Source organism: Streptomyces sp. NPDC021622 (assembly GCF_040640795.1).
Lineage (GTDB): Bacteria > Actinomycetota > Actinomycetes > Streptomycetales > Streptomycetaceae > Streptomyces.
Genome location: NZ_JBFACK010000009.1, coordinates 281,895 through 337,605, shown reverse-complemented (window position 1 = coordinate 337,605; position 55,711 = coordinate 281,895). Strand labels below are relative to the sequence as shown.

57 protein-coding genes and 2 pseudogenes (2 of these 59 only partly in view) are annotated in these 55,711 nt (G+C 69.6%); 27 read left to right on the top strand and 32 right to left on the bottom strand.

Features of this window, described 5'->3' with window-relative positions; genetic code table 11:
* A protein-coding gene (locus AB0G47_RS20475) for a LysR family transcriptional regulator (protein WP_360771646.1) crosses the window boundary here: on the top strand, window positions 1–124 show its end. Its footprint begins 785 nt before the window's first position; the window shows 124 of its 909 coding nt (coding positions 786–909); the start codon falls outside the window, past its left edge; it ends in the stop codon at window positions 122–124.
* A 111-nt stretch (window positions 125–235) separates the two neighbouring features.
* Here AB0G47_RS20475 and AB0G47_RS20470 read toward each other — a convergent pair whose 3' ends face one another.
* On the bottom strand, window positions 236–703 hold the full coding sequence (locus tag AB0G47_RS20470; RefSeq protein WP_360771643.1) for a pyridoxamine 5'-phosphate oxidase family protein: 468 nt from the start codon (window positions 701–703) through the stop codon (window positions 236–238).
* A gap of 162 nt (window positions 704–865) precedes the next feature.
* Here AB0G47_RS20470 and AB0G47_RS20465 point away from each other — a divergent pair, with 162 nt between their 5' ends.
* Complete coding sequence (locus AB0G47_RS20465; RefSeq protein ID WP_360771640.1) at window positions 866–1,513, top strand: cysteine hydrolase; 648 nt, start codon at window positions 866–868, stop codon at window positions 1,511–1,513.
* A 250-nt stretch (window positions 1,514–1,763) separates the two neighbouring features.
* Window positions 1,764–2,675, top strand: a complete 912-nt coding sequence (locus tag AB0G47_RS20460) for a nitroreductase/quinone reductase family protein (RefSeq protein WP_360771637.1) — start codon at window positions 1,764–1,766, stop codon at window positions 2,673–2,675.
* Here the strand turns inward: AB0G47_RS20460 and AB0G47_RS20455 are convergent.
* The gene (locus AB0G47_RS20455; protein WP_360771635.1) at window positions 2,672–3,154 is read right to left on the bottom strand and encodes a Rieske (2Fe-2S) protein; all 483 of its coding nucleotides are present in this window, start codon (window positions 3,152–3,154) and stop codon (window positions 2,672–2,674) included. The genes AB0G47_RS20460 and AB0G47_RS20455 overlap by 4 nt on opposite strands.
* 103 nt (window positions 3,155–3,257) lie before the next feature.
* Here AB0G47_RS20455 and AB0G47_RS20450 point away from each other — a divergent pair, with 103 nt between their 5' ends.
* The 6 genes from AB0G47_RS20450 (at window position 3,258) to ung (ending at window position 8,693) form a co-directional block, all read left to right on the top strand.
* Window positions 3,258–4,049: a HipA family kinase gene (locus AB0G47_RS20450; protein WP_360771632.1), complete on the top strand. Its 792-nt coding sequence runs from the start codon at window positions 3,258–3,260 to the stop codon at window positions 4,047–4,049.
* Window positions 4,046–4,444, top strand: a complete 399-nt coding sequence (locus tag AB0G47_RS20445; protein ID WP_360771630.1) for a DUF3037 domain-containing protein — start codon at window positions 4,046–4,048, stop codon at window positions 4,442–4,444. Before AB0G47_RS20450 ends, AB0G47_RS20445 begins: the two co-directional genes overlap by 4 nt.
* Window positions 4,445–4,593: 149 nt before the next feature.
* Window positions 4,594–5,355, top strand: coding sequence for a 3-oxoacyl-ACP reductase FabG (fabG, locus tag AB0G47_RS20440; RefSeq protein WP_266869189.1), 762 nt, complete (start codon window positions 4,594–4,596; stop codon window positions 5,353–5,355).
* Between the two features lie 17 nt (window positions 5,356–5,372).
* Complete coding sequence (locus AB0G47_RS20435; RefSeq protein ID WP_360771627.1) at window positions 5,373–6,128, top strand: SDR family oxidoreductase; 756 nt, start codon at window positions 5,373–5,375, stop codon at window positions 6,126–6,128.
* Between the two features lie 196 nt (window positions 6,129–6,324).
* Window positions 6,325–7,899 carry an ABC transporter substrate-binding protein gene (locus AB0G47_RS20430; protein ID WP_360771717.1) on the top strand — a complete coding sequence of 525 codons (1,575 nt, stop codon included), beginning with the start codon at window positions 6,325–6,327 and terminating at the stop codon, window positions 7,897–7,899.
* A gap of 110 nt (window positions 7,900–8,009) precedes the next feature.
* On the top strand, window positions 8,010–8,693 hold the full coding sequence (gene ung / locus AB0G47_RS20425) for a uracil-DNA glycosylase (RefSeq protein WP_360771624.1): 684 nt from the start codon (window positions 8,010–8,012) through the stop codon (window positions 8,691–8,693).
* 2 nt (window positions 8,694–8,695) lie between these two features.
* Here ung and AB0G47_RS20420 read toward each other — a convergent pair whose 3' ends face one another.
* Window positions 8,696–9,127 (bottom strand): DUF3224 domain-containing protein, encoded by a 432-nt coding sequence (locus AB0G47_RS20420; RefSeq protein WP_360771621.1) that lies wholly within the window; start codon window positions 9,125–9,127, stop codon window positions 8,696–8,698.
* A gap of 61 nt (window positions 9,128–9,188) precedes the next feature.
* Between AB0G47_RS20420 and AB0G47_RS20415 the strand changes: the two genes are divergently transcribed.
* Together AB0G47_RS20415 and AB0G47_RS20410 are read left to right on the top strand one after the other, a co-directional pair.
* Window positions 9,189–10,157, top strand: a complete 969-nt coding sequence (locus AB0G47_RS20415; protein WP_360771619.1) for a WYL domain-containing protein — start codon at window positions 9,189–9,191, stop codon at window positions 10,155–10,157.
* Between the two features lie 97 nt (window positions 10,158–10,254).
* Entirely contained in the window at window positions 10,255–10,743 is a 489-nt protein-coding gene (locus AB0G47_RS20410) for a hypothetical protein (RefSeq protein WP_360771616.1), read from the top strand.
* 39 nt (window positions 10,744–10,782) lie between these two features.
* Here AB0G47_RS20410 and AB0G47_RS20405 read toward each other — a convergent pair whose 3' ends face one another.
* Window positions 10,783–11,250, bottom strand: coding sequence for a hypothetical protein (locus tag AB0G47_RS20405; protein WP_360771613.1), 468 nt, complete (start codon window positions 11,248–11,250; stop codon window positions 10,783–10,785).
* A gap of 140 nt (window positions 11,251–11,390) precedes the next feature.
* Entirely contained in the window at window positions 11,391–11,981 is a 591-nt protein-coding gene (locus AB0G47_RS20400) for a TetR/AcrR family transcriptional regulator (protein ID WP_360771611.1), read from the bottom strand.
* 91 nt (window positions 11,982–12,072) lie between these two features.
* Between AB0G47_RS20400 and AB0G47_RS20395 the strand changes: the two genes are divergently transcribed.
* Together AB0G47_RS20395 and AB0G47_RS20390 are read left to right on the top strand one after the other, a co-directional pair.
* On the top strand, window positions 12,073–13,329 hold the full coding sequence (locus AB0G47_RS20395; RefSeq protein ID WP_360771609.1) for an FAD-dependent monooxygenase: 1,257 nt from the start codon (window positions 12,073–12,075) through the stop codon (window positions 13,327–13,329).
* Window positions 13,330–13,340: 11 nt separating this feature from the next.
* Entirely contained in the window at window positions 13,341–14,246 is a 906-nt protein-coding gene (locus tag AB0G47_RS20390; RefSeq protein WP_360771607.1) for a Gfo/Idh/MocA family oxidoreductase, read from the top strand.
* Here the strand turns inward: AB0G47_RS20390 and lnt are convergent.
* The 5 genes from lnt to AB0G47_RS20365 all read right to left on the bottom strand — a co-directional run bounded on the left by lnt (window position 14,170) and on the right by AB0G47_RS20365 (window position 18,943).
* Window positions 14,170–15,804: an apolipoprotein N-acyltransferase gene (gene lnt / locus AB0G47_RS20385; RefSeq protein ID WP_360771605.1), complete on the bottom strand. Its 1,635-nt coding sequence runs from the start codon at window positions 15,802–15,804 to the stop codon at window positions 14,170–14,172. The two genes, AB0G47_RS20390 and lnt, sit on opposite strands and share 77 nt — an antisense overlap.
* 131 nt (window positions 15,805–15,935) lie before the next feature.
* Window positions 15,936–16,427: a nuclear transport factor 2 family protein gene (locus tag AB0G47_RS20380; protein ID WP_360771603.1), complete on the bottom strand. Its 492-nt coding sequence runs from the start codon at window positions 16,425–16,427 to the stop codon at window positions 15,936–15,938.
* 547 nt (window positions 16,428–16,974) lie between these two features.
* A complete protein-coding gene (locus AB0G47_RS20375) occupies window positions 16,975–17,154 on the bottom strand; it encodes a hypothetical protein (RefSeq protein ID WP_266869203.1) in 180 nt (59 codons plus the stop codon).
* A 308-nt stretch (window positions 17,155–17,462) separates the two neighbouring features.
* Window positions 17,463–18,338, bottom strand: a complete 876-nt coding sequence (locus tag AB0G47_RS20370; RefSeq protein WP_360771599.1) for an undecaprenyl-diphosphate phosphatase — start codon at window positions 18,336–18,338, stop codon at window positions 17,463–17,465.
* A gap of 131 nt (window positions 18,339–18,469) precedes the next feature.
* Complete coding sequence (locus AB0G47_RS20365; RefSeq protein WP_360771714.1) at window positions 18,470–18,943, bottom strand: helix-turn-helix domain-containing protein; 474 nt, start codon at window positions 18,941–18,943, stop codon at window positions 18,470–18,472.
* A gap of 136 nt (window positions 18,944–19,079) precedes the next feature.
* Between AB0G47_RS20365 and AB0G47_RS20360 the strand changes: the two genes are divergently transcribed.
* A complete protein-coding gene (locus AB0G47_RS20360; RefSeq protein ID WP_360771596.1) occupies window positions 19,080–20,249 on the top strand; it encodes a thiolase family protein in 1,170 nt (389 codons plus the stop codon).
* Window positions 20,250–20,314: 65 nt separating this feature from the next.
* On the opposite strand, the gene AB0G47_RS20355 is transcribed toward AB0G47_RS20360, so the two are convergent.
* Window positions 20,315–21,019, bottom strand: a complete 705-nt coding sequence (locus AB0G47_RS20355) for a TVP38/TMEM64 family protein (protein ID WP_360771593.1) — start codon at window positions 21,017–21,019, stop codon at window positions 20,315–20,317.
* A gap of 49 nt (window positions 21,020–21,068) precedes the next feature.
* Here AB0G47_RS20355 and AB0G47_RS20350 point away from each other — a divergent pair, with 49 nt between their 5' ends.
* Both AB0G47_RS20350 and tuf read left to right on the top strand, forming a co-directional pair.
* The gene (locus AB0G47_RS20350; RefSeq protein ID WP_360771590.1) at window positions 21,069–21,785 is read left to right on the top strand and encodes a DNA alkylation repair protein; all 717 of its coding nucleotides are present in this window, start codon (window positions 21,069–21,071) and stop codon (window positions 21,783–21,785) included.
* A gap of 306 nt (window positions 21,786–22,091) precedes the next feature.
* Entirely contained in the window at window positions 22,092–23,273 is a 1,182-nt protein-coding gene (gene tuf, locus AB0G47_RS20345; protein ID WP_360771587.1) for an elongation factor Tu, read from the top strand.
* Between the two features lie 324 nt (window positions 23,274–23,597).
* On the opposite strand, the gene AB0G47_RS20340 is transcribed toward tuf, so the two are convergent.
* The 6 genes from AB0G47_RS20340 to AB0G47_RS20315 all read right to left on the bottom strand — a co-directional run bounded on the left by AB0G47_RS20340 (window position 23,598) and on the right by AB0G47_RS20315 (window position 29,758).
* On the bottom strand, window positions 23,598–26,552 hold the full coding sequence (locus AB0G47_RS20340; protein WP_360771584.1) for a trypsin-like peptidase domain-containing protein: 2,955 nt from the start codon (window positions 26,550–26,552) through the stop codon (window positions 23,598–23,600).
* Between the two features lie 25 nt (window positions 26,553–26,577).
* Window positions 26,578–26,889, bottom strand: a complete 312-nt coding sequence (locus AB0G47_RS20335; RefSeq protein WP_245238812.1) for a trypco2 family protein — start codon at window positions 26,887–26,889, stop codon at window positions 26,578–26,580.
* A gap of 107 nt (window positions 26,890–26,996) precedes the next feature.
* Window positions 26,997–27,677, bottom strand: coding sequence for a dihydrofolate reductase family protein (locus AB0G47_RS20330; protein WP_360771581.1), 681 nt, complete (start codon window positions 27,675–27,677; stop codon window positions 26,997–26,999).
* An 11-nt stretch (window positions 27,678–27,688) separates the two neighbouring features.
* Entirely contained in the window at window positions 27,689–28,087 is a 399-nt protein-coding gene (locus tag AB0G47_RS20325) for a 6-carboxytetrahydropterin synthase (protein ID WP_360771578.1), read from the bottom strand.
* A gap of 52 nt (window positions 28,088–28,139) precedes the next feature.
* On the bottom strand, window positions 28,140–29,003 hold the full coding sequence (locus tag AB0G47_RS20320; protein WP_360771575.1) for a zinc-binding alcohol dehydrogenase: 864 nt from the start codon (window positions 29,001–29,003) through the stop codon (window positions 28,140–28,142).
* A gap of 326 nt (window positions 29,004–29,329) precedes the next feature.
* Window positions 29,330–29,758: a hypothetical protein gene (locus AB0G47_RS20315; RefSeq protein WP_360771572.1), complete on the bottom strand. Its 429-nt coding sequence runs from the start codon at window positions 29,756–29,758 to the stop codon at window positions 29,330–29,332.
* 263 nt (window positions 29,759–30,021) lie between these two features.
* On the opposite strand from AB0G47_RS20315, the gene AB0G47_RS20310 reads away from it, so the two are divergent.
* Both AB0G47_RS20310 and AB0G47_RS20305 read left to right on the top strand, forming a co-directional pair.
* Window positions 30,022–30,303, top strand: coding sequence for a hypothetical protein (locus AB0G47_RS20310; RefSeq protein WP_360771570.1), 282 nt, complete (start codon window positions 30,022–30,024; stop codon window positions 30,301–30,303).
* Window positions 30,304–30,340: 37 nt separating this feature from the next.
* A complete protein-coding gene (locus AB0G47_RS20305; protein WP_360771568.1) occupies window positions 30,341–30,610 on the top strand; it encodes a hypothetical protein in 270 nt (89 codons plus the stop codon).
* A gap of 232 nt (window positions 30,611–30,842) precedes the next feature.
* On the opposite strand, the gene AB0G47_RS20300 is transcribed toward AB0G47_RS20305, so the two are convergent.
* The 13 genes from AB0G47_RS20300 to AB0G47_RS20240 all read right to left on the bottom strand — a co-directional run bounded on the left by AB0G47_RS20300 (window position 30,843) and on the right by AB0G47_RS20240 (window position 45,604).
* The gene (locus tag AB0G47_RS20300; protein WP_360771565.1) at window positions 30,843–32,300 is read right to left on the bottom strand and encodes a DUF6177 family protein; all 1,458 of its coding nucleotides are present in this window, start codon (window positions 32,298–32,300) and stop codon (window positions 30,843–30,845) included.
* Window positions 32,297–36,316, bottom strand: a complete 4,020-nt coding sequence (gene eccCa / locus AB0G47_RS20295; protein ID WP_360771563.1) for a type VII secretion protein EccCa — start codon at window positions 36,314–36,316, stop codon at window positions 32,297–32,299. The genes AB0G47_RS20300 and eccCa overlap by 4 nt, the downstream gene beginning before the upstream one ends.
* Window positions 36,313–37,428 (bottom strand): type VII secretion protein, encoded by a 1,116-nt coding sequence (locus AB0G47_RS20290; RefSeq protein WP_360771560.1) that lies wholly within the window; start codon window positions 37,426–37,428, stop codon window positions 36,313–36,315. The genes eccCa and AB0G47_RS20290 overlap by 4 nt, the downstream gene beginning before the upstream one ends.
* A 9-nt stretch (window positions 37,429–37,437) precedes the next feature.
* Complete coding sequence (gene eccD / locus AB0G47_RS20285) at window positions 37,438–38,802, bottom strand: type VII secretion integral membrane protein EccD (protein ID WP_360771711.1); 1,365 nt, start codon at window positions 38,800–38,802, stop codon at window positions 37,438–37,440.
* A 31-nt stretch (window positions 38,803–38,833) separates the two neighbouring features.
* Window positions 38,834–39,136, bottom strand: a complete 303-nt coding sequence (locus AB0G47_RS20280; protein WP_360771557.1) for a hypothetical protein — start codon at window positions 39,134–39,136, stop codon at window positions 38,834–38,836.
* 79 nt (window positions 39,137–39,215) lie between these two features.
* Window positions 39,216–40,082 (bottom strand): immunity 49 family protein, encoded by an 867-nt coding sequence (locus AB0G47_RS20275; protein ID WP_360771554.1) that lies wholly within the window; start codon window positions 40,080–40,082, stop codon window positions 39,216–39,218.
* 13 nt (window positions 40,083–40,095) lie between these two features.
* Window positions 40,096–42,651 carry a hypothetical protein gene (locus AB0G47_RS20270; protein ID WP_360771551.1) on the bottom strand — a complete coding sequence of 852 codons (2,556 nt, stop codon included), beginning with the start codon at window positions 42,649–42,651 and terminating at the stop codon, window positions 40,096–40,098.
* Window positions 42,648–43,040 (bottom strand): DUF6507 family protein, encoded by a 393-nt coding sequence (locus AB0G47_RS20265; protein ID WP_360771549.1) that lies wholly within the window; start codon window positions 43,038–43,040, stop codon window positions 42,648–42,650. The genes AB0G47_RS20270 and AB0G47_RS20265 overlap by 4 nt, the downstream gene beginning before the upstream one ends.
* 61 nt (window positions 43,041–43,101) lie before the next feature.
* Complete coding sequence (locus AB0G47_RS20260) at window positions 43,102–43,413, bottom strand: pore-forming ESAT-6 family protein (RefSeq protein ID WP_351161619.1); 312 nt, start codon at window positions 43,411–43,413, stop codon at window positions 43,102–43,104.
* Window positions 43,414–43,466: 53 nt separating this feature from the next.
* Window positions 43,467–43,796, bottom strand: a complete 330-nt coding sequence (locus AB0G47_RS20255) for a hypothetical protein (RefSeq protein WP_135335256.1) — start codon at window positions 43,794–43,796, stop codon at window positions 43,467–43,469.
* A gap of 475 nt (window positions 43,797–44,271) precedes the next feature.
* Window positions 44,272–45,159, bottom strand: coding sequence for an aminoglycoside phosphotransferase family protein (locus AB0G47_RS20250; RefSeq protein WP_360771545.1), 888 nt, complete (start codon window positions 45,157–45,159; stop codon window positions 44,272–44,274).
* Complete coding sequence (locus AB0G47_RS20245; RefSeq protein WP_360771542.1) at window positions 45,156–45,350, bottom strand: hypothetical protein; 195 nt, start codon at window positions 45,348–45,350, stop codon at window positions 45,156–45,158. The genes AB0G47_RS20250 and AB0G47_RS20245 overlap by 4 nt, the downstream gene beginning before the upstream one ends.
* 38 nt (window positions 45,351–45,388) lie before the next feature.
* A complete protein-coding gene (locus AB0G47_RS20240) occupies window positions 45,389–45,604 on the bottom strand; it encodes a hypothetical protein (protein WP_360771539.1) in 216 nt (71 codons plus the stop codon).
* Window positions 45,605–46,415: 811 nt separating this feature from the next.
* Between AB0G47_RS20240 and AB0G47_RS20235 the strand changes: the two genes are divergently transcribed.
* The 5 genes from AB0G47_RS20235 to AB0G47_RS20215 all read left to right on the top strand — a co-directional run bounded on the left by AB0G47_RS20235 (window position 46,416) and on the right by AB0G47_RS20215 (window position 51,078).
* Window positions 46,416–46,844, top strand: a complete 429-nt coding sequence (locus tag AB0G47_RS20235) for a hypothetical protein (protein ID WP_360771536.1) — start codon at window positions 46,416–46,418, stop codon at window positions 46,842–46,844.
* Between the two features lie 129 nt (window positions 46,845–46,973).
* Entirely contained in the window at window positions 46,974–47,528 is a 555-nt protein-coding gene (locus tag AB0G47_RS20230) for a hypothetical protein (protein ID WP_360771533.1), read from the top strand.
* 286 nt (window positions 47,529–47,814) lie between these two features.
* Window positions 47,815–50,022, top strand: coding sequence for a glycoside hydrolase domain-containing protein (locus tag AB0G47_RS20225; RefSeq protein WP_360771530.1), 2,208 nt, complete (start codon window positions 47,815–47,817; stop codon window positions 50,020–50,022).
* A gap of 88 nt (window positions 50,023–50,110) precedes the next feature.
* Window positions 50,111–50,359 carry a hypothetical protein gene (locus tag AB0G47_RS20220; RefSeq protein ID WP_360771527.1) on the top strand — a complete coding sequence of 83 codons (249 nt, stop codon included), beginning with the start codon at window positions 50,111–50,113 and terminating at the stop codon, window positions 50,357–50,359.
* A 14-nt stretch (window positions 50,360–50,373) separates the two neighbouring features.
* Window positions 50,374–51,078 carry a twin-arginine translocation signal domain-containing protein gene (locus AB0G47_RS20215; protein WP_360771524.1) on the top strand — a complete coding sequence of 235 codons (705 nt, stop codon included), beginning with the start codon at window positions 50,374–50,376 and terminating at the stop codon, window positions 51,076–51,078.
* Between the two features lie 121 nt (window positions 51,079–51,199).
* On the opposite strand, the gene AB0G47_RS20210 is transcribed toward AB0G47_RS20215, so the two are convergent.
* A complete protein-coding gene (locus AB0G47_RS20210) occupies window positions 51,200–52,141 on the bottom strand; it encodes an endonuclease/exonuclease/phosphatase family protein (protein ID WP_360771521.1) in 942 nt (313 codons plus the stop codon).
* A gap of 600 nt (window positions 52,142–52,741) precedes the next feature.
* On the opposite strand from AB0G47_RS20210, the gene AB0G47_RS20205 reads away from it, so the two are divergent.
* The 4 genes and pseudogenes from AB0G47_RS20205 (at window position 52,742) to AB0G47_RS20190 (ending at window position 55,308) form a co-directional block, all read left to right on the top strand.
* Window positions 52,742–53,098, top strand: a complete 357-nt coding sequence (locus AB0G47_RS20205) for a hypothetical protein (protein WP_360771518.1) — start codon at window positions 52,742–52,744, stop codon at window positions 53,096–53,098.
* Between the two features lie 11 nt (window positions 53,099–53,109).
* Window positions 53,110–53,472, top strand: a pseudogene (locus AB0G47_RS20200) (DNA methyltransferase); the annotation flags it as partial.
* Between the two features lie 660 nt (window positions 53,473–54,132).
* Window positions 54,133–54,384: pseudogene (locus tag AB0G47_RS20195) on the top strand (elongation factor Tu); the annotation flags it as partial.
* A 132-nt stretch (window positions 54,385–54,516) separates the two neighbouring features.
* Window positions 54,517–55,308, top strand: coding sequence for a fused MFS/spermidine synthase (locus AB0G47_RS20190; protein ID WP_360771708.1), 792 nt, complete (start codon window positions 54,517–54,519; stop codon window positions 55,306–55,308).
* Here AB0G47_RS20190 and AB0G47_RS20185 read toward each other — a convergent pair.
* Window positions 55,270–55,711 carry the 3' portion of an MFS transporter gene (locus AB0G47_RS20185; protein WP_360771515.1) on the bottom strand. 866 nt of this gene lie beyond the right edge of the window, so the window shows 442 of its 1,308 coding nt (coding positions 867–1,308); its start codon lies off the right edge, out of view; the stop codon is at window positions 55,270–55,272. The two genes, AB0G47_RS20190 and AB0G47_RS20185, sit on opposite strands and share 39 nt — an antisense overlap.

Here is a 55,711-nt window from a genome sequence, read left to right as displayed (position 1 = left end):
GGTGCGCCATCGCGTACGGCGTCATGTGTACGTGGTGTGGCGCGCGGACGCGGACCGGCGACCGTCCATCAGGGCGGCGGTGGAGGCGTTGCAGGGGGCGGGGGCGGCGCTTAGCGCCCCGTAAGGGGCGCGGGGCTGTGACATGTGCGGCTCCGCCGCGTGGGCGCGACCAGCCACGACGTACCCGCAGGCGACGCACAGAACTTCGGGCGGAACCCGCAGAGACGGAACAGCGCTACAGCTGCGCCAGCTTCCGGAAGTCCCAGGAGGAGACCGCATCCGGCGTAAGCCGGATCCACGCATGCTTTCCGTCGTACGGCATCGAGTCCATCGCGAAGTACTTCTGGGCGAACAGCCGCTCGGGGACGTCGAGTTCGGGGCACGGCTCGCCCGTCCGCGGTGCCTGGCCGACGAAGGCCGCCGTGCCGGAAAGCTCCGCGCCCCGCAGCTCCGCGTACTCCACGCCCGTGTCGATCACCACGGCGATCCGCTGATCGCGCCGCAGATCCGCCCAGCGCTTGCTGCGGGTGATCGAGAACAGCCACAGGGACGTGCCGTCCCACACGAACCACAGGGCGCTGACGTGCGGGGCGCCGCCGCCGGACACGGTCGCGACCCGGCAGGTGCGTTCCGTGGAGAGGAACTCGTCGAGCTCGCCCGGCGACATCATGATCCTGCGGCCCCGGCGCTGTGTGACGGCCATGCGTCCTCCGTATATCCGTAGCTGATGGCATCTCAGAGCTGATGGTGCGTCAGGAAGGAAGAATGCGGCCTCTTCCGTCGTGACGCAATGGCCGCTAGCCTCCGCGCATCCCGGACCGTGACACAGACAGCGAGAGCGGCCGCGACAGCGACAGGGGGAGCCATGCCGTCGTACGAACAGCTCAGGGAACTCCTCGACCCCGCCACCACCGTGCTGATGACCGTCGAGTGCCAGCAGGGCGTCGTGGGGACCGAGAGCGCGCTGCCCGAACTCGCCAAGGAGGCAAGGGAGTCGGGTGCCCTCGGCAATGTCGCGCGGCTCGTCTCCGCGGCCCGCCAGGCCGGGACCCAGGTCCTGCACGCCGTCGCCGAGCGGCGCCCCGACGGGCGGGGCGCCAACCACAACGCGCGGCTCTTCCGCGCCGCGGGCCGGCTGCCCGTGCAGCAGCTCTCCGGGACCAGGGCCGTACGCATCGCGCCGCCCATCGAGGTGTCCGAAGAGGACTTCATCGTGCGGCGGTTGCACGGTCTGTCGCCGATCGCGGGCACGGATGTCGACCCGCTGCTGCGCAACCTGGGGTGCCGTACGCTCCTGGTGACCGGAGTCTCGGCGAACGTGGCGATCCCCAACGCCGTCTTCGACGCCGTGAACCTCGGATACACCGCCGTCGTGCCCGCGGACGCCATCGCGGGCGTCCCCGCCGACTACACCCCCGCGATGGTCCGCAACACGCTCGCCCTGGTCGCCACCGTCACCACCACCGATGACGTCCTCGGCGTGTGGAAGCGGCGTTCGCGGCCCGGCGTTTGACAGGTGACGGCCACGAGTCTGTAATGGAGCGCGTGCCGCGTGGCACCGGCCAAAGAGCAGTGGGCAGGCCGGATGCCGGGCGAGCACCTTCACTCAGGGACGTGTCATGAGTTCGTACTCCGCATCCCGTAACTGACGTACTGACGCGAGCGCATGGCGCTCGGCGTTCCCTCCCTTTCCTCGTCCTGCGCGGACGCATGTCCTGCCGTCCCGCGCGGACGCACCTTCTTGCCTGGAGAGTCACCTCAGCATGCCCACGTCGTTCAACCAGTCCGTCATCGAAGAGTTCCGAGCCAACGCGGGGAAGGTCGGCGGCCCCTTCGAAGGCGGCGATCTCCTCCTGCTCACCACCACCGGCGCCAAGTCGGGGCAGCGGACCACCGTCCCCCTCGGCTATGTGCGCGTCGACGACCTGCTGCTGGTCGTCGGGTCCAACCTCGGTTCGCCCCGCCACCCCGCCTGGTACCACGACCTGCTGGCACACCCCGCGGTCGGCGTGGAGATCGGCGGCGACGAGTTCGAAGCGATCGCCGTCCCCGCCGAAGGGGCGCGCCGTGACCGGCTGTTCCGGCGCGTCGTCGAAGCCGTGCCCGGATACGCCGACTACCAGGAGCGGACCACCAGGGTCCTGCCGGTGGTGGCCCTGGAGCGGTCCGAACCCGCCCCGGGCGAAGGGCCCCGCGAGGTCACAAGCCTCGCCGACAAGATCCTGGAGATCCACACCTGGCTGCGCCATCAGCTGCGGCACGTGAGCGCCGAGACCGACGCCCACTTCGCCGCGCGGGCGGCCCACCAGGGGCCCGGCGAGCCGCCCGCGCCCGGACTCGGGCTGCAGATCCGGCAGCACTGCCTGGCGTTCTGCCAGACCCTGGAGTTCCACCACACCAGCGAGGACGGCCATGTCTTCCCCGTGGTCGCACACCACCATCCGCATCTTCGGGAAGCCATGGACCGCATCCAGGAGGAACACCGCACGGTGGCGCGCATCCAGGACGATCTGGTCGCCCTGCTCGCCGACGTCGGGACGGCCGACCCCGAGCGCTTCCGGGACGAACTGGCCATGATGTCCAAGGAGTTGCTGGCCCATCTCGACTACGAGGAAGGGATCGTGCTGCCGCTCCTCGCCGACATCCCGTGGCCGCCGGCGCCGCCCGCCTCCTAGGCCAGCTTGATGGAGTCCCCGTCCACGCTGATCTCGGTGGCGGGCAGCGGGGCGGGGGCGGGTGAGGCCTTCACGCTGCCGTCGGTGATGTCGAACTTGCTGCCGTGACAAGGGCAGTTGATGGTGCCGCCCTCGACGCTCGTCACCGGGCACTGCTTGTGTGTGCAGCGGTTGGAGAAGGCCTTGAACTCGCCCTTCGTCGGCTGGGTCACCACCACCCCCTCGGCCTTGAAGATCTTGCCGCCGCCCACCGGGATCTCCGACGTCTTGGCGAGCACCGCACCGCCGGCGCCACCGGACGATCCCGCACCGTCCGGGGACTTCTTCTCGGCCGGTGCGGAGTCGTCCGCGCCGTACTGGTCGGAACTGTCGTCGCCGTCGCTGCATGCGGTGAGGGCGGCGGCAAGACTGACGACACCCGCGGCGGCGACGACGGAACGGCGGGAGGGTGCGGGCAGGGAATTCTTGGAAGCGGTCATGCCAGGTGGTACGAGGCCGCGCCGCGCCGTGTTCAAACGCGTCTGCACTTCTTGCTCGGGCCGCGTTCGCACCCGCCCCGAGCACCGGCATTAACCTGGGGCGATGCTCACCGAAGTAACCGCGGTCCGCTACGCGACGCCCCTGCGGGAGGGCGGATCGCTCCCCGGCCTCGTCGAGGCGGTCGACGACCAGGGAACGTACGCCGCGTACGTCATGAAGTTCACCGGCGCCGGACAGGGCCGCAAGACACTCGTCGCCGAGGTGATCTGCGGGCAGCTCGCGCGCGCCCTCGGCCTGCGGGTGCCGCGTCTGACCGGGATCCGGCTCGACCCCGTGATCGGCCTGGGCGAACCGGACCAGCAGGTGCAGGCGCTGCTCAAGGCGAGCGGCGGGCTGAACCTGGGCATGGACTTCCTCTCGGGAGCGCTCGGCTTCGATCCGCTCGCGTACCCCGTCGACCCCGCCGAGGCCGGCCGTGTCGTGTGGTTCGACGCGCTGATCAACAACGTCGACCGTTCCTGGCGCAACCCGAACATGCTGGTCAAGCACGGCGATCTCTGGCTCATCGACCACGGCGCGAGCATGATCTGGCACCACAACTGGCGCACCGCAGATACCGCGGCCGCCAAGCCGTACGACGCCTCCGACCACGCCCTCGCTCCCTTCCGGCCCGATGTCGCAGCGGCCGCCGCCGAGCTCGCGCCGCTGGTCACCGAGGAAATCCTCGCGTCGGCCGCCGCCGACGTACCCGACGAGTGGCTGGTGGGCGAGCCGGGCTTCGAGGACCCCGACGCCGTGCGCCGCGCGTATGTGGCGGCGCTGCTGCCGCGCGCCAAGACCATTCATGAACGGATCCAGCTGCCCGAGCCGCAGCGGAAGGGCGCCACCCAGTGACCGAGCAGCCGTCGATCGAGCGGGACGTCTTCGAGTACGCCCTGGTGCGCGTCGTGCCGCGCGTGGAGCGCGGCGAGCAGTTCAACGCGGGGGTCGTGGTCTACTGCCGCGCCAAATCCTTCGTGGCCGCCCGTACGCATCTGGACGAGGACAAGCTGCGGGCCCTCGACCCGCAGGCCGACGTGGGTGGCGTACAGGCCGCCCTTGGTGCCGTCGAGCGGATCTGTGCGGGCGGCGAAGGCGCGGGGCAGGCCGAGCGGGACGATGCCGGGCGGCGCTTTCGGTGGCTGATCGCGCCGCGCTCGACCGTCGTCCAGCCGGGCCCGGTGCACACGGGACTCACCGCGGATCCCGCCGCGGAGCTCGACCGACTGCTCGACCTCCTCGTGAGGTGATCCTCGTGAGGTAAAGAATCACAGGCCCAGGTGTGCCGTTGACACCGGGTGCCAGGGCTTCTAGCGTCTCGTTCAGCTGAAGGTACTAAGCGGTCGCTCACCACCGGGGCGTACCGTAGAGCCGCATCCCAAGGGCGAGGAGAACCAGCATGTCCACCACTGAGCAGCGCGTCGCGGTCGTGACCGGAGCAGCGCGAGGCATCGGCGCGGCCACCGCCGTGCGCCTGGCCGCCGAGGGCCGTGCCGTCGCGGTGATCGACCTCGACGAGGCCGCCTGCAAGGACACCGTCGCGCAGATCACCGACGCCGGTGGCAAGGCCCTCGCCGTCGGCTGCGACGTGTCCGACGAGGCCCAGGTCGAGGCCGCCATCGAGCGCATCGCCCAGGAGCTCGGCGCGCCCACGATCCTCGTGAACAACGCCGGTGTGCTCCGCGACAACCTGCTCTTCAAGATGAGCGCGGGCGACTGGGACACGGTCATGAACGTGCACCTGCGCGGCGCGTTCCTGATGTCCCGCGCGATCCAGAAGCACATGGTGGACGCCAAGTTCGGCCGGATCGTGAACCTCTCCTCGTCCTCCGCCCTCGGCAACCGCGGCCAGGCCAACTACGCGGCGGCCAAGGCCGGTCTGCAGGGCTTGACCAAGACCCTCGCCAAGGAGCTCGGCAAGTTCGGCGTCACCGCCAACTCGGTCGCCCCCGGCTTCATCGTCACCGAGATGACCAAGGCCACCGCCGACCGCGTCGGCATGGGCTTCGAGGACTTCCAGGCCGCGGCCGCCAGCCAGATCCCGGTGCAGCGCGTGGGCCGCCCCGAGGACATCGCCAACGCCATCGCCTTCTTCACCGGCGACGCGGCGGGCTTCGTCTCCGGCCAGGTCATGTACGTGGCCGGCGGCCCGCTCAACTAGCCCGGAGGGATTTCGAGATGGCATTGCAGGACAGTGGAAAGGCCGCGCTCGTCACGGGCGCGAGCCGCGGCATCGGCTACGGCATCGCCGAGGCGCTCGTCGCCCGCGGCGACCGCGTCTGCATCACCGGACGCAACGAGGACGCCCTCAAGGAGGCCGTCGAGAAGCTGGGCGCCGACCGGGTGATCGGCGTCGCGGGCAAGGCCCACGACGAGGCCCACCAGGCGTTCGCCGTCGAGCGCGCCATGGAGGCCTTCGGGCGGGTCGACTTCCTGGTCAACAACGCCGGTACGAACCCGGTGTTCGGGCCGATCGCGGAGCTCGACCTCAATGTGGCGCGCAAGGTCTTCGAGACCAATGTGATCTCGGCTCTCGGCTTCGCCCAGCAGACCTGGAAGGCCTGGCAGAGCGAGAACGGCGGCGCGATCGTCAACATCGCCTCCGTCGCCGGCGTCTCCGCGTCGCCGTTCATCGGCGCGTACGGCATGAGCAAGGCCGCCATGGTCAACCTCACCCTCCAGCTCGCGCACGAGTTCGCGCCGAAGGTCCGGGTCAATTCGATCGCGCCCGCCGTGGTCAAGACCAAGTTCGCCCAGGCGCTCTACGAGGGCCGTGAGGCGGAGGCCGCCGCCGCGTACCCGCTGGGGCGGCTCGGTGTGCCCGAGGACATCGGCGGCGCCGCCGCGTTCCTCACGTCGAACCAGTCCGACTGGATCACGGGGCAGACACTCGTGGTCGATGGCGGCATCTTCCTCAATGCGGGCGTCGGCTGACAAAGCCCCCACAATCGCCGCGTACGCCGCTTAAAGGGACGTACATACGCATCAAGTGCCCCGTCGGCGCCGCAAGTTGGCCCGGCGGGGCATTGCGATATTGTCTCCCGACCCATGGCATGGCCGATCGAGGAGCGTGCGCGTGTTCAGTGAAGTTCGCCCGGTGGTGGCGGCGGGTCTTCGAGGCCCTGCCGGACTGTCCCGCCGGGGCCTGCGGCCGGCCGCGGGACTGCTGTCGATATCCCTGCTCGCAGGGTGCGGAGTGATCTCGTCCGACGGTGAGGACGAGGAGCAGCAGATCACCGTCGGCACCATGAGTGCCCCCAGCACTCTCGACCCGGCGGCCGCCTGGGACAGCTCCTGGGAGCTGTACCGGAACGTCTTCCAGACGCTGCTGAGCTTCCCGACCGGGGCCGCGACGCCCGAGCCGGACGCGGCCGAGTCCTGCAAGTTCGCCGATGCGACCAACACGGTTTTCACCTGCGAACTGCGCGAGGGCCTGAAGTTCTCCGACGGTCACGAGCTCGACGCGAAGGCCGTCAAGTACACCTTCGACCGCATGCGGCGCATCGACGTGAAGGGCGGGCCCGCGGGTCTGCTCGGATCGCTCGACAAGGTCGAGACGAAGGGTGACCGGACGGTCGTATTCCGGCTCAAGAAGTCGGACGCCACCTTCCCGTTCGTGCTCTCGACGCCGGCCATGTCGATCGTCGACCCCAATGAGTACCCGGCCGACAAGGTCCGTGAGGGCAACGAGATCTCCGGGTCGGGACCGTACGCCCTGGAGTCGTACAAGCCCGGCGACCGTGCGGAGCTGGTCAAGAACACCGAGTACAAGGGCTCGGCGGACCGCAAGAACGACGCCGTCACGATCCGCTACTTCAAGAAGTCGACCGCCATGGTCTCGGCCCTCAAGAACAAGCAGATCGACGTGACCTTCCGTGGCCTCGCCTCCAAGGACATCGTCGAGATGCAGGGCAAGCACCGGCGCGAGGGCATCCAGCTGGTCGAGGGCGCGGGCACCGAGATCCGCTACCTGGTGTTCAACCCCGACGACCCCTGGGCCAGGAAGAAGCCCGTACGCCAGGCCTTCGCCCAGGTCATCGACCGCGGGGCGATCGCCCACAAGATCTACCAGGACACCGTCGAACCGCTGTACTCGATGGTCCCCCAGGGCCTGACCGGGCACGGCACCGGCTTCTTCGACGACTACGGAGACCCCAGCACGGCCAAGGCGAAGCAGATCCTCCAGAAGGCGGGCATCAGCGCGCCGGTGCCGCTCACGCTCTGGTACACGACCGACCGCTACGGCTCGGCCACCGGACCCGAGTTCGCCGAGATCAAGCGGCAGCTCGAGGCGTCGGGCCTGTTCAAGATCACGCTCAAGAGCCGTCCCTGGACCGAGTTCGACGCGGGCACCAAGAAGGGCGAGTACCCGGTCTTCGGCCGTGGCTGGTTCCCCGACTTCCCCGACGCGGAGAACTTCATCGCGCCGTTCATCGGCGAGAAGAACGTGCTCAACACGCCTTACCCGGTGCCGGAGATCACCGACGAGGTCCTGCCGCACTCACGCCGTGAGGCCGACCGCGGTGCCGTGGCCGACGACTTCGAGCGGGCGCAGCAGCTCCTCGTCGACGACGCGCGGCTGCTGCCGCTGTGGCAGGGCAAGCAGTACATCATGGCCAGCGAGGAGATCGCGGGCGGCGAGCGCGCCCTCGACCCGTCGGCGATCATGATGATGTGGGAGCTGCAGCGCAAGACCAGCTGGTAGGCGCGAGGCCACTTGGTCAGGGCGGCGGGCAGCAGGGTGAACGGATCGATTGTCAGTGGTCGCCGGTAGGTTCTGTGGTGAGAAGTGACCGCACACCGGAGGTTGTTGACGTGACCGACATCGCCATGCTGCCCGCGTCCTGGCGCGGAGTCCTCGGCGAGGAGCTGCAGAAGCCCTACTTCAAGGAGCTCACCGAGTTCGTCGAGGAAGAGCGGGAGAAGGGTCCCGTCTACCCTCCGCGAGACGAGGTCTTCGCCGCCCTGGACGCGACGCCGTACGAGGATGTCAAGGTGCTCGTTCTCGGCCAGGACCCGTACCACGGCGAAGGGCAGGGCCACGGCCTCTGCTTCTCCGTGCGGCCCGGCGTGAAGACCCCGCCCTCGCTGCGGAACATCTACAAGGAAATGAAGGAAGAGCTCGGCCACCCGGTGCCGGACAACGGCTATCTGATGCCGTGGGCCAAGCAGGGCGTCCTGCTCCTGAACGCGGTGCTCACGGTCCGCGCCGGCGAGGCCAACTCCCACAAGGGCAAGGGCTGGGAGAAGTTCACGGACGCGGTGATCCGCGCGGTGGCCGAACGCCCCGACCCTGCCGTCTTCGTCCTGTGGGGCAACTACGCCCAGAAGAAGCTCCCGCTCATCGACGAGGAGCGGCACGTCGTGGTGAAGGGCGCACACCCCTCGCCGCTCTCGGCGAAGAAGTTCTTCGGCTCGCACCCCTTCACCCAGATCGACAAGGCGGTGGCGGCGCAGGGGCACGAGCCGATCGACTGGCGCATCCCGGACATCGGCTGAGCTCAGCCGATGTCGTAGGTGAAGGTGTACGGCACGGTGGAGTCGCCGTGCCGCGCGGTGAACGAGCCGGTGCCGGCCAGGCCCGCCAACTCGCCCGAGCCCGAGCCGGGGTGGACGGTGACGGTGCAGGTGATGCCGTCGGCGCTGAAGGTGCCGCGCTGCTCCAGGACGAAGGAGCCCTCGCGGCCGTCGACGGTCCCTTCGATGAACTCGTAGCCGACGAAGGCGCCGGTGGCCTCGCCGGTGTACACGAGGGCGTACTCGCACGACGTGCCGGTGGCCTCGATGGCGCCGGTGAAGTCGTTGGTGACGGCGGCGCGCGCGATGCGTGCGCCGCCGTCGCTGCCTGCGACCGGCTTCTCGTCCCAGTTGGTGAACGTGAAGGCGCCGGTGGTGGTCGTCGTCGTGTCGTCGGCTGTGGTGTTGGTCGTCATGAGATGAGCCTGTCACCGGTACCTGACACCTTCTGTCAGGTACCGGTGCAGACTTGATCGCATGCGCGCCGACCGGCTTCTCGCCCTGCTTCTGCTGCTCCAGAACCGTGGGCGGATGACCGCGCCCGAACTCGCCGACGAGCTGGAGGTGTCGGTCCGCACCGTCTACCGGGACGTGGATGCGCTGGCCGCGTCCGGAGTGCCCGTGTACGCCGAGCGCGGCCCGGCGGGCGGCTTCCGGCTGATGGACGGCTATCGCACCCGGCTGACCGGCCTCACCGACGACGAGGCGGACTCGCTGGCCCTCGCGGGCATGCCGGCGGCCGCCGCCGATCTCGGCCTGGGCGCCGAACTGGTCACCGCCCAGCTCAAGTTGGGCGCCGCACTGCCCGCCGGGCTCGGTGAGCGGTCCCGGCGGATCCAGGAGCGCTTCCTGCTCGACGCCGAGGGCTGGTTCCGGGCGGCCGACCCCGCGCCGCTGCTGCCCGTCGTCGCCGACGCCGTGTGGCGACGCAGGGTCCTGCGGGCGCACTACCGACGCTGGGGCGGCGAGGTGCACCGCGAACTGCACCCCCTGGGTCTCGTCCTCAAGGCGGGCAACTGGTACCTGGTGGCGGCCGCCGACGGCACCGTCCGCACGTACCGCGTCTCGCGCTTCCTGGACGTGACGGCGGAGGACGGGGACGAGCCGTCCGAGCGCCCCGCCGGGTTCGACCTGGCCGCGTACTGGCAGGCGGCATCCCAGGACCTGCAGGCCCGGGTGCTGCGGGGCACGGCGCGGGTGCGGGTCTCCCCGGCGGGCCTTGGGCTGCTGCCCGCGCTGTTCGGGGCGGCCGGGACGCGGGCCGTGGAGGCGGCGGGCGAGCCGGACGCGGACGGCCGGCGGGTGGTCGACCTCGACGTCGAGGCGCTGCCCGTCGCCGTCAGTGACCTGCTCAGGCTCGGCCTCGAAGCCGAGGTGCTCGGACCGCCCGAACTCCGCGCCGAACTGGCGAGAACCGTCACCGGGCTGGCCCAGCGGTACGCGTGAGCGCCCCACCCCCGATCGCGCCTGACCGTGATTGTCAGTGCGTGCCGTTAGCGTCGGGATCGGTTTGGACGATGGGCGTACGAGTGTGGAGGATCCGGTGGCGGAGCAGCAGGAGCAGGCGGCGGAAGACGCCATGATGACGCGGATCGGGCAGGCGGTCATGCTGCACCACGGGGGCGACCGGGAGGAGGCGCAGGGCCGCTTCCTCGACCTGTGGTCGGAGATCGGCGAGGAGGGCGACCCGCTGCACCGCTGCACGCTCGCGCACTACATGGCGGACACGCAGGAGGACCCCACGGACGAACTGGCCTGGGACCTGCGGGCGTTGTCCGCGGCCGACGAGCTGACGGACGAGCGGCTGCACCAGCACCACCAGTCGGTCGCGGTCCGCGGCTTCTATCCCTCCCTGCACCTCAACCTGGCGGCCGACTACGTGAAGCTGGAGCGCCCCGAGGCGGCCCGCAGCCATATCCGCCGGGCGCGGGCGGCCGTGGGCACGCTGGGGGACGACGGGTACGGGGACGGGATCCGGGCGGCCATCGGCAGGCTGGAGCTACGGTTGGGGGAGGGGGGCGAGGTGGAGTGAGCCGGGGCGGGCACGGCGGGGGCCGGGCGCGGCTGGGGGTCAACGTCCGTAGACGCCCTCGCAGATGACGGCCTCGGGGCTGCCCGGCTGCCAGCTGCCGTACTCCTCGCCCAGGGCGCAGACGTCCAGGACGCTGGGCGCGGCGGAGGGAAGCGCGGGCGGGGCAGGGATTCGGGCGCGGTCGCTGCGGCGGTGCGGGGAATCGCCGGAGCGTTCGGGCTGCTCGGCGCGGGGCGTGCGGGGCGGTGGGGCGGGGACCGTCGCCGCGGTGCCGGTGGTGCTGGGGGCCGGCCGGCGGGGCGGCTCGATGAGCTCGAGCGCCTCCCGTGCGGGGGCCTCCACGATCCGGGCGCGGGCGCTGCCGTCCGGGCGCGGCGCCGGGGGTGGGGGTGGGGCGGACACGGGGGCCGGTCCTTGCGCGGGCTTCCGCTCGACGCTCACACACCCGGAGACGGCGGTGACCGCCACGGATACCAGGAGGGTCGCGGTGGTCGTGGTGCGGTGCATTCGGGCAACTCTGCTGTGTGGTCCCGCCCTGCGGGAAGGGTGGCAGGCCAGAATGCCCCGCATGGGTGAAGGGGCGCGTCCGCTAGGGGGAGCCGGGGAGGGGTGCCCCGGTGTGCCCGGTGCTCGGGAGTGCCGCCTGATTACCCCAGCATCCCCCGCAGCAACTCCCGGAAGCCGGCGCGCAGTTCGTCCTCGCTCGGCACCGTGGCGTGGTACGTGCCCGCCACGCACGAGAACAGCAGGCCGTCGGTCCACGCCACAAGGGCCAGCGTGTGCCGCTCGGGGTCCGTCGATCCCGCGGCCCGCAGCATGGCCGTCAGCGGCTCCCTGAACTGCGCCCCCGCCGCGTCGTAGTAGGACCGCAGCTCCGGTCGGCGGGTCGCCTCCAGGGCCAGCTCGTAGCGGGAGACGAGGAGTTGGCGGAAGCCGCCGGAGAGGTAGCGGTGCAGCGCCAGGGCGAGCGAGGCGACCAGTGCCTCGCGGCCGCCTGTGGGGTCCGGCAGCTCGTCGGGATCGAGCACCTCCGCCTCACGCTCCGCCTGCCGGCGCACCACGGTCTCCAGGAGCGCGAGGCGGGTGCGTGCGTGGTTCGACGTAGAGCCCTGCGGCAGCCCCGCCGCCTCGTCCACGGCCCGGTGTGTCAGGCCGCGCATGCCGCGCTCGGTGAGCAGGGCGAGCGCCGTGTCGGCGATCAGTTCGGCGCGCGGCGTCCCCGCGCTGCGTACGGACATGGGGGCAACCATACCGCCGGCCACTACAGGTGTAGTACGGTCGGGTCATCGCCCACTACAGGTGTAGTGGGTCGGGGGTGGAGGAGGAGCCATGGCACAGGGACAGCGAGCACGGCGTCCGCAGCAGGGCGAGCGGCCGTACGCGGTCGTCATCGGCGCCGGCATCGGCGGCCTCACCGCCGCCATCGGCCTGCACCTGTCGGGCTGGCGGGTCACCGTCCTGGAGCGGGCGGCCACGCTGGAGCCCGTCGGCGCCGGCATCGGGCTCGCCCGCAACGCCCAGCGGGCCCTGGACGTCCTCGGCCTCGGTGAGCGGGTCCGCGAGCTCGCGGCCTGGGAGGGCGGCGGCGGGATGCGCGCGCAGAACGGGCGTTGGCTCGTGCGGGCCGGCGCCACGGGGGCCTCACGGGAGTTCGGCGGCTCGCTCGTGATGCTGCACCGCGCGACCCTCGTCGACCTTCTCGTCTCCGCCCTGCCCGCGGACGCCCTGCGCACCGGGGTGCGCGCGGAGCCGGCCGACTCCGGCGCGGCCGACCGCAGGGCCGTCGTCACCACCCGCGAAGGCGACATCGAGGCCGACCTCGTGATCGGCGCCGACGGCATCAACTCGGCTGTGCGCAGCGCCCTCTTCCCGGCGCATCCGCAGCCTGCGTACGCCGGATTCACCGCCTGGCGCCTCGTCGTCCCCGCCCCCGACCGCCCCTTCGAGCCGTACGAGACCTGGGGGCGCGGCGGAGTCTGGGGCACGCACCCGCTCAAGGACGGCAGGATCTACGCGTACGGCACCGCCACCGTGCCCGAGGGCGGCCGCAGCCCCGACGGCGAGCAGGCCGGGCTGGCCCGCCGCTTCGCCGACTGGCACGACCCGATCCCCGCGATCATCGACGCCGCACGCCCCGAGGACATCCTGCGCAACGACGTACGCCACCTGACCACACCGCTCCCCGCCTACCACCGCGGCCGCACCGCCCTCATCGGCGACGCCGCGCACGCCATGACGCCCTGCCTCGGCCAGGGCGGCAACCAGGCCATCGAGGACGCCGTGGTCCTCGCCCACCACGCGGCACCCGGCGGCGACCTGTCCGCCGGGCTCGCCGCCTACAGCGCGGTGCGGGTGCCGCGCACCACCGCGATCGTCCGGCAGGCGGCACGCACCGCCCGGCTGACCCATCTGACGGGCGCCCCGCTCATCGCCGTACGCAACACCCTCGTCGGCGCGGTGGCCCGCATCGGCCCCGGCCTGATCCTGCGCGGCTTCGCCTCGATCGCCGACTGGCGCCCGCCGCAGCCGCCGTATGCTGCGGGAACGGAACGCGCACAGCAGGAGCAGCGCGTCGTACAGCGGTAGAGGAGACAGTGGTGAAGGTCGGCTGCATCGGACTCGGTGACATCGCGCAGAAGGCATATCTGCCCGTGCTCACCACCCTGCCGGGAGTCGAACTGCACCTGCAGACGCGCACACCCGCGACCCTCGCCCGGATCGCGGGCGTCCACCACATCCCCGACGAGCGCTGCCACACCGACCTGGACACGCTGCTCGCCGAGGACCTGGCCGCCGCGTTCGTGCACGCGTCGACCGCCGCGCACCCCGAGATCGTGACGCGGCTGCTCGAAGCGGGCGTGCCCGTCTACGTCGACAAGCCCCTCGCGTACGAACTCGCCGACTCCGAGCGGCTCGTGCGGCTCGCCGAGGAGCGCGGGACCAGCCTCGCCGTCGGCTTCAACCGCCGCCTCGCACCCGGCTACGCGCAGTGCCTGGACCACCCGCGCGAGCTGATCCTGATGCAGAAGAACCGCATCGGCCTGCCCGAGGACGTGCGCACCCTCGTCCTCGACGACTTCATCCACGTCGTCGACACACTGCGCTTCCTCGTGCCGGGACCGATCGACCACGTCGGCGTGCGGGCCCGGATCGCGGACGGGCTCCTCGAGCACATCGTGCTGCAGCTCGCGGGCGACGGGTTCACGGCGATCGGCGTGATGAACCGGATGAGCGGCTCCACCGAGGAGATCCTCGAGGTCTCGGGACAGGACACCAAGCGGCAGGTGCTCAACCTCGCCGAGGTCGTCGACCACAAGGGCCAGCCCACCGTGCGGCGGCGCGGCGACTGGGTGCCGGTGGCCAGGCAGCGCGGCATCGAGCAGGTGGTGCTCGCCTTCCTCGACGCCGTGCGCGCCGGCAAGGTGCTCAGTGCCCGGGATGCGCTGGCGACCCATGAGCTGTGTGAGCGCGTCGTCCGCGCGGCTCAGGAGCAGGCCGCCTGAGCGACCGCACGCCCTCGGTCGCGCACAGGGCGGCGAGCACCGCGAGGGCCGCGTGCACGGGCCAGTCGCCGAACCTCACGTACGGCGTGACGCCCTTGGCCAGCGGTATCTCGTACGTCGCCGTGGCGCTCGCCGAGGTGCCGAGCGGGGTCCCCAGGCGCTCGCCGTCCGCGCCGTACACCGCCGAGACGCCGGTCAGCGTGGCGTGCACCATGGGGCGGCCCGTCTCGGCGGCCCGCACCGCCGCGAGCGAGGCGTGCTGCTCGGGGGCCCAGCTGGACTGGAACGTCGAGGTCGACGACTGCGCGAGCAGCAACTGGGCGCCCTCGCGCGTCAGATGGCGGCTCATGTCGGGAAACGCCGATTCGAAGCAGACAAGCGGCCCGACCTTGAGGCCGTCCCCGACGTTCATCACGACCGGACGTTCGCCGCGCATCCGGTCCTCGCCCGCCGCCTTGCCCACGGACGTCGCCCAGCCGAGCAGCGAGCGGGCGGGGACGTACTCGCCGAAGGGGACGAGCCGCATCTTGTCGTAGCGGTCACCGGTCGGTCCCTGCGGGCCCACCAGGACGGAGCTCTTGAAGATGCCGGGCCGGTCGGAACGGCGGGCGTCCACGTTCACCAGGATGTCGGCGCCCGTCTCGCGGGACAGCGCCGCTATCCGGCGCGCGACGTCGGGGCGCTGCGTCAGGTCGTGGCCGACGCTGCTCTCGCCCCAGACGACGAGGTCCAGGTCCCGGTCCGTCAGGGAGCGGGTCAGCGCCTCCTCGCGCGCGAGCCGCTTGTCCGGGCTGCCGGCTCCGTCGATCACGCCGGGCTGGACGACGGCGACTCGGATCCGTCCCGCGGGCTCGGGGCGCGGAGCCCATGCCCAGGCGGACGTGGTGACCGTGGCGACCGTCACGAGCCCGGCGACGGCCGGAATGCGGGTCGTCCCGGGGGCCCGTCCTGCCTGCGCCACGACGAGTACGGCGACACCGACGTTGACGGCCACGATGAAGGCGCTGACCAGCCACACCCCGCCCACCGACGCGAGGCGCAGCGCGGGGTCGACCTGCCACTGGCTGGAGCCGAGCAGCCCCCAGGGGCCGCCCAGGCCCTCCCAGGACCTGACCAGTTCGACCATCAGCCAGCCGGACGGCAGGACGAGCAGCGCGGCCGCCGTCCGCCCCGGCGACACGGCCCCGCCCAGGAAGTGCCGCACAAGACAGGCCCAGGGCACCCATAGCAGGCCCAGCAGTGCGGCGATGACGAGGGTGAACACATGCAGGCTCGGCAGCAGCCAGTGGTGCACGGCCACCATGAACCCGATGCCGCCGAGCCAGCCGTCGAGCGCGGCCCGGCGGCCCGTGCCCGCCGAGCGGGCGAGCAGCATCCACGGCACGAGCGCGACGTAGGCGAACCACCACAGAGAGGGAGCGGGGAAGGCGAGGGCCGGCAGTGCGCCGGCGAGCACGGCGACGGCGCCGCGCCACCGGGCCGAAGCGAGCAGCTCCCTGCCCGCGGGGGGCGTCAGGCGGGCCCGCCACCCGTTCCGGCCGTCGCCGACTGCCTCCATGCAGCGCCTCCTCGGTCCTCGACGCCCGGTCGTGCTCCCAGTGTGCGCGCCCGGGACGATCTAGGACAGTGGGCCTGTGTGGGCGCCGCCGCCGTGTCGGCCGGCCCGCGTCTGCCGGCCGTTTCGTCGACTCAGCCGGTGGCGGAGCTCTGGTCGTGCCGTACGGGGCTCTGCCGCCACTTCTCCTCGACGACCACCTGCCGCAGCCGCCAGCCGGCGTGCGTCCGCAGTGCCGCGAACGCGTACCGCCCGCCGCACACGAAGTCCGGCGCCGTGGACGCCGCCCCGTCGTCCCGCGCGAACCGCATGGGGTTCACATAGTCGGCCTGTACGTGGGCCGTGTCGCCGGTGTCCTGGTCCAGGGTCCCGAACCGGAGTCGGCGGTTGACGATCAGATGCTGGCGCATCGGGAAGAGCCGCATCGTGTCGGAAAGCCATCCTGCGATGTCGTCGGCGCCTCCCTCGATGCCGCCCGCCGAGCGGTAGTCCGCACGGCCGTCCGGAGCGAAGAGATTCCGGTAGGCGTCCCAGTCGCCGTCGTCGACGGTGACCGCGTACTCGGTGATCAGGGCATCGATGGCCAACCGGTCGAGCACGGCCGCGAGTTCCACACGCTGCGTCATCGGCTCAGTGTTGGGCACCGGGGGTGCGCAGCCAAGGGGCGTGCAGGGACGAACCCTGGGGTTCACGGTGTCACCCGTCGTACGATGCACGGCAGTCGACCGCGCGGAGTACTGCGCAGGGGCGCGCGGAGGATCCGGGCAGAGGAGGTTCGGTGAACAACGAGAAGCGCATCGCGGCATACGAACGGCAGAGCGGCCGCAAGGAATTGACGGGCCGCCAGAAGCGCCGCATCGCGAAGAAGGAACGACAGGGCAAGGGCTAGGCGGTACCGAGCCCCGTAAGGGGCGCGGGGCTGTGACATGTGCGGCTCCGCCGCGTGGGGCGCGACCAGCCCCCACCGGCCCGCGGATTCATCACCGCACGTGCGGCTGCCGCGCGCAGCGGCCGACGGGGGCGCTGTCCTGGTCGGTGAGATGCCCGCCGAGCGTGGCGAGGAGCGCCGCGTCCCGCTGGTAGCGAAGGTACTGCTCATGAGCCCGCAGGCCGGAAGCGTACTGATCGACGCAGGTGGCGTGCTGGTTCCCGAGTACCTGCCCGGCGTGGCGCCTACGCCGCTTTCACGACCTCTTCGCGCACCGCCGTCGCCCACTCGGTCACCAACTGCTCGTACTCCCGCCGCTGTTCGGGCGACAGACGGCCGTCGGCGCGCAGCCACAGGCCGCGGATCCGCTCGTTCAACTCCGCGGCAGACCGCACGGAACCAGAGGGCTGAGGGCTTAAGGGCATGTGGTCAAGCCTAGGGGATAGCTACGACAATCGGAACTGTCCGCTACTGGGCAGATCCTCCAAGTGAGCGTCGAGGGGCTGGTGTTGGGTCTGGTGCGCGGGGAGGTTGTGACGAATCGCTCAATGGATCGCTGAACGGAGGAGCTGTCTGCGGCGAGGCGTGGCCCTCGCGAACTGCGCCGACTGTGCGATCAGCGTGGCCGGCCTCGCGCCACCCGTTCACGGAGCGCAGGCGAACTCCGCGAAGCGCGGCGCGTAGGCGGTGCTGATGCGGGCGAGCACAACGAAGGAACTGCCGAGGCCCTGCCTCACCCCGCCGATTCCCCCGCGTGCGGGCTGAGCGTGCCGGCGCCGACGAGGATGAACAGGAGGATGCCGAGCAGGATGCGGTAGTAGACGAACGGCATGAAGGACTTGGTCGTGATGAACTTCATGAACCACGCGATCACCGCGTAGCCCACCACGAAGGCGATGATCGTCGCGAAGATCGTCGGGCCCCACGACACATGACCGCCCTCGCCCGCGTCCTTCAGCTCGAAGGCGCCGGAGGCCAGGACGGCCGGGATGGCGAGCAGGAACGAGTAGCGGGCCGCGGCCTCGCGGGTGTAGCCCATCAGGAGGCCGCCGCTGATCGTGGCGCCGGAGCGGGAGACGCCGGGGATGAGGGCCATGGCCTGGCAGACGCCGAAGATCAGGCCGTCGCGTACGCCCAGTTCCTTCAGGCTCTTGCGTTCCCTCACGGCGCGGTGCTTGCCGCCGGTCTCGCCGCGGGCCGCCAGGCGGTCGGCGATGCCGAGGACGATGCCCATGACGATGAGGGTCGTGGCGATCAGGCGCAGATCACGGAAGGGGCCCTCGATCTGGTCCTTGAACGTGACGCCGAGTACCCCGATCGGGATCGAGCCGACGATGACGAGCCAGCCCATCTGCGCGTCGTGGTCGGAGCGCGGCACCTTGCCGAAGAGGGAGCCGAACCACGCCGTGATGATCCGGCCGATGTCCTTGCGGAAGTAGATCAGTACGGCGGCCTCGGTGCCGATCTGGGTGATCGCGGTGAACGCGGCCCCCGGATCGTGCCAGCCCGCGAACGCCGCGGTCAGCCGCAGATGCGCGCTGGACGAGATCGGGAGGAACTCGGTCAGTCCCTGGACGAGCCCGAGGATGAAGGATTCAAGCCAAGACATGGAAACTGCGCCGTCCAAGTACTGATCATGGGCTGCGGGTGCGGTCAGGTGCGTGGGACGAGGGGGATGCGGGCCGTACGTGAGCGAGGGGTGATCAAGCCCTTGCCGTGGGGCAGCGTAGCGTCACTTGGTTACGCGGCTTCCGTCGGACCCTTCGTCGTCCAGCCCGGCGCCTGCGGGTGCGCGGTGAGGTCGTCGTGGCGGACCCGGTCGCCGCAGGCGTGGCAGGTCACGACCGGGAGCATCTCGTGGCCGCAGACGTGCTCGATGACCATGGGGCGGTCGTCGTCCTTGCGCAGGTGGCGGTCGCCCCAGGCCATCAGGGTCATCAGGACCGGTTCGAGTTCCAGGCCGGCCTGCGTGGGGCGGTACTGGAAGCGCTGCGGGCGCTCGCTGTAGAGGATCTTCTCCAGGACGCCCGCGTCCACCAGGCGGCGCAGGCGGGTGGCGAGGACGTCGCGCGGGGCGCCGATATTGCGCACCAGCTGGTCGAAGCGTCCATTGCCGAGGCAGACCTCGCGCAGGACGAGCAGGGAGTACTTCTCGCCGACGAGGGCGAGGGCGTCGGCGATCGAGCAGGGGCGCGCATCCTTCATGACGGGCAGTCTAGGGGGATCGAAGGAGAGGGTTTGAATTTCCAACTCACAAGGCTATGGTGAGTTCAGATTTCCTACTCACTGGTAATCGCCCTGGGGGAGTGCCGCTCCGTGCCCCTCCACGGCGCCCTAGGAGGACCGCACCATGCGTGACGCCGTCATCGTCGAAGCCGTACGCACCCCGGTCGGCAAGGGCAAGCCCAACGGCTCCCTCGCCCACATCCACCCGGTCGAGCTCCTCGCCCACACCCTGCGCAGCCTCGTGGAGCGCAGCGGTGTCGACCCGGCCCGCATCGACGACGTGATCGGCGGCTCCGTCGACCAGGTCGCCGAGCAGGCCATGAACACCACCCGGTACGCCGTCCTGTCCGCCGGCTTCCCGGAGTCGGTGCCCGCCACCACCGTGGACCGCCAGTGCGGTTCCTCCCAGCAGGCCGTGCACTTCGCCGCCCAGGGCGTCATCTCAGGTGCGTACGACATGGCCGTCGCCTGCGGTGTGGAGTCGATGAGCCGCGTACCGATGTGGTCGAACGTCCCTGCGGGCGCCGACCCCTTCGGACCCGGCGTCGCCGAGCGCTTCCCCGAAGGGCTCGTCCCGCAGGGCATCAGCGCCGAACTCATCGCCGCCAAGTGGTCGATCGGGCGTGAGCGGATGGACGCCTTCGCGACGACGTCGCACCAGCGTGCCGCGCGGGCCTGGGACGACGGCCTCTTCGACGCGGAGGTCGCCCCGATCGAGGGCGTCACCCGCGACGAGTCGGTACGTCCGGCCACCACTCCGGAGATCCTCGCCGGCCTGAAGCCGGCTTACGAAGACGCGGCTTTTGGTGAGCGCTTCCCGCAGATCGACTGGTCCGTCACCGCGGGCAACACCAGCCCGATCAATGACGGGGCGTCCGCCGTTCTCATCACCACCAGCGAGAATGCGGCACGCCTCGGGCTGCGCCCGTTGGCTCGGCTGCACAGCTTCGCCGTGACCGGATCCGATCCGCTCCTCATGCTGACCGGTGTCCTGCCCGCCACCGAGAAGGTGCTGCGCAATGCCTCGTTGCGGCTCGACGACATCGATCTCTTCGAGGTCAATGAGGCGTTCGCGAGTGTGGTGCTGGCTTGGCTGCAGGAGACTGGCGTCGGCCTGGAGAAGGTGAACGTGCACGGTGGGGCGATTTCGTTGGGGCATCCCTTGGGTGCGAGTGGTACGCGGTTGATGACGACGCTGGTGCATGCCATGCGGGTGCGCGGCGCGCGCTACGGGCTGCAGACCATGTGCGAGGCCGGGGGCCTTGCCAACGCCACCATTCTTGAAGCGTTGTAGCTCCGCTGGCGGGCGGTACTTCGTCTGAAGGTGCGTGGGGGCTGGTCGCGCAGTTCCCCGCGCCCCTACGGGCGGAGGTGGTGGCGCTTGCGCCAGGCGATCAAGGCGCCCGCCAACCCCGTCACCGCGATGAACCCCATCGCGATCAGGAAGGCGGGGGAGGTGGGTGTCGAGGCGCGGGCGCCTGCGACGACGTACGCGGCGGTGTTCGGGATCGAGCCCAGTGCCGTGGCGAGCAGGAACGGCAGCCAGCCCATGCGGGACACCGCCGCGCAGTAGTTGGCGGCCGCGAATGGCACCCCGGGGAACAGCCGCACCGCCAGCATCGAGCGGAACCCGTGTCTGCTCAGCTGCCCGTCCGCCGCGTTCAGCCAGCGCCCGCGGAGCAGCGGGCGCAGCGCGTCCTGCCCCAGCATGCGCCCGAGGCCGAAGGCGATCCCGGCGCCGATGACCGTCCCCGCGATCGCCGCCCCGAGCCCCGCCTGCGAGCCGAACAGGGCGCCGGCCGCCAGATTGAGCAGGGGGCGCGGTACGAACGCCGCGGTGCACAGGCCGTACGCGGCAGCGAACACGAGCACCGCGGCGGCGCCGCCCAGCTGCCGGGGCCACCCGTCGGAGAGCAGCCGCTGCGGCTCGAAGACCAGCACGCACGCCCCGGCCGCCGCGAGCAGCACCACCAGCAACGACAGCCGCGACCACGGCGAGAGCACGGCCCTCGCGCAGCGCACGGCGAGGCCCTGCGGGCGGGCGGCAGCGGGGGTGTCGAGCATCCGGGGAGACTAACCGACATATGTGTGTGATCGCCGTAGGGTGCGTCTCATGAGCGTCACAGTCCCGGGCGTCACGGTCCCGCGCAGCGGCCTGGCCGACTCCGTCATGGAGCGGCTCACCGCGACCTATCCGGAGGCGGCCGATCCGCAGCGGGCCGCGCAGGCACAGGCGTACATGAAGGACGTCGCACCCTTCCTGGGCCTGCCCACGCCGCTGCGTCGCGAGCTGTCCCGCACCGTGCTCGCCGGGACCCCGCGCCCCGACGAGGCGGAGTGCACGGCGATCGCGCTGCGCTGCTGGGAGCTGCCGGAGCGCGAGTACGCCTACTTCGCCGTCGACTATCTGCGCCGCCACGTCAAGCGCCTCTCCTCCGGCTTCCTGCCCGTCGCCCGTCATCTGGTGACCACCGTCTCCTGGTGGGACACGGTCGACGCGCTCGCCGCGCACGTCGTCGGCGGCCTGGTCGCGGCCGACCCGCGGCTCCTCAAGTCCGAGATGGACAGCTGGATCGAGGACGACAACCTATGGGTGGCCCGCACCGCCCTCCTCCATCAGCTCCGGTACAAGGACGCCACCGACACCGAGCGCCTCTTCGCGTACTGCGTACGTCAGTCCGGACACCCCGACTTCTTCATCCGCAAGGCCATCGGCTGGTGCCTACGCGAGTACGCCAAGACCGACCCGGACGCCGTGCGCGACTTCGTCGAGAGGGAACGCGGCCGTCTGGCGCCGCTCTCGGTGCGCGAGGCGCTGAAGAACCTCTGACCGGCGGGCACGCCAACTGCCGCGCGCCGAAAACCATTCGCCCTGCACGGCCCGATCGACGATGATCTGCGACATGTTCCGGCACGCCTTTCCCGCAGCTTCGACCGCAGTCGCGGTCGCTGCGAAGGCTGCCGTCTTCCTCTGCGCCGCACTTCCTGTCGACGGCGCCCGACGCTGACCCTCCCCGGACACTCCGGCGGACCCCATAGGGGGAGGGTCGGTTCGGCCCCGGGGTCCCCGTCCCGAGCGCGTACGCGATGACGTGCGCCCAGGACTTCAGCTTCGAGTTCCCCAGAAGGAACCGCCATGTCCAAGACGGCTTACATCCGCACCAAACCGCACCTCAACATCGGCACGATGGGCCATGTCGACCACGGCAAGACCACCCTGACCGCCGCCATCACCAAGGTCCTCAGCGAGCGCGGCACCGGCACGTTCGTGCCCTTCGACCGCATCGACCGTGCCCCCGAGGAGGCGCAGCGCGGCATCACCATCAACATCGCGCACGTCGAGTACGAGACCGACACCCGCCACTACGCGCACGTGGACATGCCGGGCCACGCCGACTACGTCAAGAACATGGTCACCGGCGCCGCCCAGCTCGACGGGGCGATCCTCGTCGTCTCCGCGCTCGACGGGATCATGCCGCAGACCGCCGAGCACGTCCTGCTCGCCCGCCAGGTCGGCGTCGACCACATCGTCGTCGCCCTCAACAAGGCCGACGCCGGTGACGAGGAGCTCACCGACCTCGTCGAGCTGGAGGTGCGCGAGCTGCTGAACGCGCACGGGTACGGAGGCGACTCCGTCCCCGTCGTACGGGTCTCGGGTCTGAAGGCGCTGGAGGGCGACCCGCGATGGGCCGCCGCCATCGAGGCGCTGCTCGACGCGGTGGACACCTATGTGCCCATGCCCGAGCGGTACGTCGACGCGCCCTTTCTGCTGCCGGTGGAGAACACCTTCACGATCACTGGTCGCGGAACAGTCGTCACCGGCGCCGTCGAGCGCGGCACCATCAAGGTCGGCGACCGTGTCAGCGTCCTCGGCGGTCTCGGCGCGGACACCGAGACGGTGGTCACCGGGCTCGAGACCTTCGGGAAGCCGATGGAAAGCGCCCAGGCCGGCGACAACGTCGCGCTGCTCCTGCGCGGGGTTCCCCGCGACGGGGTGCGCCGCGGCCACATCGTGGCGGCGCCCGGCAGCGTCACACCTGCGCGTCGCTTCACCGCTCAGGTGTACGTCCTTTCGACCAAGGAGGGCGGCCGGTCGACGCCGATCGCGACCGGCTACCGGCCGCAGTTCTACCTCCGCACCGCGGACGTCGTCGGTGACGTCGACCTCGGTGAGGCCGCCGTCGCCCGGCCCGGCGACACCGTCACCATGACGGTCGAGCTCGGCCGCGACATGCCCCTGGAGACGGGCCTAGGCTTCGCGATCCGCGAGGGCGGCCGCACCGTCGGCGCGGGCACCGTGACCGAGGTGCTCGGCTAGGGAGCTGGCGGTCAGGATCCGGGGTCGTCTGTTCTCCGGGCCGGTGCCTGGTCTGCATGCGCTTCAGTACGTACGCAGACCAGGCACCGTCCGTCGTCGGGCCGCGTGCTTCCTCAGAGTCGGCAGCCCACGCGGCCCCAGCGTCCGGACAGCACATCCGCTTTGACCGGCGTCGAGGCTCTCCAATTCCGCCGGGGTAGCGCAAGGGGCCGGCCGGCGGCCTGGGCCTCACCGTCCGGGGAGCATGCTGGTGACCCAGTGGGTCGGGTGATCCGCGCCGGATCGCACCGGACAGGCCAGCCAGACGATCGTCGCCGAAAGGATTCAGTCCGCCAGTCGGCGGGCGTCATCGGTGAGCCAGGCAGGGGCGATGACCTCGGCGTTTCCGTCAAGGGCAGCAGCCGCGCGAGTCAGAGCGTCGGCGGCGGCCTGCCGAGCGGTCGGGAGGGCGCGGGCAGCCTCGGCCAGGGAGCGGGCCGCTTCCGCCTGGGCTGCTCCGGCGATCTGGAGAGCGGTCGAGGCGCGTTCGGCTGTGGTGGCGGCCTCCGTGAGGCGGTCGTCGCGCCAGTGCGCCCAGGCGAGGTTGAGCAGGCAGACGCCCTCGGCCCGAGGGTTCTCCATGAGGGAGGCTTCGTGGCGGGCTTCTTCGAGGGCCGAGGCCGCTTGCTCCGGGTCGTCGAGGGCCAGGAGAGCGATGCCTTGCGCGTTCAGTGCGTAGGCGATCGCCTCCTGACTGCCGGCGGCGCGGTAGGCGCGGGCCGTCTCGGCGCCCGCGTCGGCGGTCTCCTGCCAGCGGCCCAGCGTGAGCAGGGCGATGGTGCGCGCGTTGCCCGCACGGGCGGCCGTGAGCGGATCGCCGCTCGCCTCGGCTATCGCGTGCAGCTGCTCAGCGCCGTCCAGCGCGCTCTCGCCGTCGCCGAGGTAACTGTGGGCGAGGCTGAGGGAGAGCCTCGCGTGCACTTCGCGCTCGGTGTCGCCGAGTTCGTGCGCCAGCTCGGCGGCGCGGGCGAGGGGTTCGACGGTGGCGCCCTGGTCACCGAGTTGCCGGTGGGCATCTCCGAGGCCGAAGAGCGCGTTCTGCAGTGCGGGCCTGTCACCGAGGCGTTCGGCAAGGGCGGCCGCCTCGGTGAACAACTGGGCCGCCTGTTCCATCGGTCCCGCGCTGAGCCGGGCGTGCCCGTAGGCGACGGTGTGCGCGAGACGCACTCGCTCGTCGCCGATGTGCCCGTCGACGGCGAGGTGCATCGAGACGGCGGCGAGCACCGAGCCGTGCCAGACGAGCCATTCGCTGATCTCGTTCAGCACCCGCGCGGCGCTGTCGTGGTCGCCCGCTTGCACGAGGTGGTCGAACTGCCGTCGGTGCGGTTCGATGTCCTCCAGCGTCCGCCATGTGCCGCGCGGCTTGGCCTGGCGCGCGTACCACGATGCGATCTGCCGTTGCACTGCCTGCCTCCTGAAAGGTCCGTGCTGTGGCATCCGTCCGTAAGCGATCTCCGCGTCCAGCGGGTGAAGGGCGAAGGTGCGGCGCGCCCGGTCCACGGACACCAGATGCACGCGGATGAGGGACATGAGAACGGGGATCACGGGCAGGTCCGGATCGAGTCCGTCCACGATCTCCACGACCGCGCTCTGCTCGGCGGGGGTACGCAGCGCGGCGAGGACACCGAGGACGGCATGCGCCCGCTCGTCGAGGCGTCCGTAGCGGTCCTGGGCAAGTTCGGCTACGACGCTGTCGCGTTGGGTGAAGTCCTGCAGTACGTCCTGAAGGCTGGGCAACAGCGCCGTGTCGTCGTCGGCGAGCACACCGACCAGGAGTTCCAGCGCGCGTGGGACGCCGTGGACACGGACCGCGGCGGCCAGCAGTTCCTCGTCGGACAGGTCGGCCATGCCGAGGCTGCCGTCCCGGTCGAGTTCGCGCAGCAGCGCCACCGCCTCGGCGGGGCCCAGGCCCTTGGAGAGTTTCACGTGCGCGGCGAAACGCCGCAGTTCGGGCGCGAGGCGCACCGGTACCTGGCTGGTGACGAGGAGACGTGGGGTGGCGGGAACCCTGAACAGCCAGTCGAGGAGGACCGCAAGATCCTCGTCTGCGATGCTGCCGTCGTCGTGGAGCAGGTCCTCCAGATTGTCCATGAGGATGACGATCAGCCGGTCGCCCATGGCCGCGCGCAGTTCGTCGAGCCTGTCCTGCATCGTCCCGGCGGCGGCCCAGACCTTGCGCAGATTCGTTTCCTGCTCGGATCCGAGCAGGCGGGCGCAGTCGAAGTAGAGGCGTTCCAGAGAGATCCCGGAGGTGCGGGTGGAGAGGTTGACCAGGCCGAACGGGAGTGGCCCCCCAGCGGGGCGAGGCCATTCGCCGCGGTCGAGGAGGTCCATGACCTTCGCGGCGAGCGCGCTCTTGCCGATGCCGCGCGGTCCGGTGATGGTCACCATGCGGGCGGCAGGATCGTTCAAGTGGCGCGCGATCTCGTCGCGTTCATGGGTGCGGTTCTTGAACAGCTCGATGCCGTGCGCCACGGGAACCCCGACCACCCGCACGCCACGCGCCCACGCGTCGCGCGGTTCTCCGGGGACAGAGAGGGGCAGGGCCCCCGTGTCCGGGAGCGCAAGGAGACGGGCGAGTTCCGCCCGGTCTGCGGCGTCGCATGCCTGCAGCGCACGGTCGAGGCGGACCGCGGTGAGTCGGCCCGCGCCCTCCGAGCGGTGGTGCTCGGCGACCACGCCGATGATCCGGTTGCCGGCCCACACCGCGGCACCGGACATGCCCGCCCACGGCGACGCGCCCGGATCGGGATCGGTTCCGGCCGGAATCACGCTCATTTCCAGCGTGCCGGTACGCAGGTTGGACAGTGCTGCCACGGTGCCGTCCGCCTGGTGCAGTTCGCGGAAGTACGCGCCGTCGGGGCTGCGGCGCCGCTTCCACAGCGGAAATCCGGCAGCGTGTACGCCGATCACGCCGTGCCGGTCGTCAGCGATGCGCCCGAAACGGGCCCGTTCGATGACCGCGGATGCTGCTGGTGGCACCACGGTCAGCACGGCGAGGTCGCTGCCCTCGTCCGCCCAGGTCACGGTCGCCGCAGCCGACCACTCTCCGGGCCGGTCGGCGTCGCACCGCACGACGACCCCGGTCGCGTCGGCGACCACATGGGCAGCCGTGAGGATCACATCGACGGAGATCCGATAACCGGAGCCACGCCGCCTGCCGCTGCCGTTTTCGGCAATGACCTCGGCGATCCGGTGCGGGTCGAGCCCGGGCCCATCGGCCGGGGAATCGGGCCTCACCGAGCGCTCAAGAGACTCAGCAGGCTCAGCGCTCATGGGGCAGCTCGACACCCGAGATCAGCGCGGGCCGGTCGGGTGCGTCGCCGCGTACCGGCTGAAGGGTGAGCATGACCCGCTGGGTGGCCACGTGCGCGGACCGCGCGGAATGGTGGACGTCGAACACCCAGAACCTCACCTTCGCTCCCGGCTCCCGGCTCCGTTCCACGCCCACGGTGAGTTCGAGTTCGAGCTTCTCCGCCTGGAACCGGAGCCCTTCGCCTTCCCCGTCCGCCATGGCCCGGCTCAGCTCGCTCCGCAACTGGGCGATCATGTCCGCCAGTTCCACCGCGTCGTCCACTCTCGGCCCTCTCCTCGCCCGACACCTACCGACCATGCGCCCGCCGAGCATACCGACGGATGGTCAACTGCACGGCGGGCGGACCGACTTCCGAACTCGCCGGCGCCTCAGGAGCGGATTTTCGGGGCGTAGCGCAGCAGAACGACATCGTCGATGGGGCGTGCTTCAAGGAGTTTCATACGGGCTGTGGAACCACCGGGATACTGCGCCGGGGCCAGGAACGTCGGCGCGGCGGCCTCGCCCACCAGGAGCGGCGCAACGACGAAGTGGAGTTCATCGGCCAGGTTCTGCGCCAGGAGCTGGGTGTGGATCGTCCCGCCGCCTTCCACCAGGAGCCTTTCCACCCCGCGCCGGCCGAGTTCGTCAAGGAGGAGGGGCCAGTCGAGAGCGGGGCCGGTACTGACGATGCCGGCGAGGGTGCCCAGGATGCGACGGACCCGGGACACCGCGCCGTCCACCGTGAAGACCAGCTTCTCGCCCCCGCAGTGCCAGAACGCGCCCCTCGCGTCCAACTCGGCTGACCCGGTGACCGTGACCTTGAGCGGATGCTCCGGCTTGCCCGACGCGATGCGCCGGGCACGCCGTTCGGCGCTCGTCACCAGCAGTCGCGGGTTGTCCCTGCGCAAGGTGGTGGCGCCGACCAGAATGGCGTCAGCCGCGGCTCGTTCACGGTCGACGCGGTCGAGGTCCCGGCGGTTGGAAAGCACGAGCCGCTCACGGGCGGTGTCATCCAGACGGCCGTCCACGGAGACAGCCGCCGACAGAAGTACGTACGGGCGAATGGCCATGGCCCGGGCGGTCAGAGCGCGCGCTGGTAGTCGGCCCACGCTATGTGTGATTCGTGGAGCCGCACGGTGAGCCCCGTCAGACCGCGGGCGCCGGGGCCCAGAGCGCCGTCATGTATGCGGGCGGCGAGACGGTCTGCGATGACCTTGGCCAGGAACTCCGTGGTGGTGTTGGTTCCGGCGAAGTCCGGGTCGTCGTCGAGGTTCTGGTAAGAGAGCGCTGCGACGATCCCGCGCACTTCCCTGGCGGCCAGGTCCATGTCGATGACCAGGTTGTCGGCGTCGAGCTCCGGACGCTGGAAGGCCGCGTCGACCAGATACGTCGCTCCGTGCAGGCGCTGCGCGGGACCGAAGACCTCGCCACGGAGGCTATGGGCGATCATGAGGTGATCGCGGACGGTAACGGTGAACATGACTTCTCCGGAAGGGTGTTGACAGCGGTGGCGGGGCAGGTGCAGCTCAGCATCAGCAAGGGCTGTATCGGATGCGGTGGCAGAGGCCGGGCAGCTTGCCCGTGGCGATCTCCGCCATGACTCGCGGGAGTTCGTCGAAATCAGACTCGCCAGTGATCAGCACATCGAAGAGCGGGTCCCGCAGGAAGTCGAGCGCCAGGCTGAGCCGATCGGCGGCCGTGTGCCGCCCGCGCCGTTCCGGCGGCACGGCGCCGACCTGGCTACTGCGCAGCAACAGGCGCCGGGAGTGGAAGAACTCCCCCAGCGGCAGGGTCACCGACCGGTCCCCGTACCAGCTCAGATCGACCACGGAGCCCTCGGGAGCGAGCAGTTCGAGGGAGCGACGGAGCCCGGCCTGAGTCGCGCTGGCATGAAAAACGACGTCGCAGTCATCTTTTGCCTGCGCTGGTTCGGCAAACGCAACGCCGAGCGCCGCGGCGATCTCCGCGCGGGCCGGATCGACGTCGACGAGCTGCACCCGGACTCCGGGGAACCGGGCCAGGAGCGCGGCCACGCAGCAACCGACCATGCCCGCGCCCACCACCGCGATCCGGTCACCGATCCGCGGTGGCGCGTCCCACAACGCGTTGAGCGCGGTCTCAACGATGCCGGCCAGCACTGCGCGCTCCGGCGGTACCGCGTCGGGCACCGGCGTGAGAGCTCCGGCCGGGACCCGGAAATGGGTCTGGTGCGGGTACAGGCTGAACACGGTCCGGCCCACCAGCTCCGTCGGCCCAGCCTCTACCCGCCCGACATTGAGGTACCCGTATTTGACGGGTCCGGGGAAGTTGCCCTCCTGGAAAGGGGCGCGCATGGCCGCGAACTGGCTGGTGGGGACCCTGCCATGGAATACCAGCGACTCCGTGCCACGGCTCACGGCTGAGAACAGAGTCCGAACTAGGGCCTCATCACCAGGCGGGCAGGCGGGCAGGCGGGCAGGCGGGCAGGCGGGCAGGCGGGCAGGCGGGCAGGCTCGAGGTCAGAATCTCACCCCGCCCTGGGGATATAACCCAAAAGGAGCGTATGTGGCTCGGCACAGATGGTCCTCTGCTAGCGAGGGGCCGCCTGCGGACCCTCCAACAACCTCCGGCATTCCTGCGATCCTAGACGATCAAGTTGCGGGCCCGGAGGGCGACTCAGAGCACATCGGCATGCAGGAGGAAGCGCACAAAGTGCGTCGTAGCGTCGCGCTGACTCTCTTGATCAGCGGTTGTAGGGGCCATACGGGCTCCAGCCGTGCAGGAAGGGTTCCGGGTCGCTGTGCCGGGGCTCGGGAATTTCGGGCAGACGAAGCGGTCGGGTGAGGGGATCGAGGGAACGTACGTACTTTGTCGCCCACACCAGCCACTCCTCGGCCGCGCTTCGCTCGGCACCGTCGGACAGGACCGCGGTTCTCGCGGAGGCGGCGGCCAGGTAGTCGGCGAGGCGTGCGGCCTGCCGCCATGCGCTTTCCTGCTGTTGCAGTGTTCTGACGCGGAATGCTTCGGCGTAATCGAGGCGGGCCTGACGCATTGCGGATTCCCACCGGTAGCGTTTGATCCGGGCGTGCTCCTCTTCCTCGGCCCGCTTCCGCTCAGCCGCCAGCCCTCGTAGGCCCATTTCCTGCGGGATTTCGGGCAGTTGGTCTTCCAAGGAGCGCTCTGTCGCATCCTTCCAAGTCGACTGGCGGTGAGAGATTCCTCCGTTCAGCGCGATGGCCAGGCGGTCGGAGGGCGTGCAGTCGTACGCGGGGATCTTGACCCAGGAGTACCGCTCGGCATCGGCCAGTTCCTTCGCCGTGGGAGTGTGCTCGACCCTGTCCTGCTCCTGCCCGAAGGAGACACCACACGGCTGCCCATGTGCCGTGACGGTGAACAGGTCGCCCCCGCCCAGACTCCGCGGATCTCCTCGACCAGATGGAGCGCGACCGCAAACGGTTCCTGCGTGAAATCCGCACCACCGCCCAGCTGGAACATCCGGGCATCCCTGCGGTCTACGGCACGGGCGTGGAAACCGGCGGCGACGGCGGCGCGCAGCTCTGGCTCGTCATGCAGTTGCTGCGCGGCTCAACCCTCGAAACGCTCCTCGACCACACGGATCAGACAGAGGCGACGACCGAGATCCCACCCGCCCCTTCCGCCGGCCTCTCCTGGCCACGGCCAAACCCCGGGAGCAGGCGGCCCCCCGAAGCCGCCTGACCGACGTCGAAGCAGCAGTCCTGCAGAAAACGTCCGGGTGCTCCTGGACAGCGACCAGCCCTCCCAGGCGATCCGCCTCCTCGAAGAAGGCGTGATCCGCACTGTCCACGACCCCTACCTGCAGCTCCGCTTGCGTCACCTCCTGGCCGCTGCACAGTTCTGCGGAGGCGAATACACGCGCGCCGCCGCACTGTTCGACCTAGTGGGGCGCGGGTACCGCAAGCATCTGCCGCCGAACGATCCCCTCGTCCTGGACTGCGCCTACCATGCTGGTCACGCCTATGCCGAAACCGGGAAGCCTGACTAAGCCCGGCCGCAGCTGCGGTTCTACGTCCAGAACACCGACAGATCACCCGCCTGCGCGGTTCCAGCTGATTGCCCGGTGCGTGCTGGCGCGCGGCAGCCGTCTCCGTGTGCTCCCGCCGGGGTGCGCTGTGACGGCTGTGTGCAGGCTCTGGATCAGAGGGGATTTCTCCGGAACGCGCGACTCTCCTAAAGGTAATGACGGAGGTCGGCTGGCCTTCTTGGTTCGTCCTGGTTCAGCGAGGTGAACCGGTCGACTCCGGGGCGGCTTTGAGGTGCTGGGTGAGCTGTTGGAGTGTGGTCCAGGAGTTCGGGTCGGTGCCGTCGCCCAGGGTGTAGTGGAGTGCGGGCCGGGCCGCGGGGCCGAGTTGGGCGGCGCGGGCGCCGGCCTGTGGGTGCTGGGCGTGTGTGCGGCCGATCTCGTTCACGGCGTCCGCGCCGAGGGTGAAGGAGAGGGGGATGGGCGGCGCTTCGAACCTGGGCGGGACGGTGAGGTCCCGGCGGGCGGTGCGGAGTGTGGTGAGCATGGAGGTCAGGCCGTGCTCGGTGGCGAGGGTCTCGGCCAGTGTGGCGATGGAGTCCAGGGGCGGGGTTTCGTCGGCTCCGTATCCGAGGGTGAGGATGATGTGTTCCTCGACGCCTGCCGTGGTGTGGGTGATGCGGGTGGTGGCGATGGCCGGACGGTCCGGGGTGCCGATGGTGGTCAGCCAGGTGGGGGCGGACTTCTGGGCGCGGGTGCGGGCCAGTTCGGTCAGCTGGCGTCGGGACCAGGGCAGGCAGATGGGTTCGGCGGTGGACCATCCGGCCGGTGAAGTGCCGGTGAGGGCCTGCCAGGCGGCTTCCAGAGCGCCGCCGAGCAGGAGGTGTTCATCGGCGGGGTGGGTGGTCTGCAGGGAGAGGCCCAGCTGGCGCGCGCCCGGAGCGTCGGGGGAGTCGGGGGCGGGCTGAGGCTTGAAGGCTTCCGCCAACCGAGGGTTTCCGTCCGCGGACTTCACTGGCGTGAAGTGGCCGTCCTGCCAGTGGAGTTGAGCGCCGGAGAGGCCGTCGTAGTACCCGCAGTCGGGGTCCTGGACGACCCAGCGGTTGGGGTGCCCGTGCAAGGCGGTGCGGGTGGGCAGGGTGAGCCTGGTGCCGGGTGGGGTGACGATCTGCAGGGCCAGGTCGCCTGCGGCGGCGGTCCGCAGGGCGTCGGCCAGCCAGCTGGTCATCGCCACGACGGGACGGTCCTGGATGACGACCGCAGCCTTGTCGGTGAGGACGTCGACCGCGGGGGGTGCCGAGTCCGGTGCCGGTGTGGCGGTGGCGGTTTCGGGGGTGAGCGGGACGACGTCGGTGTGGGCCGCGTCCGGTGGCCAGACCGTGCCGCCGAGCACGGCGGCCAGGCGTCCGGCGAACGAGCCGGCGAGCCGCTCGCCCTCCTCGACGGCGGTGGAGGCCCGGGCCTCGGTCCACCAGAACGAACCGTCGGTGGCGGGGACTTCGGCTCCGAGTAGGCGCTGCACCTCGCCGGGGACCTGGACCAGGAGGGGCGATTCGACGGAGACGAGCGGACGGCCGTTCGGAGCGCAGAGCTGCACGACGGCTCCCTCGTGCACACTGCTGACGCCCAGATCGGGACCGCCCGCGAAGAGCCCGGCGAGCAGGGTGTTGATGTCGGGCATCTTGGGGGTGAGGGCGATGACGTCCTTGGTCACGGTCGCTGGGTCTCCGTGTCGGTCTCTTCGGCCTCGTCGGTCTCTGCGGCGAGGGCGGTCTGGATGAGCTGGTGGCGCCGTCCGCGGCGGATGAGGGTGCCGCGGCCGGGGAGTTGGGCGGAGGCGTAGAGGCCGGGGAAGAGTTGGCCCTCGGTGCGGTCGCCGGTCATGAGGAGGGCGGTGGTGCCGGTTTCACGCAGGGTGGTGAGGAAGGGCTCGTACAGGGCGCGGGAGGATCCTGCGACGCGGCGGGTGATGACGAAGTGCAGGCCGATGTCCTGGGCGGAGGAGATGTAGGGCAGGAAGGGGGCCAAGGGCTGTTGGCCAGCGGTGGTGAGGATGTCGTAGTCGTCGACGAGGATGACGATGCGGGGGCCGGTGAAGGTGGGCCCGTCGGTGATCGTGTCCGGGTCGGCGGTCTCGGGGAGGCGCTTTTCGAGTTCGCCCGCGATGCCGGTGGCGAGGGCGGCGGCGAGTTTGGCGTTGTGGGCGTAGCCGCCGCGGTAGGGCTCGGGGACGGTGCCGCGCAGGCCGCGGCGCGGGTCGAAGACGCCGAAGACGAGGTCCTTGTCGCCGTGGCGGTCGATGAGCTGCCGGGTGATCAGTTTGAGCAGGTTGGTCTTGCCGCATTCGTTGTCGCCCAGGATCAGCAGGTGCTGGTCGCCTCCGAACAGGTCGAGGTGGGCCGGGGCGAGGGCGTCCTGGTCGACGCCGAGCGGGATGCGCGCGGGCTCGGCGGTGGGTGAGGGCAGTTTCGCGGCGGGCAGGGCGGTGGGCAACACCCGTACGGGGGAGGCGAGTTCGCCGTGCCAGCTGGCTCGTACCGTCCGCGCGGCGCTTTCCAGGGCGGGGCCGAGGTCGCCGGTGGTGCGGTGCTGGTCGATACGGGGGAGCGCCGCCTGGGCGAAGAGTTTCGCGTCGGTCAGGACGCGGCCGGGGGTGTCGGCGGAGAGCGTCTCGGAGAGCTTGCGGTCGATGCTGGAGTCGGAGGGGTCGTTGAGGCGTAGTTCGACGCGGGTGCCGAACATGGACTGGGTGGCGATGCGTACGTCGTTCCAGCGCAGCATGCCCGCCACGATGTGGATGCCGTAGCCGCTGCCGCGCTTGAGGAGGTCGGCGACGGTGTCGTCGAGGTCGGCGAACTCGTCGCGCAGGGCGCCGAATCCGTCGATGAGGAGCACGATGTCGGTCGAGCCCAGCTCCGGCAGCTTGCCCTGGTCGCGCAGGGCGCGGAGCTGGTCGACGGAGTCGATCCCGTACTCGCGGAAGAGCTCTTCGCGCAGGGCGAGTTGGGCGCGGACCTCGGCCACGGTGCGGGCCGCGCGTTCGTGGTCGGCGCGTCCGGCGATGCCGCCGACGTGTGGAAGACCGGCGAGCGCCGAGAGTCCGCCGCCGACGAGGTCAAGGCCGTACACGGCGACGTCGGCGGGAGTGTGGGTGAGGGCCAGGGAGAGGGCGAGGGTGCGCAGCAGGGTGGTCTTGCCGGACTGCGGGCCGCCGATGACGGCGGTGTGCCCGCCGGCGACGGTCAGGTCGAGGAACCAGGGCTCCTGCCACTGCTTGGCGGGGTCGTCGAGGACGCCCAGCGGTACGCGCATCGCGTTGCCGCGCTGGGCCAGGTGCAGCCCGTACTCGGAGGCCTGGATGGGCCCGGCGGCCTGGTCGAGGGTGAGCGCGTCGGGCAGCGGGGGCAGCCAGATGCGGCGCACCGGGGGAGCGGCGGTGCACAGCTGGTCGACCATGGTGGTCAGGACGGTCGGGCCGGTCTCGCGCTCGCGCATGCCGGGTTCCTCCGGCGTCCCCGTCTGGGGGTCGTGCCCTGCGTTGAAGGTGGGGTAGGGCCAGGTGAGGGGTTCTTCCTCGGTCTGGTCGGTCAGGGCCGGGCCTCGGTGGGCGCCGGAGACGTAGCCCGCCTTGAAGCGTTCGTACGTCGATGTGTCGACCTTGAGATAGCCGAAGCCCGGTAGCGGGGGCAGTTGGAAGGCGTCGGTGGTGTCCAGGACGGTGCGGGACTCGTCGGCGGAGAAGGTGCGCAGGCCGAGCCGGTAGGAGAGGTAGGTCTCCAGGCCCTTGAGCTTGCCGGATTCGATGCGCTGGCTGGACAGCAGCAGGTGCACGCCGATGGAGCGGCCGATGCGGCCGATGGAGAGGAACAGGTCGATGAAGTCGGGCTTGGCGGTGAGGAGTTCGCCGAATTCGTCGATGACGACGAACAGGTGGGGCAGCGCCTCCAGGCCGAGTTCGGGCTGCTGGGTGCGCAGGGCGGCGTAGTGGCCGATGTCGGCGACGTTCCCGGCGTCCTTGAGGACCTGCTGGCGGCGTTTGACCTCGCCGGCCAGGCTGGTGTGGACGCGCTCGACGAGTCCGGCCTGGTTCTCCAGGTTGGTGATGACCCCGGCGACGTGCGGGAGTTCGGTGAAGGGGGCGAAGGTGGCGCCGCCCTTGTAGTCGACCAGGACGAGCGCCAGGTCTTCGGGGGAGTGGGTGGCGGTCAGGGCCAGGACAAGGGTGCGCAGGAGTTCGCTCTTGCCGGAGCCGGTTGCGCCGACGCACAGTCCGTGCGGGCCCATGCCCAGCTCGGAGGACTCCTTGAGGTCCAACAGGACTGGCTCGTGGCGGTCGTTGAGACCGATGGGTACGCGCAGGAAGTCGCGTTCGCCGCGTGGCGCCCACAGTCGCTCGAGGTCGAGGGCGGCGGGGTCGTCGATGCCCAGGAGGGTGGGGAAGTCGACGGGCCCGGAGATCGGGGTGCCCTCGGTGGCGGACTCGGCCGACAGGCGCAGCGGGGCGAGCATACGGGCCAGGCCCTCGGCGCCCGCGATGCTCATCGCGTCCGCGGTGCCGTGCCCGGGCTGCGCGTCGGGAGCACGCAGGTCTTCGACACTTACCTGGTCGCCGTCGACGGTGAGCCGGACGCTCACCTGGTCGGGTTCGTGGACCTGCTGTTCGAGCAGGTGGAGCACGGTCACACCCATACCGGTGAGGTCAACGGCCGTGTCCGGACGGGGGAGTTCGGTGGCGTTGCTTCCGTGGCAGTCGCTGACGACGAGGAGCCGGTCGTTCATCCGCAGGGCGTTCTTGTCGGACAGGCCGCGGCGGACTTCGGCGGCGTAGGAGGAGCGGCGGCGCAGGTCCGGGGCGCACTGCCGGGCGAGCGCGGCCAGGTCCGGCGCGATCCGCCGTGCGGCGACCGGTCCGTCGTCCTGTTGGGGGTCGAGGATGTGGGGCAGCCACTTGGCCCACTCCCACTCGTCCAGGCGTTCGCCGGGCACGCCGAGCGCGATGGCGACATCGTCGGGGGCGTGCGTCACGGCGGCCTGGATCAGTAGAGCCCGGGCCGCCCGGAGTACGTCCTCGCGCTCGCCGATGATGCTGACGTTGCCCGCGCGGTCAAGCGGCGCCATGAGGGGGAAGTCGGTCGCGGTGGTGAACCGGTGCTGCAGGGCCCGTGCTTCGTTCAGCATGAACGGGTCGGGCGGGGTCAGTACGCCGCTGCCCGAGTTCTGCCCGATGGCGAGAGTCTGGACGGGTACGTCGCCGGTGCCGAGCCGCACGCGCAGGAAGTCCGCGTCGAGGCGGCGCCGCTCCCACAGCCGGGCCGGGTCGCGCACCAGGTCGTACAGCGCTGTCGGAGGCGGATTGAGGACCCGTGCCTGTTGCCGCAACTCCCGCTCGACGGCGCTCAGTTCCTCGCGCTGTTCCTCGACGTACTCGAGATAGCGCTCGCGCTGGGTACGCCGGGTGCGCTGGGCTTTGCCGCGCTGGGACAGGAAGAGGGCGACCGCGCCGAGCAGGGCGAAGACGAGGACGATGGCGCCGACGGCGGCGAACTGGCTGTTGCGGATGACGGTCATCATCACGACCGAGCCCATGACGCCGGCCATGGGGAGCAGTGCGGTGGCGGCGTTGCCCATCTTGCCCTCGGGCAGGTTGGGCGGCGGCTCGATGGTGCGCTCCGGGGCGGCCGAGAGGGGCCGGGTGGAGCGGGCGGGGCGGTGGATCAGGCGGTGGGTCATCGCACCCGCACCGCCCGCCCCATCGCCTCGGCGGCCAGCTGGACGGCGGCGTCGCGGGAGTTCTGGCCGAGCATGCCGGTGTGGATGGGGCCTCCTTGGGCCAGATGACGGTCGTAGGGGAGGGGCACCACGGCGACCCCGGTCTCGCGCAGGTGCGCGGCGGCCGTCTTCAGGTCGAGCGTCGTGTCGGGGGAGTTGGCGGAGAGGGCGACCACGGTGGTGGCCAGGGCCGAGTGCGGCAGCTGGGCCAGCCAGTCCAGGACGACGCGCGTGCCGCCGACGCCTTCGGCGGTCATCGGGGCGACGACCACGCGGGCGTGGGCGGTGTCCATCGCGGTGCGGGCCACCTCGCCGGGCAGCGTCTCGCAGTCGACCACGGTGACGGCGAAGTAGCGGCGCAGGGCGAGGGTGACGGTGCGGTAGGTGGGTACGTCGAGCGGGGCGCCGACCCTGCCTTGGCTCGCGGGCAGCAGCCAGCCGCCGTCGGTGACCGGCACCAGGTAGCCGGTGACGTCGGTGAGCTGCATGGCCGGGCTGAGGATGGGAGCCAAATCCGCGCAGGCCCAGCGCACGGACTCGGCGCCGAGGCGTACCGGCAGGGTGCCGAGCGCGGCGTCGGCCTCCAGGGCGAGGACGGGATCGTGCCGGAAATGGTTGAACGTCCGTGCCAGGAGCGCGGAGACGGTGGACTTGCCCACTCCGCCCCGGATGGAAGTCACCGCGATCACGCGCCCCGTGGTGACCGGCTGCTGCACCTCACGGGCGAGCCGGGTCTGCTCGGCGACCTCCTGGCCGGCAGAGGCGGTGAGCTTGCGCAGCGAGCGTCCGGTGCGGCGGACCGCGGAGTCGCCGTGCTGCGGGCTGCCGAGAGCGCGGGCCAGGCGCGGATCGACGGTCGGCACGGACTCCGGGGTGGGCAGCGGAAGGCGGGGATCACGGGCGCTGCTGCGTACGGGACGGCCGGGAGCCGTCGGCTGAGGAACCGGCCGTGGATCCACGGGGGCCTCACTCTCCGCGCTGCGGAGCACGGCGGTCGGCTCGACCGCAGGGCCGGTGGTGCCCGCGCCCAGATCCCTCAGTACGTTCCGCTGCCAGTCGTCTTCCTGAGCCATGCCGCACCCCTACGCGAAGGTGTCGAGCAGTCGCCCGTACACACCGAACACCCCGATGACGAGCGGCAGCAGCGCGATCACGCCGACCGACTCCAGTACGTCACCGAAGCGGCGAAGCCGCACCCGCACATGCTCGGCGGGCTGCACCGCAAGCACCACGAGAGGAACCACTGCGAGCCCGCCCAGCAGGGCCAGCGGCCCACCGCCGCCCGACCGCTCAAGCCACACGCCGACCAACGCGACCACGACGACCGCGGCCGCGGCGAACAACGCGACCACCTCGGCGACCAGCGGGAAGGCCCGCGCCCGCAGCGCGAGCACCACCGCGGTGACCACGGCGAGGAGCACGGTCCACACGGTTGGCGCCTTGAGCACCATCACGCCGGCGGCAGCCGCCGAGAGGGCCAACGCAGCGGTGGCGACGGCCAGTCCACGATGGGTGGCCGTCAGCGCGGTGCCCACACGATACCGACTCACGGAAGCCCCGCCCGAACGCCGGTCGTCGAGCCCCGAAAGACCGGACGCCATCAGCGCGAGCCGGGGCAACACCCCGAGCACGACGACGGATACGAGGACGAGCAGAGCCCCCATCCGGGCCTGCTCGGCCGCGGTCCGCGCCCCGTCCTGCAGCGCGACGGACGCTTCCCACAACACCAGACAGCCGAGGGTGGCCCCGGCCCCGATCAACCCGCCCCGCCCCAACGGGGAGAACCACCCCAGGAAGAGCAACACCAGCACGGCGGCCAAGGCCACCCCGGCCAGCCGCACGGCACCGGACCAGCCATGGGCATCGGCCAACGTCCAGGCCCCGAGCGCCCCCAGGGCTCCGGCGGTGACAATCAGCGTGGCAGAGAGCCCGTGCCGCTTCATGCGCCCCAGCACGATGCCGGTGATGCCGGCCAGAGTTGCCACACCCACCAGGGCGTTGCCCACGTCTCCCAGGGCGAACTCGCCGCGTGCCAACACCCCGGCGACAAGAGCCCAGAGGACGGTGGCAAGCCCGGCGACCGCCCGCCGGGCCGCGGGCCGCCACCGCCAGGCCCGCACATCCAGATCGTCGGCGGCCTCATCGGTGACGTCATGCACGACGGGCGCGGAGGGCGCGTCGTCGGCCCGCACCAGCCGCAGCACGGCGCCGTCCGCTATCCCGGCGGACTCGAGGGTGCTGTCGTGCGCCAGGGCCGAACCGTCCGCGGTGACGAGATACCGCAGCATGGGCCGGCCGGCGGCCTGGTCATCGAGGAGCCGCAACACTTCAGGGAGCAGCAGCCCGACCGGCTCCTGGGAGGGAAGGACAAGGTCCACCCGCCGCCGCTCTCCGACCAGGGTGACCCGGCTCAAGGCCGTACGACTCGTACCGCTCGTGCGGCTCAACGGCCCCGCAGATATCACGCGTTCGAACCTATCATCGAGAAGAAGGGGGGCTGGAGGACGAAGGGGAGGGCGAGGAACCCGGTGCCGACGGCGAGGACGAGGGAACGGAGGAGCTGTAGGGACTCTTCCCGATAAGCCGATGCGAAATGAACGACCACCCCACACACCCGGCACACAACACGGCCCCGATCACCACCCCGGCGAACACTTTCCCCAACCGCTCATCGATGGTCCGCCGTTGCCGCTGCCCACCGAACAACAACGCATCACGCAGACGCCGACGCCGAACCGACACCGACTCCAGCAACTGGCTGTCGTAATCTTGGGCTGCCACCGTTATCCGCTTCTTCTTCCAGATCGCTATCGCGCGAATTATGGGAACACGGTTCCCGGGCGCTCACTCGTCACCGTGCTCAGGTGTCGAATTCTCCTACCCAGCTGCGCTGCAGGAGGGCCTTAGGTAGGTATTCGGACTCTACTTCGATCGGCATGTCGGCATCAAAGGCCATGCATGCGATTGCCAGGGGGCCGAGAGCGACCAGACCCTCGCTGCTCTTGGATCGAGTCTCGTCTTCGGACCAGAATTCCTTGTGCCAGGTGAGAGCTTTGGCGAGTGCCTCATTAAACGGTTCTGGATCTTGCCTCTGGTATCGATGGAAAATCTCCAAAGGCGGGTAGAGGACTTTAAGCATGAGTTCAGCGCTGGCGATATGGGGGGCTGCAGGGTCTGTGCCATTGATGGCCGTGACCAAGGTGTCCCAGGTTTCCTGGCGTCCAAACCAGGCATTCTGCAACGTTTCCACCCACGCGTAGATGTACTCGTCGAACTCCATGCCTGAAGCACGCAGGAACGAGACGGGCACACGGGCCAATTGGTCGAGGCGCTCGTTCTCGCGGCAGATTACCGCCAGATAATACGCGGTGAGCCAGTTTCCGGCGTGCAGATACTCCTGGGGCCCGGTCGCGGGGAGATTCTTTACCTCGCCGTGGCTCCCGACGCGGCAGGGGACGGGTCCATCGGTCGCCACGCCCGAGATGAACAGGCTTGATCCGACCTGCATGGCAGTGACCCAGGCCTCCCATGTCGGGAATTCCTTAACCGTGGGATCGGTCAGGCAAGACCACTTGGCGACCGTGAGTGCAAGATCCAGAGCGTCGAAGCGGTCAAACTCTGAAGTCTCAATCTCGGAGAGCGCGTCTTCAGCGCTCTTGACGATCGGTTCCATGGCTTCAACGGCGTTGTCCACGGGGAAGTTGTGGCGAGGAATGCTGCTGGCCATGTGCCCCCCTTTCTCAGTAGATCTTCAAATGTTCCATTACGGAGCCATCGTAGCGTGAGTCCTTAGGCTCGTTGGCCTTCACCAGGACGTACTTCAATTTTCCAGCCTTGAGAGCGTCTCGGAACTCCCGCGCAAGCTCAGCATCGCGGCCGCCGCGCTTCGTCATCTCGGCCATGATGGTCCTGAGATAGTGTCGTGTCCCCTGCTTGACCCTCATGCCTGCCGCTCCGCCGTTGTCGCCGACGCTAGGCTTATTGGGGTCCTCGGGGTCGGCGCGTCCTTGACGCCAGTCAAGGTCGTTGCCTGGCGCCTTATCCTCGACGATCAGGATCTCATCGTCCTTGAGTCTGTACGCTCCGTCGAACATGTTGGCCCCATTGGGTGTCTTCGGGAGCTCAATTGTCTCGACGATTTCAAATTCGCGCGGGATCACATGGAGCTGGGAGGCTTGCTCGCCGAACTTCTCAGAGATCTTACTGTTAGGTGGTACGTCACCAAGTTGTTGGGTGTAGGCATCTTGAGCCGCAGTGAGATCTCTATGGTTCGAGACAGATGGCGTTTCCTCATACGCCTTCTGTGCATTCATGAGGTCCCTGTATGCCTCACGGTTTGCTGCCGCGGTGTCGAGATCCGGCAGGACGCCCTGGGGAGCGGTGTCTCGTGCGAGCGGCTTTGATCCGAACCGGGTTTCGGAGGGACCGTTCGGCAAGTTGTGTTTAGCGACCCACTGTCCCTGGGCGTTCTTCGCGAGCTGAGGAAGCTCGGCGCCGTCTACCAGGCCAATGTTGGGCCTGCGGCGACCGATGGAGTCGTAGTGCTTCTTGAACCACGCGGGATCTTCGTTGGCCTTCCGAACGTGCTCGTCTTGTATCGCCTTCAGCTCAGCGGAAGTCAACTCCCGCTTCGGCGGATTGCTGGGATTGTCGGCACCTGAGCCATGGTCCCCGGCCTGCGCGGGTGTGTCCCCGCCTGCTCGCCCGTTGTGCCCAAGCCCCCCTCCAGGATTCTGAGGACTGTGTGACCCTCCGGTGCGAGTGTCGGTGGAACTGCCGTAGTGATCGTGGCTGGCGGAGGAGCCCCCCGCCGGCTCGTGGGAATGACCGCTGCTGCCGGACACACCACCCGCGCCGTGTGGCGCGTCGCCACCGCCGCCATTTGCTGGTGCATCATGACTGGCTTGCGGGGGCAGGTTCTCGCCCACAGCAGCTGTTCCTTCGGGCGCTCGGGCGCCAGCGCCCACGAGAGCGGGTTCGCGCTGGGGCGGCGCTTGCTTAGCGATTGCCCGTTCGTCGGCGGATTTCTCGCGCGGGGCCGTGTCATGGATCGGGTTGCCCTCGGCGTCCACCCGGATGAACTCGCCGTCCTCGACGCGGACCCTGGAGCCGTCGAACTCGAGGTCGCTGTGTACGCGCTGCAGCTCGGGCGTGGAGTCGGTGCCGGTGCGGACGCGGGCGGTGAGGTCGGCGACGCTGGGCAGTTTACTGAAGGCCTTGCCGCCCACCGTGAGCCCGGCGGAAAGCGGGTCGGCGTAGGTGCCGATCTTTGCTCCCACTCCGGCGGCCTTGGCCGCCGCCCCGCCCTTGCCGCCCTTGGCGATGGCACCCAGGGGGCCGGCGCCCAGTGTGAGGATGTTGAAGGTGGTCGTCCCCGCGGCCTGGACCGGGTGCTCTTCCCACTGGTCCCAGGCGACCATGGACTTGGCGAACTCACGGGCGGCCGTCTTCTGCCGCTTCTCCGTCGCGCTCTCCTCGTCCGGACCGATCGTGTGGTCCAGGGCCCAGTCGACCGGAGTCATCGTGTACTGGCCGATGCCGCTGACGACGTCGGCGAGACCGCTCCAGGCGTCCTTGGCCGAGCCGCCGATGCCGACCAGGTGGCCCAGGCCTTCAAGTACTGCACCGCCGCCGCCGACGATGAAGCCGTCCCAGACGTAGTGCTTGACGTGCCGGTGGATCTCCCACGCGTGGATGGACTCGCTGACGTGGCTGCCCCAGGGTAGCTCCTTGGCCTGCTTGAGGGCGTCGGCGTCGTAGCCGTACATGACGGTCTTCTTCGTCGCCTTGTGACTGCCGTCGTCCTCGATGAACTTCGGGCCGCCGACGATCGCCGAGATCTTGGTTGCGGCGCGACGCTCGGCCGCCTCGAAGGCGGTCTTGGTGACCACGACGTCGTCCACGAGCTCGTTGTTACGGTCGGTCTTGTCGCCGTCGTAGTGCCAGTCGTCGTCGCCCTCGACACTCTCGACGAACGCGATGGCGTCCGCCTTCAGCTGCTCCAGCCGCTTGGCGAGTGGGCGCGCCTCGCTGGAGAAGGTATCCAGAGCGTCGGCCACCGTCTCCAGATCGGCGGCGAAGGTGTCGGCCCTGTCCATCACCGGCTGGGTGCTGGCGAACAGATCGTCGGCCTCCGGCGCGGTGTAGTACGCCCCCAGCATCTGAAAGCGGGAGTGCACATCGGCCCCGCCGTTACGGATGCCGATGGCATCGCTGCGCAGTCCGGAGACGTCCTTGTCCAGCTGCTCGAAGTCACCGATGAACTGCGGTATGCCCCCAGGCTCGATCATCTTCACTTGTCGGCGCCCTTCTTGCGGGCGTCGGCGAGGATCGCCTTCATGTCAGGAGCCTTCTCCGCATTGCGCTGCGCGGTCTCGGCCTGCTCCAGGTCCCCGGCCACATAGTGGTTGGTCGCCTTGATCGCTCCGTTCACCGACTTCGCGGCCCGTGCACCGAGGAAGAGCACATCACCTGCGGTCTTGTCCACGAACAGCGCCAGTGCCACGCCGATTGGACCGTCGGGCACGTCTCCGCAGTACCCCGAGCTGATCGTGCCGGCCGAGGCGGCCGCACTCTTGACGTCGGTCCCATACGCTTTGACGTCCTTGGCCACGTCGTCCATCGCCAGCCCCACCAGCGACGTCACCGAGTCCACCCCGGACGGCGAAATGTCCCACGCAGGCATGCCAAACCCCCTACTGATCCCCGTAATTCAGCCCTGCTGCTCCGTGCGTGCTACCGGCCTGTCAGCCGATGTTGTCCACCGCGGCCCGTGCCCGCGCCAGCGTCGACTGGGCGGTGCCGTCGTTCTGCTCCAGCGTCGTGCGCACGAGGCGGATGATCTCCCGTACCTCGTTGGCCGCCTTGTTCCAGCGGACTTCCTTGCCGTGGTAGTCGTCTGACACGCCGTCGGCCTGGTAGTCGGCCATCGCGGCCTTCACCGCGCGGTCGCGGTCGCCGAGCACCCGCTCCAGCTGGCCGATGATGATCTGCAGGCCGCCCTGCACGTCGGACGAGGCGCCGGTGTCGTAGGAGCGGCGGTCCTGGTTTCCAGCCATGGCGAAGTTCCCCCTGCGTACGAGAAGTCTGGTGTGTGGGTTGAGCGGACGGATCAGCCGGAGAAGCGTGCGCCGTCGAAGTTCGCCGCGCCCATGTTCTGGTGGGCGTTGTCGGACTGCTCCTGGTCACCGGAGCCGAACGCGGTGTCCATGCCCGCCTGGCCGCCCAGGATCGAGGACAGCGCCCCGTTCAGATCCGAAGTGATCTCGTCCGCACGCAACTTGAACGAGTCGAAGGTCGCCTTGCCCGCCCCGTTGAACTTGCCCTCCAGCGGCTCGGCCGCCTGGACCAGCAGGCTGATCAGCGTCCCGAGATCGTCACTGGACCCCACGGTGTTCTTCCCCAGCACCGCGAGCGTCGTGTCTCCCATGTCGAACTTCATGACCCCACCCCGAATTGTGTTGTACGCGGCGGCAGTTCCTCATTACAGAAACCACATGCGTCACTCACGCCACGTAGCTTATCGAACATCCTCTCCCATGGGGAGTTGCAGGCGCAACGTGGTTGAGGGGCAGGTGGCGTGATCTGCGCCATGGCGGGTGGCCTGCGGGCAGGAGGCGCACCATCGGGAGGCGTGGTGCCCGCTGGCTACTGGAGCGCGCTGTGCAGCGGCCTAGCTCCTGTGGCGTTGCCGTTGGGTGGATGCTGCCGTTCGGTGCAGGACCAGGGCGGTGCTATCGCCAATGGCTGCGTAACCCGTGGGCCGTGGCCGAATCTGCGCATCTTGCGGGCGCCTAGTGCCGGCGCAGTGCGGGCTGATCAAGAGTGCGGCCGGAATCGCGACTCACTTCGGGCACGGTCGAGGGCCCGGCCCTGGGCCCGTTGTACGTCCGGCGTCCTTGATGGCAGCACGCCGCTCAATGAGAGCGCCAGCTCGCCGCCGTATCTCCCATCCGCAAAGTGTGCAGCCGATAGGCAAGTTGAGCTGACGCCTCGACATCTCCCCGATCGGCCCGGCGAACGAAAGACCCCAGAGTGTGCAGGTCCCGGATCGCGACGAGCGTGGCGGCGCCCGGCCACTGGCGGAGGTCGTAGCCGTACGCGGTCGAGAACGCCTGGAGTTCAATAGCTGTGCGGCCGAAGCGCACCCCCTGGAAGGTGTTCGCGAGGTCGAGCTCGCGCGGCCCGTAGGCCACCTCGTCCCAGTCGCCGAGGCGCACCAGTGAGCCCTTGTCGTCCCACAGGGTGTTGCCGGGGTAGGCGTCCCCATGGATCAGGCCGTGGCCCAGCGGGAAGTCCAGTTCGGCGTACGTCGCCAGCAGTGTCTCGGCGCGGTCCAGCAGCCAGGCCCGGTCGTCCGGGGAGAGCGATGTGCTGGCGCGGACCGTGGTCCGCAGGGAGGACAGCGGCTCGTACGTCGGCAGTGCGCAGGGCGGTGGCGGGAGGTCGTGCACTCGGCGGAGGATCGCCGCCAGGTGTTCGGGGTGTGGAGCCGGGGTGTCGTCCGGCTGTGGGTAGTGGTTCCAGAAGCTGACCGTGTAGGCGTGCACGGTGACGGGCTGCGGGACGTCGAGAGGCTGTGTGACCGGGATGTCGTGGTCGTCCAACCAGTGGGTCAGAGTCACGGCTCGGGTTATGTGTTCGTGCTGGTCGGCGCGGCTGACTCGCACGATCGCCTCGGCGGCGGGCAGGGCATAGGCGGAGGTGGCGTGGGCCCGTACAGGGGTAAGGCCTCGTGTGGGCAGGTTCAGCGTTGCGCAGGCCTGCCGGGCGGCATCTTCGGGGGCGAGAGATGTCGTGGTCATCGCCCCGACGGTGGCGCGGTTTCTCCGTCGATGACTTGGTAGCCGCGGATCAGGTCGGCGAGTTCGCCTGCTGCTCGGCTGTGCTTCAGCTCGGGGCGGCGTACGAGGGCGCCGAGTCGCTCCATCCCGTTGCCGAGTTGGCGAATGCGCATCTCGGGCGGCAAGTTCAGGACGTGGTCCAGTGCGGTCACGGCTTCGTCCAGGTCGCCTTGGTGGATGCCGATAGTGATCAGGTCCAGCTGGGCCAGGGCTTCGTCGCCGTACGAACGCTCCTCCTGCGGCCCATGCGGTAGGCCTCTATGGCTGTCGCGGCGTGGTGCCGGGCCTGTTGGTGTTGTCCGAGCAGTGTGTACGTGCCGCCGAGGTAGTAGTCCTGCTTGGCTCGCGGGAAGGTCAGGAAGCCGCCGAACTGTCCGAGGTCGTCGTCGAGCGGAGGCTCGTCCATGGCGCGCTGCATGCGGTCGAGGGCGGTTCGGGCGCGTTCGTGGTCGCCGATGCGTGCCGCGGTGCGGGCCTCGATGGCGGCTACGCGGACGCGTGATTCCCCTGGCGGGGCGAGCGCTGCGGCCTGAACTGGCGCTGACCAGCCTTTTCGCGCATGCCAGGTGTGTCCGGAAACTAGTTGAAGTACTTCGTCGCAGAGCCAGTTGCCCCCGATCAACGCCAGCATCAGCTCGGGCGAGGCCTCCGCCTACGCGCGGCTGTTGCCCCGCGGGATCGCGCCGATGACAGCCCGCGGCATGAAGAGCGCGGACCAGGCAGAGGCGTTGCTCCTCACCATCTGGTGCGGGCCACACGGCAAGCCACTCTGCCTGGCCTGCCGCGCGGACGAGAGCGCCCCGAACACATAGCCGTGCCGGAGCGGGCGACGGCAGGGCAGCTCTTGGCCATGAGGTCGATCGCTGGCGCGATGGCGCACCACATAGGCCTGAACTAGCCAATCCCAGCTACCCAGGGCACTGGATGCACACCTCCGCTTCACGAATACTGCACCGTTTGTCCGTGGAGCCTGAGGACCGCAGGCAAGGAAGGCGGGATTCCGGGAAGAGGGCCTTTCCGGCCACGAGCTCTGTTGCGCTCAACTAAGCGGCCCCATAGGTATAGACCGAGCCTTACAGTGCTTTCGATCAGCGAGCCGGTACCGAGCCTGACCTCAGAGGCATCGTCCCGCTTGATCGCCGAGGGGGGACCGAACAGTCACTGTTCGACCGTGGGCTGGCACTTCTCGACTCCACCTGTAGAAGGGTTCGTCTGTCATGCCCAGATCCATAGCCGCCCTACGTGCGGCTGTCTCCAGCACGGTTTTGGCTGCGGCTGTTCTGGCCGCGCCGCAGGCTGTCGCTGCCGATAAGCCGGAGCTGCGAATCGCGAACGACGCAACTGCCTCAGCCCAGGCGTTCGCCAAGGACAACACGGAGGCTGTTGCCGCCGCGGCAACGGTGTGCGGATCGGGGTACGTGTTCAGGAACGCGGTGGCCCTGCCCGACAGCACGCGCCTCGGGACCCTGTTCGTCTACGAGAACGGAGGCAAGGGCTGCGCGATTTTCGACAACAACACTGGTGAATCGGAGTACATGTACCTCAAGATTTGCAAGGTCGGCGGTACGGGGTGCGACACCGACCGGGCAACTTCAGCCAGTATGCGGGACCCGTCTACGTCAGCAGCTTTGCCTGCGCACCGGTGACCGCCAAGATGGGGTCGAGCGCCACGAGCCTCTACATCAACTACAAGAACGACAGGCTCTTCCCCTGTGGCTAATACAGCAGCCGGCCGCAGCCGGACAGTGATCGGTGCTCTGCTCCTCTCATCGCTCGTGACGCTTGCCCTGACCGGATGCGGAACGCAGACCGGCCCGAGCGCGAGAGACGAAGCCAGCCCCGAGACATCAGCCGCTACCAAGCAGTCCGCAACCCCCTCTCCCGAGAGGGAACCCAGCGACGGGACCACGCTCGGCCAGGACGAAAAGCTCGTACAGGAGAAGCTGAAGGAGCGGGCGAGGAACGCGGCGACCGGTGACCCGGTCGGCCCGAAGAACACCAAAATTCCCCGGCCTCAGGACTACGGCTTTGGCGCGGCAGTAGCCACAGCACAGGACGGAGAGGTCATCGCCTACGCCCCGCGGTTGGACGGTGGCCAAGTCGTCGTGCCCCTCACCATCGAGAACCTGGGGTCACAGCGTGCGGCTTATACCGTCAAGGTCATCGCTGAGGGCAAGGGTGCTTCGTCAGACGTGATCGTGACGGTGAAGGCGCCCTATGTCTTCCCGCACACGACATGGCCTACGCAAGCAGATGTCACTGCTGCCGGAACAGAGCACGTCAAGGATCTCAAGGTCACTTTGAAGGTGACCAAGAAGAACCTCGTGTGACACGTAACGCGCAACTGGCCACGCGGCCTTGTGCATGGCATCCGCGCCGTACAGGACCGCGCGTGTGCCTGCGGCATGGCCTTGTCCGGCCTCGCCAACGGGTGACCCAGAGCCCTCCTGGCCGTCCAGCCGGCGAGCGCGAAGCTTTACGCCTCGCCCCATTTCCAGCGAAGACCAGGCTCGATCGGGCGCGCTGAGCGTGTCCCCTCTGCCCGTACACCCGCGGGTACGGGCACACGTCCGTGGATCCGTCGAGTCCCTCGCCACGACTGATGACAGGAAACCCATGGCCGACGAGCTGGTCCAGCGTGCCCAGAAGTTCATCAACACGACGTATAGCAACGGCGCAACGCTCGGCATATCCAAGCTCGAGGAGAACGGGCAGACCGGCTGGCCGGTCATGTACGCCCTCACCCGAGCCCTTCAGTACGAGATGGGCATCACCTCCCTGTCGGACGCGTTCGGCCCGACCACGCTGGCGACCATCGGCGAGAAGTACGGCAAGCTCGACGAGACGACCATCCCGTCGGCGAACTTCTGCCGGATCATCCAGTCCGCCCTGTACTGCAAGGGGTACGACGGCGGCGACATCGACGGCAAGTACAACGACCGGGTCAAAGCTGCCGTCGTGAAGCTCCACCAGAACATGGGCGTCGACGGCACGTATCCGGGCAGCGCCCTGTGGCCGAAGGTGGTCAAGGGCTTGTTCAACATGGACGCCTACGTCACCGTCAGCGGCGGTTCGGACTCCATCCGCTCCATCCAGCAGTGGCTGAACGGCAAGTACATCCTCCGCAAGGACTTCTACGTCATCCCCTGCGACGGTCACCACTCCCGTGACGTGGCCAAGTCGATGCTCTTCGCGATCCAGTACGAGCTGGGCATGGCCGACGGTGTCGCGAACGGGTTCTTCGGCCTCGGCACGCAGTCGGGACTGAAGTCCCACACGGTCTCGATCGGCGCCACAGGTGTCTGGGCGATGCTGTTCACCGGGTCGATGATCCTCAACAAGCGCAACGTCCCCTTCGGGAACTTCACTCAAGGCGTGAAGACCGAGGTGGAGACCTTCCAGTCCTTCAGTAAGCTCCCCGTCACCGGCCTCGGCGACTTCCAGACCTGGGCCTCGCTGCTCGTCTCCTACGGGGATCAGTCCCGCAAGGGAACGGCCTGCGACGGCGTCACCAAGATCACCCCCGAGCGTGCCGCGGCACTCAAGGCAGCCGGCTACAAGTACATCGGCCGCTACCTCTTCAACCCCTTCCCTGACGGGGATCTGCCCGAGAAGCAGATCCAGCCGGGCGAGCTGGCCACGATCAAGGCAGCCGGGCTGCGCTGCTACCCGATCTACCAGACGTGGAGCCGGTCCGCCGACTACTTCAGCACCAGCCAAGGCACCAGAGACGCCTTCGAAGCCATCGACTGGGCCCGATACCACGGCTTCAAAGCGGGCACCACCATCTACTTCGCGGTCGACTACGACGCCATGGACGGCGAAGCCACCCAGTACGTCATCCCGCACTTCCGCGCCGTCACACGGACCATCAGCGAGAACTCCCGCTACAACGTGGGCATCTATGGTGCGCGCAATGTGTGCCAGCGCGTCACCGACGCCGGATACGCGTCCGTGAGCATGGTCTCCGACATGTCCAGCGGCTTCTCCGGAAACCTCGGCTACCCCCTGCCCACCAAGTGGTCCTTCGACCAGATATCCACCATCACGGTCGGCTCGGGCAGCGGCTCGATCGAGATCGACAACAACATCGCCTCCGGACTCGACACCGGCCAGGCCGACTTCGATGCCGGTGTCTCGTTCGACGGCCTGGACGACGACCTGGACAAGGACGCCTATCGCGCCTCCCTGCTGAAGGACGTACAGAACTACCTGACATCGATCGGCGTCCCCGAGACCGGCGGAGACGGATGGACCGACGACGACTGGGCCACTCTCGGTGGCATCTCCACCACCAAGGCCTGCAACGCAGTGGTCGACGCCGACTGGCTCTTCACCTCACTGGCCCGAACACTGCGGGTCCGCAAGGCACCTATCCAGGCCTCGGTCCTGTGGGAACTGCGCAAACTCAACCCTCTCGACTTCGCCGCCGACGCAGCGGTCAAAGCGGGTACGAAGGACGACTGCAGCACCGGCTGGGGGCAGATCTTCGCCGCGACCGCGATCCAGGCCCGCAACTACTGCATCGGCGAAGGCATCATCAACGGCGCAGGGCTGGACCCCAACTCCAAGACCGACCTGCGGGACGTGTGGAACAAACTCCACGACGACGAGGACTACAACATCCGCAGCGTCGCATACACATTGATCTGGAACGCGGAGCTGCTGGGTATCGACCGACCGGGCCTGAACAGCTCGGCCCACCTCACCGAGGCCGTACTCGGCCGGTACAACGGCACGGGCTCAGCCGCAGAGAAGTACGGCCAGGAACTGATGGGCCTGTACAACGTCTTGGAGAAGTACAACGCATTGTCTCGCGCCTAGTAACACAGGTGAATGAAAGAAGGCCGTAGAGATGACCAGACGGTGGCCTGCAGCTCTGGGTGCCAATCTGCTTCTCGGGATCCCAGGTGTGGTGCCCATCTGGCTGCTGTGGTTCCTCGCATCGAACTGGGTGACAGGCCCCGAGCCGGAGGAGAACGACGGTATGGGGCTGTGGGTGGTGATCGTGGCCATCGTCGTAGGCCTTTACGCCCTGCTCTGGTCCGCGGTCAACCGGCCCCTTGCGCAACGGAGTTCGCTTACGCCACGCACCTACTGGCTGCTCAGCGTCCTGGCCACGTTCCTGCCGAGCACGGCGCTCATCATCTACTCACCGTGAAAGGAAACGAAGACGTGCAGCGTGACATACGAGGTGTTTCCAGACGGACCGTGCTGGCGCACGCGGGCATCATCACGGCCGCAGCAGCTGTGACCTCTCTGACGCCGAGCGTGGCGACGGCCGCGCCCGTCAAGGCTCCGAAGACCGCACCGGCCAAGGTGCCCACATCCGCCAACGGCTGGTCCTTGGAGAAGGAGGCAAACCACGTCTCCACCGTGTGGACCCGCCCGGTGCCCGGAACCGGCCTCAAGCTCGACATCCGGATCGGCGACGCGGAAGCAATCCTGCTCCACGTCATCCGCCGCTACCACTACGAAGTCGAGCAGCTGCACCCCGGCGACCTTGCCGGCTGGCAGAGAATCGACAAGCTGAACGCGGACCTGCCCGAGTCCAACCTCGCCTCCGGCACCGCGGTCCGCATTCGCCCAGGTGCCGCCGCCAAGGGCAGCCTCTTCCCGCTCCAGGTGCTCGTGGTGCGCGACATCGTGGCCGACTGCGAAGGCCTTGTCCGATGGGGCGGCGACGACAACCCGGTGGACGAATCCCTCTTCTACATCGACCGCGGACCCGACAACCAAGAGGTACGCGACGTAGCCCGCAAACTCCGCCGGGGCGAGGCCACTGCCGGCCACGGCGCCGGTACGACTGTGGATCCCCTCTCCAAGGCCCGACGCGAGCGCGCCCGGCGCCTGGCACGACAGCAGACCAACCGCCGCTGAGCTGCCCCACTATGCCCAGCGTTCCGGGGCAACTTGCCGACTGTTGGGGCTTCTCGGCAACCTGACAGTGGCCGAGAGGACCCCCGTGGAGAAGCCCGACGTGGAGTACGGGGCGGCGGGCCTATCCAGCACGTTCCTTTGTGGGCAGCAGCGCGAGCGTGGCGATGACTGCCCGGTGGTCTGTGCCCGCAATGGTCCGCTCGCTCACCGAGATGCCCGCCAGGCCGGAGCCGTGCAAAACGTGGTCGAGCTGTACCAGGGGTGGCAACGGGCTCTTGTTGGCAGGCCAGGTGCGAGCCCAGCCCTTGCCGAGTTCGGCATGAGTGTCCGCGAGCCCGCCGGAGGTGAGCAGTTCGCGCATCGGAGCGTGGTCGAGAGAGGCGTTGAAATCGCCCAGGAACACCGTGTCCGGGCCGCTGCGGTGGGCGACGGAGGTGAGGGCGGTCATGTCCCGGGTCCAGCGATTGGCGTCACCAAGGGGGTAGTACGTGTGAACGGCCACCATTCGTACGGGGCGTCCGCCGACTGTCACCTGTGCAGTGGTCTGGGCCCAGGCGGTGTCCGCCTTCAGCGGGCCGCCGTGCGTCAGCGGAATCCGTGAATAGAGAGAGGAGTCGTTCTCGGGATGAAGCTCCTGGTAGGGCAGAACTTTGTCCAAGCCGGCTTCGGTGAGTGCGGCGATCCCAGCGGACGGCAGCTCCTGCACGGCCAAGACATCTATCCGTTCGGACTTCACCAGCTCTACCAGCGCACGCGCATCCGCCCTGCCGACATGAGTGTTGACGGTGGCTACACGCAACTCGGGTGCCTGCGCCGGGACGTGCTGCTGGTGGTGCGGTACGAACCTCGGTATCAGTGGCGCAACGTAGGAAGCTGCGAGAAGTGCAGCGACGATGACCAGCCGGAGAGAGCGCACAGCAGGGACGGCGATGATGGCGGTCAGGGCGAGCACGCTGAGTACGGCGCCATACGGGAACAAGACCACAGGCACGGCGAACGGGGTACCCGCATCGAGTCCTGCCAGCCGTACGACAAGCAGGACACACAGCATGGCGAGCAGCACGCCGCAGCCGACTTGTCCCCATCGACGCCCGCGACGGTAGGTGCCCCGGTTCCTGTTGGCTGAGTGACGCGTGCACACGGCAGTGTCCGTCATCCCTCCGGCCTCCCCTCGCCAGATCTGCCCAAGATTCACCGAGCCGATCCGTCATCTGCTCGATGCCATGATCGCTGACGGTCTCGGTGCAAGCATGATCTCGGTTGCCCTGATCGAGGAACACGACATCGCTCCGAGTCAACGCTTCGAGTCAACTGCCACGATCCGCCGCTGAATGTCTCCTTAGATTGATGTCAGCACCACTCGCCGTCCGGCCCGCGCACCGCGCCCACCCGTGACGAACTCCCGCACGACGGCAGCGCCGCTGCCAATCAGCGTCTGGCTTCCCCGCTCATCCGATACCTCGTTCCCGCCCGCTGCCCGGCCGTCCTGCCCACCTGGGCCATCGAAAACATCCGCACAGAGTTCATCCAACCAGCCGGGCGGGCCCCCGCTTCGCTGCTGCAGATCGCGGTGGCTGACACCGGCCCCGGCATGGATGCTCGAACTTCGTGCACGGCTGACCCTGCGTTCCCTGATGGAGCGGGCGAAGCGCCGGGCTCGCGGGTGATCCTGGCGGAGCTCCACCCAGACACAATCCCGGTCACCGCCCCGCGCACGCACTACGGCAGCGACGAGCAGGGCGCTATCGACGACTGCTGGCCCGGCTTCTTCCACCGCACCCACCGCCTCTTGCGCTCCGACGGCCTGCTGCTGCCCGCCACCCGTCAGCGCCGCGACGCCGGATTGCTCACGGACCCGCTCGGACTGCTCATCGCCACCGCCCGCACCGCCGGCTTCCGCTACCTGCAGCACATCGTGATCGTCCACGGCTTCCCGGCCGAAGACCGCATCGTGCCCGCGCCACCTGCCGACGCGCCGCCCGGCCTCATCCACTCCGACCTTCTCGTCCTGCACGCCTGAAGGAGTCCGCTGTGATCGCAGCCCCGGAATCGGTGTGGAACACCGCCCCCACCTCCACCCCCGTCCAACGGGGCGACCGCTACGTCCCTGGCTCCGCTGCACACCCCGCCAAAATGCTCCCCGCCTTGGCCGCCCACGCGACCGCCACCTACACCAAGCCCGGCGACCTGGTCCTTGACCCGATGTGCGGCATCGGCACCACCCTCGTCGAAGCCCTCCGCCTCGGCCGTCACGCCCTTGGCGTGGAATACGAGCCCCGCTGGGCCAAGTTGGCCCGCGACGACGTCATCCACACCATGGGGGCAAGCAAGGGCGGTGTCGGCCTCGTTGCCTGCGGCGACGCCCGCCAGCTCACCCAGCTCTTCGACGTCCGCCACCACAGCAAGGCCGATCTCGTCGTCACCTCCCCGCCCTACGGCGCGAGCGTTCACGGCCAGGTCCGCTCCACCCGCGAAAGCGGCGAACGCGGCGTGACCAAGCGGGACTACCGCTACAGCCGCGACCCCTCCAACCTCGCCCACGTCGGCCTCGAACCTCTCCTCGACGCCTTCACCGACATCCTCATCCAGTGCCGCCATCTGTTGCGCCCCGGCGGACATGCTGTGATCACCACCCGCCCCTGGCGCGAGCGCGGGGAACTGGTCGACCTGCCCTCCGCCGTCCTCGCCGCTGCCGAAGCCGCCGGACTGACTCCGGTCGAGCGCAACGTCGCCCTTCTCGCGGGCATCCGCGAGGGCAGACTCGTCGCCCGCCCCTCCTTCTTCCAGATGAAGAACGTCCGCGACGCCCGCCGCCAGGGCATGCCCCTCACGGTTATTCAGCACGAGGACGCCCTCGTTGTGCGCCGCCCACCCAGCTGCCCGAGTTCATGGAAGTCCACCGGCCCGGCAGGCGAGGCAAAGTGCGCGGTCCGGACCCCGCGTAGCCGGGAACCGCAGCCACCTTCCGCTCCCGCACCTGTACTACCGGATGCGCCAATGGCCGGCGCTGATCCTTCGATCGGGTCCCTGTGCTCAGGCGTCGGCGGCCTGGAGTACGTCCTTTCGACCAAGGAGGGCGGCCGGTCGACGCCGATCGCGACCGGCTACCGGCCGCAGTTCTACCTCCGCACCGCGGACGTCGTCGGTGACGTCGACCTCGGTGAGGCCGCCGTGGCCAGGCCCGGCGACACCGTCACCATGACGGTCGAGCTCGGCCGCGACATGCCCCTGGAGACGGGCCTAGGCTTCGCGATCCGCGAGGGCGGCCGCACCGTCGGCGCGGGCACGGTGACCGAGGTCGGCTGACGGCAGCTGCCCGCCTCCCGCAGGGGATCCACCGCTGCGGGAGGCGGGCACAATGGAGCGGTGACTGAGGACGAACGCGCGGACGAGGCCATACCCGTCATCAGGGACGTGGATCACGGCACCGCCAAGCTGATGCCGGACGTGGACCGGCCGCGCGCCTGGCTGCTCACGGTCGACGGGGCGCCGCAGTCGTACGTCGACCTGGACGCGCCCACACATCTGGAGTTCGAGTACGCGCAGCGCCTCGCCCACGTCCTGGATATCGCGGCCGAGCCGGAGCGCCCCATCGATGTGCTCCACCTCGGCGGTGGCGCGCTCACCCTGCCCCGCTACGTCGCGGCCACCCGGCCCGGTTCACGCCAGGACGTGGTGGAGGCGGACCGCGGTCTGCTCGACCTGGTGGGGGAGCATTTGCCGGTGCCGGACGGCTGCGGGATCGCCGTGCACGGCGACGACGCCCGCCGGTGGCTGGAAGCGGCGGCGCCCGACAGCGCCGACGTACTGGTCGCCGATGTGTTCGGCGGCTCGCGGGTGCCCGCCCATCTGACCTCCGTGGCCTACGCGCGGGCCGCGGAGCGGGTGCTGCGAACGGGCGGGATCTACGCGGCCAACCTCGCCGACGGCGCGCCCTTCACGTTCCTGCGCTCCCAACTGGCGGGCTTCGCCGAGGTGTTCGCGGAGCTCGCGCTGATCGCCGAACCGGCTGTGCTGCGCGGCCGCCGCTTCGGCAACGCGGTGCTCGTCGCCTCCCACGACGCCATCGACGTCCAGGCGCTCGCCCGGCGGGCGGCGGCCGACGTCTTCCCGGCACGCGTCGAGCACGGGGCCGCCCTGCGGCGGTTCATCGGCGACGCGCGGCCGGTGCGGGACGAGGACGCGGTGGCCTCACCCGAGCCGCCCGACGGCGCCTTCAGCATCGGCTGAGCGCGCGGCCGGGGAAGCGGCCGGGGAAGCAGCCACCTCCCTCGACTGCGTACGCCGCGTCAGGTTCCGCACGTCGGGGACGAGCAGGACAAGCGCCGTCACCACGACCACAAGCGCCGCGCAGCCCCACAGCGATGCCGAACGCCCGAAGGCGACCTCGGCCGGCCCTGCGAGAGCCGTGGCGAGCGGGACCATTGCGATCGAGCCGAACCAGTCGTAGGCGGCGACGCGGGACAGCTTCTCCTCGGGGATCTCCTGGTGCATCGTCGTCATCCAGGAGACGCCGAACACCTCGATCGCGACACCGCTGACGAACATCACCGCCGCAAGACCCCACACCGGCAGCGGCACGGCGAGCGCTGCCGAAGGCGCGGCGAGCGGGAAGACGCAGAGGGTTCCGGCG

Excerpts from the sequence above, each read along its gene's own strand:
- AB0G47_RS20470 (WP_360771643.1), bottom strand. The coding sequence starts at position 703 with ATGGCCGTCACACAGCGCCGGGGCCGCAGGATCATGATGTCGCCGGGC.
- AB0G47_RS20465 (WP_360771640.1), top strand. The coding sequence starts at position 866 with ATGCCGTCGTACGAACAGCTCAGGGAACTCCTCGACCCCGCCACCACC.
- AB0G47_RS20460 (WP_360771637.1), top strand. The coding sequence starts at position 1,764 with ATGCCCACGTCGTTCAACCAGTCCGTCATCGAAGAGTTCCGAGCCAAC.
- AB0G47_RS20455 (WP_360771635.1), bottom strand. The coding sequence starts at position 3,154 with ATGACCGCTTCCAAGAATTCCCTGCCCGCACCCTCCCGCCGTTCCGTC.
- AB0G47_RS20450 (WP_360771632.1), top strand. The coding sequence starts at position 3,258 with ATGCTCACCGAAGTAACCGCGGTCCGCTACGCGACGCCCCTGCGGGAG.
- fabG (WP_266869189.1), top strand. The coding sequence starts at position 4,594 with ATGTCCACCACTGAGCAGCGCGTCGCGGTCGTGACCGGAGCAGCGCGA.
- AB0G47_RS20435 (WP_360771627.1), top strand. The coding sequence starts at position 5,373 with ATGGCATTGCAGGACAGTGGAAAGGCCGCGCTCGTCACGGGCGCGAGC.
- AB0G47_RS20420 (WP_360771621.1), bottom strand. The coding sequence starts at position 9,127 with ATGACGACCAACACCACAGCCGACGACACGACGACGACCACCACCGGC.
- AB0G47_RS20415 (WP_360771619.1), top strand. The coding sequence starts at position 9,189 with ATGCGCGCCGACCGGCTTCTCGCCCTGCTTCTGCTGCTCCAGAACCGT.
- AB0G47_RS20405 (WP_360771613.1), bottom strand. The coding sequence starts at position 11,250 with ATGCACCGCACCACGACCACCGCGACCCTCCTGGTATCCGTGGCGGTC.
- AB0G47_RS20400 (WP_360771611.1), bottom strand. The coding sequence starts at position 11,981 with ATGTCCGTACGCAGCGCGGGGACGCCGCGCGCCGAACTGATCGCCGAC.
- AB0G47_RS20395 (WP_360771609.1), top strand. The coding sequence starts at position 12,073 with ATGGCACAGGGACAGCGAGCACGGCGTCCGCAGCAGGGCGAGCGGCCG.
- lnt (WP_360771605.1), bottom strand. The coding sequence starts at position 15,804 with ATGGAGGCAGTCGGCGACGGCCGGAACGGGTGGCGGGCCCGCCTGACG.
- AB0G47_RS20380 (WP_360771603.1), bottom strand. The coding sequence starts at position 16,427 with ATGACGCAGCGTGTGGAACTCGCGGCCGTGCTCGACCGGTTGGCCATC.
- AB0G47_RS20375 (WP_266869203.1), bottom strand. The coding sequence starts at position 17,154 with ATGCCCTTAAGCCCTCAGCCCTCTGGTTCCGTGCGGTCTGCCGCGGAG.
- AB0G47_RS20370 (WP_360771599.1), bottom strand. The coding sequence starts at position 18,338 with ATGTCTTGGCTTGAATCCTTCATCCTCGGGCTCGTCCAGGGACTGACC.
- AB0G47_RS20360 (WP_360771596.1), top strand. The coding sequence starts at position 19,080 with ATGCGTGACGCCGTCATCGTCGAAGCCGTACGCACCCCGGTCGGCAAG.
- AB0G47_RS20355 (WP_360771593.1), bottom strand. The coding sequence starts at position 21,019 with ATGCTCGACACCCCCGCTGCCGCCCGCCCGCAGGGCCTCGCCGTGCGC.
- AB0G47_RS20350 (WP_360771590.1), top strand. The coding sequence starts at position 21,069 with ATGAGCGTCACAGTCCCGGGCGTCACGGTCCCGCGCAGCGGCCTGGCC.
- tuf (WP_360771587.1), top strand. The coding sequence starts at position 22,092 with ATGTCCAAGACGGCTTACATCCGCACCAAACCGCACCTCAACATCGGC.
- AB0G47_RS20330 (WP_360771581.1), bottom strand. The coding sequence starts at position 27,677 with ATGGCCATTCGCCCGTACGTACTTCTGTCGGCGGCTGTCTCCGTGGAC.
- AB0G47_RS20325 (WP_360771578.1), bottom strand. The coding sequence starts at position 28,087 with ATGTTCACCGTTACCGTCCGCGATCACCTCATGATCGCCCATAGCCTC.
- AB0G47_RS20310 (WP_360771570.1), top strand. The coding sequence starts at position 30,022 with ATGGAGCGCGACCGCAAACGGTTCCTGCGTGAAATCCGCACCACCGCC.
- eccCa (WP_360771563.1), bottom strand. The coding sequence starts at position 36,316 with ATGACCCACCGCCTGATCCACCGCCCCGCCCGCTCCACCCGGCCCCTC.
- AB0G47_RS20290 (WP_360771560.1), bottom strand. The coding sequence starts at position 37,428 with ATGGCTCAGGAAGACGACTGGCAGCGGAACGTACTGAGGGATCTGGGC.
- AB0G47_RS20275 (WP_360771554.1), bottom strand. The coding sequence starts at position 40,082 with ATGGCCAGCAGCATTCCTCGCCACAACTTCCCCGTGGACAACGCCGTT.
- AB0G47_RS20265 (WP_360771549.1), bottom strand. The coding sequence starts at position 43,040 with ATGCCTGCGTGGGACATTTCGCCGTCCGGGGTGGACTCGGTGACGTCG.
- AB0G47_RS20260 (WP_351161619.1), bottom strand. The coding sequence starts at position 43,413 with ATGGCTGGAAACCAGGACCGCCGCTCCTACGACACCGGCGCCTCGTCC.
- AB0G47_RS20255 (WP_135335256.1), bottom strand. The coding sequence starts at position 43,796 with ATGAAGTTCGACATGGGAGACACGACGCTCGCGGTGCTGGGGAAGAAC.
- AB0G47_RS20250 (WP_360771545.1), bottom strand. The coding sequence starts at position 45,159 with ATGACCACGACATCTCTCGCCCCCGAAGATGCCGCCCGGCAGGCCTGC.
- AB0G47_RS20240 (WP_360771539.1), bottom strand. The coding sequence starts at position 45,604 with ATGGACGAGCCTCCGCTCGACGACGACCTCGGACAGTTCGGCGGCTTC.
- AB0G47_RS20235 (WP_360771536.1), top strand. The coding sequence starts at position 46,416 with ATGCCCAGATCCATAGCCGCCCTACGTGCGGCTGTCTCCAGCACGGTT.
- AB0G47_RS20225 (WP_360771530.1), top strand. The coding sequence starts at position 47,815 with ATGGCCGACGAGCTGGTCCAGCGTGCCCAGAAGTTCATCAACACGACG.
- AB0G47_RS20190 (WP_360771708.1), top strand. The coding sequence starts at position 54,517 with ATGCCGGACGTGGACCGGCCGCGCGCCTGGCTGCTCACGGTCGACGGG.